The sequence below is a fragment of the Secundilactobacillus hailunensis genome, assembly GCF_005405185.1.
Taxonomy (GTDB): Bacteria; Bacillota; Bacilli; order Lactobacillales; family Lactobacillaceae; genus Secundilactobacillus; species Secundilactobacillus hailunensis.
The window spans coordinates 1-52454 of sequence record NZ_BJDO01000015.1; the positions used below are offsets into that span (position 1 = coordinate 1).

The 52454-nt window shown below is 44.3% G+C and carries 50 protein-coding genes; 27 read left to right on the top strand and 23 right to left on the bottom strand.

Translation table 11 applies throughout. The annotated features are described in order from the left end of the window. Window positions 1-229: 229 nt before the first annotated feature. From trpD to FFM73_RS05575, 6 genes are all read left to right on the top strand, one after another. Window positions 230-1252: an anthranilate phosphoribosyltransferase gene (trpD, locus tag FFM73_RS05550; protein WP_137630839.1), complete on the top strand. Its 1023-nt coding sequence runs from the start codon at window positions 230-232 to the stop codon at window positions 1250-1252. Next, complete coding sequence (trpC, locus tag FFM73_RS05555; RefSeq protein WP_137630792.1) at window positions 1249-2028, top strand: indole-3-glycerol phosphate synthase TrpC; 780 nt, start codon at window positions 1249-1251, stop codon at window positions 2026-2028. The genes trpD and trpC overlap by 4 nt, the downstream gene beginning before the upstream one ends. A gap of 4 nt (window positions 2029-2032) precedes the next feature. Beyond that, entirely contained in the window at window positions 2033-2611 is a 579-nt protein-coding gene (locus FFM73_RS05560; RefSeq protein WP_137630793.1) for a phosphoribosylanthranilate isomerase, read from the top strand. Window positions 2612-2628: 17 nt separating this feature from the next. Beyond that, window positions 2629-3843 (top strand): tryptophan synthase subunit beta, encoded by a 1215-nt coding sequence (gene trpB / locus FFM73_RS05565; RefSeq protein WP_137630794.1) that lies wholly within the window; start codon window positions 2629-2631, stop codon window positions 3841-3843. Then, window positions 3836-4627, top strand: a complete 792-nt coding sequence (gene trpA, locus FFM73_RS05570; RefSeq protein WP_137630795.1) for a tryptophan synthase subunit alpha — start codon at window positions 3836-3838, stop codon at window positions 4625-4627. Before trpB ends, trpA begins: the two co-directional genes overlap by 8 nt. Before the next feature lie 421 nt (window positions 4628-5048). After that, window positions 5049-5477, top strand: a complete 429-nt coding sequence (locus tag FFM73_RS05575; RefSeq protein ID WP_137630796.1) for a MarR family winged helix-turn-helix transcriptional regulator — start codon at window positions 5049-5051, stop codon at window positions 5475-5477. A gap of 161 nt (window positions 5478-5638) precedes the next feature. Here the strand turns inward: FFM73_RS05575 and FFM73_RS05580 are convergent, their stop codons facing one another. The 3 genes from FFM73_RS05580 to FFM73_RS05590 all read right to left on the bottom strand — a co-directional run bounded on the left by FFM73_RS05580 (window position 5639) and on the right by FFM73_RS05590 (window position 10557). After that, window positions 5639-7891, bottom strand: a complete 2253-nt coding sequence (locus FFM73_RS05580; protein ID WP_137630797.1) for a glycoside hydrolase family 65 protein — start codon at window positions 7889-7891, stop codon at window positions 5639-5641. 52 nt (window positions 7892-7943) lie between these two features. Continuing rightward, complete coding sequence (locus FFM73_RS05585) at window positions 7944-9314, bottom strand: SLC45 family MFS transporter (protein ID WP_137630798.1); 1371 nt, start codon at window positions 9312-9314, stop codon at window positions 7944-7946. Between the two features lie 283 nt (window positions 9315-9597). After that, window positions 9598-10557: a LacI family DNA-binding transcriptional regulator gene (locus FFM73_RS05590; RefSeq protein WP_137630799.1), complete on the bottom strand. Its 960-nt coding sequence runs from the start codon at window positions 10555-10557 to the stop codon at window positions 9598-9600. A gap of 146 nt (window positions 10558-10703) precedes the next feature. Here FFM73_RS05590 and FFM73_RS05595 point away from each other — a divergent pair, with 146 nt between their 5' ends. Further along, complete coding sequence (locus tag FFM73_RS05595) at window positions 10704-11321, top strand: endonuclease III domain-containing protein (RefSeq protein ID WP_137630800.1); 618 nt, start codon at window positions 10704-10706, stop codon at window positions 11319-11321. On the opposite strand, the gene FFM73_RS05600 is transcribed toward FFM73_RS05595, so the two are convergent. The 8 genes from FFM73_RS05600 to lplA (FFM73_RS05635) form a co-directional block, all read right to left on the bottom strand. After that, complete coding sequence (locus FFM73_RS05600) at window positions 11289-11660, bottom strand: DUF1304 domain-containing protein (protein ID WP_137630801.1); 372 nt, start codon at window positions 11658-11660, stop codon at window positions 11289-11291. The two genes, FFM73_RS05595 and FFM73_RS05600, sit on opposite strands and share 33 nt — an antisense overlap. 12 nt (window positions 11661-11672) lie before the next feature. Next, window positions 11673-12473 carry a hypothetical protein gene (locus tag FFM73_RS05605; RefSeq protein ID WP_137630802.1) on the bottom strand — a complete coding sequence of 267 codons (801 nt, stop codon included), beginning with the start codon at window positions 12471-12473 and terminating at the stop codon, window positions 11673-11675. A gap of 186 nt (window positions 12474-12659) precedes the next feature. Then, window positions 12660-13835 (bottom strand): aminotransferase class V-fold PLP-dependent enzyme, encoded by a 1176-nt coding sequence (locus tag FFM73_RS05610; RefSeq protein ID WP_137630803.1) that lies wholly within the window; start codon window positions 13833-13835, stop codon window positions 12660-12662. Window positions 13836-13847: 12 nt separating this feature from the next. Beyond that, window positions 13848-15011, bottom strand: coding sequence for an aminotransferase class I/II-fold pyridoxal phosphate-dependent enzyme (locus tag FFM73_RS05615; RefSeq protein WP_137630804.1), 1164 nt, complete (start codon window positions 15009-15011; stop codon window positions 13848-13850). A 1178-nt stretch (window positions 15012-16189) separates the two neighbouring features. Then, on the bottom strand, window positions 16190-16690 hold the full coding sequence (locus FFM73_RS05620; protein WP_137630805.1) for a hypothetical protein: 501 nt from the start codon (window positions 16688-16690) through the stop codon (window positions 16190-16192). Window positions 16691-16702: 12 nt separating this feature from the next. After that, window positions 16703-17155 (bottom strand): hypothetical protein, encoded by a 453-nt coding sequence (locus FFM73_RS05625; RefSeq protein ID WP_137630806.1) that lies wholly within the window; start codon window positions 17153-17155, stop codon window positions 16703-16705. A gap of 160 nt (window positions 17156-17315) precedes the next feature. After that, a complete protein-coding gene (gene lplA / locus FFM73_RS05630; RefSeq protein WP_137630807.1) occupies window positions 17316-18326 on the bottom strand; it encodes a lipoate--protein ligase in 1011 nt (336 codons plus the stop codon). A gap of 110 nt (window positions 18327-18436) precedes the next feature. After that, the gene (gene lplA, locus FFM73_RS05635; protein ID WP_137630808.1) at window positions 18437-19447 is read right to left on the bottom strand and encodes a lipoate--protein ligase; all 1011 of its coding nucleotides are present in this window, start codon (window positions 19445-19447) and stop codon (window positions 18437-18439) included. Window positions 19448-19800: 353 nt separating this feature from the next. On the opposite strand from lplA (FFM73_RS05635), the gene FFM73_RS05640 reads away from it, so the two are divergent. From FFM73_RS05640 to FFM73_RS05685, 10 genes are all read left to right on the top strand, one after another. Next, window positions 19801-20271 carry a universal stress protein gene (locus tag FFM73_RS05640; RefSeq protein WP_137630809.1) on the top strand — a complete coding sequence of 157 codons (471 nt, stop codon included), beginning with the start codon at window positions 19801-19803 and terminating at the stop codon, window positions 20269-20271. Window positions 20272-20332: 61 nt separating this feature from the next. After that, window positions 20333-21247, top strand: a complete 915-nt coding sequence (locus FFM73_RS05645) for an RluA family pseudouridine synthase (protein WP_137630810.1) — start codon at window positions 20333-20335, stop codon at window positions 21245-21247. A gap of 240 nt (window positions 21248-21487) precedes the next feature. Continuing rightward, a complete protein-coding gene (locus FFM73_RS05650) occupies window positions 21488-22195 on the top strand; it encodes a response regulator transcription factor (protein WP_137630811.1) in 708 nt (235 codons plus the stop codon). A gap of 5 nt (window positions 22196-22200) precedes the next feature. Then, window positions 22201-23586: a sensor histidine kinase gene (locus FFM73_RS05655; RefSeq protein WP_171001217.1), complete on the top strand. Its 1386-nt coding sequence runs from the start codon at window positions 22201-22203 to the stop codon at window positions 23584-23586. A gap of 230 nt (window positions 23587-23816) precedes the next feature. Then, entirely contained in the window at window positions 23817-24452 is a 636-nt protein-coding gene (locus tag FFM73_RS05660; RefSeq protein ID WP_137630812.1) for a VTT domain-containing protein, read from the top strand. Beyond that, window positions 24442-25098 (top strand): phosphatase PAP2 family protein, encoded by a 657-nt coding sequence (locus FFM73_RS05665; RefSeq protein ID WP_137630813.1) that lies wholly within the window; start codon window positions 24442-24444, stop codon window positions 25096-25098. The genes FFM73_RS05660 and FFM73_RS05665 overlap by 11 nt, the downstream gene beginning before the upstream one ends. Then, window positions 25095-26051 carry a glycosyltransferase family 2 protein gene (locus FFM73_RS05670; RefSeq protein WP_137630814.1) on the top strand — a complete coding sequence of 319 codons (957 nt, stop codon included), beginning with the start codon at window positions 25095-25097 and terminating at the stop codon, window positions 26049-26051. Before FFM73_RS05665 ends, FFM73_RS05670 begins: the two co-directional genes overlap by 4 nt. 9 nt (window positions 26052-26060) lie before the next feature. Next, window positions 26061-28031 (top strand): YfdI family membrane protein, encoded by a 1971-nt coding sequence (locus FFM73_RS05675; protein ID WP_137630815.1) that lies wholly within the window; start codon window positions 26061-26063, stop codon window positions 28029-28031. Then, window positions 28024-28383 carry a GtrA family protein gene (locus FFM73_RS05680; protein ID WP_171001218.1) on the top strand — a complete coding sequence of 120 codons (360 nt, stop codon included), beginning with the start codon at window positions 28024-28026 and terminating at the stop codon, window positions 28381-28383. The genes FFM73_RS05675 and FFM73_RS05680 overlap by 8 nt, the downstream gene beginning before the upstream one ends. An 88-nt stretch (window positions 28384-28471) precedes the next feature. After that, complete coding sequence (locus FFM73_RS05685; protein WP_137630817.1) at window positions 28472-28876, top strand: GtrA family protein; 405 nt, start codon at window positions 28472-28474, stop codon at window positions 28874-28876. 87 nt (window positions 28877-28963) lie between these two features. On the opposite strand, the gene FFM73_RS05690 is transcribed toward FFM73_RS05685, so the two are convergent. The 3 genes from FFM73_RS05690 to FFM73_RS05700 form a co-directional block, all read right to left on the bottom strand. After that, window positions 28964-30742 (bottom strand): ABC transporter ATP-binding protein, encoded by a 1779-nt coding sequence (locus FFM73_RS05690; RefSeq protein WP_137630818.1) that lies wholly within the window; start codon window positions 30740-30742, stop codon window positions 28964-28966. A gap of 36 nt (window positions 30743-30778) precedes the next feature. Continuing rightward, window positions 30779-31549, bottom strand: coding sequence for a MarR family winged helix-turn-helix transcriptional regulator (locus tag FFM73_RS05695; protein ID WP_137630819.1), 771 nt, complete (start codon window positions 31547-31549; stop codon window positions 30779-30781). A 125-nt stretch (window positions 31550-31674) separates the two neighbouring features. After that, window positions 31675-32232: a hypothetical protein gene (locus FFM73_RS05700; RefSeq protein ID WP_137630820.1), complete on the bottom strand. Its 558-nt coding sequence runs from the start codon at window positions 32230-32232 to the stop codon at window positions 31675-31677. Between the two features lie 172 nt (window positions 32233-32404). Between FFM73_RS05700 and FFM73_RS05705 the strand changes: the two genes are divergently transcribed. Beyond that, window positions 32405-33073 (top strand): hypothetical protein, encoded by a 669-nt coding sequence (locus FFM73_RS05705; protein ID WP_137630821.1) that lies wholly within the window; start codon window positions 32405-32407, stop codon window positions 33071-33073. A 516-nt stretch (window positions 33074-33589) separates the two neighbouring features. Here the strand turns inward: FFM73_RS05705 and FFM73_RS05710 are convergent. Together FFM73_RS05710 and FFM73_RS05715 are read right to left on the bottom strand one after the other, a co-directional pair. Next, complete coding sequence (locus FFM73_RS05710; protein WP_137630822.1) at window positions 33590-35968, bottom strand: phosphoketolase family protein; 2379 nt, start codon at window positions 35966-35968, stop codon at window positions 33590-33592. Between the two features lie 318 nt (window positions 35969-36286). Further along, window positions 36287-37015 carry a GntR family transcriptional regulator gene (locus FFM73_RS05715; RefSeq protein WP_054654515.1) on the bottom strand — a complete coding sequence of 243 codons (729 nt, stop codon included), beginning with the start codon at window positions 37013-37015 and terminating at the stop codon, window positions 36287-36289. A gap of 160 nt (window positions 37016-37175) precedes the next feature. Between FFM73_RS05715 and FFM73_RS05720 the strand changes: the two genes are divergently transcribed. Continuing rightward, on the top strand, window positions 37176-37688 hold the full coding sequence (locus tag FFM73_RS05720; RefSeq protein WP_137630823.1) for an aminoacyl-tRNA deacylase: 513 nt from the start codon (window positions 37176-37178) through the stop codon (window positions 37686-37688). Between the two features lie 302 nt (window positions 37689-37990). Here FFM73_RS05720 and FFM73_RS05725 read toward each other — a convergent pair whose 3' ends face one another. Next, window positions 37991-38650: an HD domain-containing protein gene (locus tag FFM73_RS05725; protein ID WP_137630824.1), complete on the bottom strand. Its 660-nt coding sequence runs from the start codon at window positions 38648-38650 to the stop codon at window positions 37991-37993. 243 nt (window positions 38651-38893) lie between these two features. Here FFM73_RS05725 and aroD point away from each other — a divergent pair, with 243 nt between their 5' ends. From aroD to FFM73_RS05745, 4 genes are all read left to right on the top strand, one after another. After that, window positions 38894-39646, top strand: coding sequence for a type I 3-dehydroquinate dehydratase (gene aroD, locus FFM73_RS05730; RefSeq protein WP_137630825.1), 753 nt, complete (start codon window positions 38894-38896; stop codon window positions 39644-39646). Window positions 39647-39854: 208 nt separating this feature from the next. Continuing rightward, window positions 39855-40787, top strand: a complete 933-nt coding sequence (gene rbsK, locus FFM73_RS05735; RefSeq protein ID WP_137630826.1) for a ribokinase — start codon at window positions 39855-39857, stop codon at window positions 40785-40787. A 258-nt stretch (window positions 40788-41045) separates the two neighbouring features. Continuing rightward, the gene (locus tag FFM73_RS05740) at window positions 41046-42035 is read left to right on the top strand and encodes an NADPH-dependent FMN reductase (RefSeq protein ID WP_137630827.1); all 990 of its coding nucleotides are present in this window, start codon (window positions 41046-41048) and stop codon (window positions 42033-42035) included. Between the two features lie 25 nt (window positions 42036-42060). After that, window positions 42061-42531: a PAS domain-containing protein gene (locus tag FFM73_RS05745; RefSeq protein ID WP_171001219.1), complete on the top strand. Its 471-nt coding sequence runs from the start codon at window positions 42061-42063 to the stop codon at window positions 42529-42531. A gap of 66 nt (window positions 42532-42597) precedes the next feature. Here the strand turns inward: FFM73_RS05745 and FFM73_RS05750 are convergent, their stop codons facing one another. From FFM73_RS05750 to FFM73_RS05765, 4 genes are all read right to left on the bottom strand, one after another. Beyond that, on the bottom strand, window positions 42598-42963 hold the full coding sequence (locus tag FFM73_RS05750) for a rhodanese-like domain-containing protein (protein ID WP_137630829.1): 366 nt from the start codon (window positions 42961-42963) through the stop codon (window positions 42598-42600). A 2-nt stretch (window positions 42964-42965) separates the two neighbouring features. Continuing rightward, window positions 42966-43493 (bottom strand): MarR family winged helix-turn-helix transcriptional regulator, encoded by a 528-nt coding sequence (locus FFM73_RS05755; RefSeq protein ID WP_137630830.1) that lies wholly within the window; start codon window positions 43491-43493, stop codon window positions 42966-42968. A 162-nt stretch (window positions 43494-43655) separates the two neighbouring features. Continuing rightward, the gene (locus FFM73_RS05760) at window positions 43656-45503 is read right to left on the bottom strand and encodes a DUF2029 domain-containing protein (protein WP_137630831.1); all 1848 of its coding nucleotides are present in this window, start codon (window positions 45501-45503) and stop codon (window positions 43656-43658) included. 151 nt (window positions 45504-45654) lie between these two features. Then, window positions 45655-45972, bottom strand: coding sequence for a hypothetical protein (locus tag FFM73_RS05765; protein ID WP_137630832.1), 318 nt, complete (start codon window positions 45970-45972; stop codon window positions 45655-45657). 196 nt (window positions 45973-46168) lie between these two features. On the opposite strand from FFM73_RS05765, the gene FFM73_RS05770 reads away from it, so the two are divergent. Next, window positions 46169-46822: a response regulator gene (locus FFM73_RS05770; protein ID WP_137630833.1), complete on the top strand. Its 654-nt coding sequence runs from the start codon at window positions 46169-46171 to the stop codon at window positions 46820-46822. 75 nt (window positions 46823-46897) lie between these two features. On the opposite strand, the gene FFM73_RS05775 is transcribed toward FFM73_RS05770, so the two are convergent. Then, on the bottom strand, window positions 46898-47782 hold the full coding sequence (locus FFM73_RS05775; protein WP_137630834.1) for a helix-turn-helix domain-containing protein: 885 nt from the start codon (window positions 47780-47782) through the stop codon (window positions 46898-46900). 405 nt (window positions 47783-48187) lie between these two features. On the opposite strand from FFM73_RS05775, the gene FFM73_RS05780 reads away from it, so the two are divergent. The 3 genes from FFM73_RS05780 (at window position 48188) to FFM73_RS05790 (ending at window position 51307) form a co-directional block, all read left to right on the top strand. After that, entirely contained in the window at window positions 48188-49423 is a 1236-nt protein-coding gene (locus FFM73_RS05780; RefSeq protein ID WP_137630835.1) for an FAD-dependent oxidoreductase, read from the top strand. After that, window positions 49413-50678 (top strand): NAD-dependent dihydropyrimidine dehydrogenase subunit PreA, encoded by a 1266-nt coding sequence (gene preA / locus FFM73_RS05785; RefSeq protein ID WP_137630836.1) that lies wholly within the window; start codon window positions 49413-49415, stop codon window positions 50676-50678. The genes FFM73_RS05780 and preA overlap by 11 nt, the downstream gene beginning before the upstream one ends. A gap of 92 nt (window positions 50679-50770) precedes the next feature. Continuing rightward, window positions 50771-51307: a DUF1097 domain-containing protein gene (locus FFM73_RS05790; RefSeq protein ID WP_137630837.1), complete on the top strand. Its 537-nt coding sequence runs from the start codon at window positions 50771-50773 to the stop codon at window positions 51305-51307. A 79-nt stretch (window positions 51308-51386) separates the two neighbouring features. Here the strand turns inward: FFM73_RS05790 and FFM73_RS05795 are convergent, their stop codons facing one another. Further along, window positions 51387-52082, bottom strand: coding sequence for a glycerophosphodiester phosphodiesterase (locus tag FFM73_RS05795; RefSeq protein ID WP_137630838.1), 696 nt, complete (start codon window positions 52080-52082; stop codon window positions 51387-51389). Window positions 52083-52454: the final 372 nt, after the last annotated feature.

Sequence of the window (52454 nt, forward strand, 5' to 3'; positions counted from 1 at the left end):
TTTGCCCAACGCGTTCGCGACCTTTTGTCCCATCCTCAATGTATCAAAAAAGGAGCCAAAATACCGTCGCATTTTGACTCCCTTATCTTAGTATATTTCAGCAATATAACCGCAAAGGAGATCTTAATCATGACAAACTTCAATCAAACGCGATGGCAAAGCCTGTTAGCAGAAACATCTCAATCGACTGACACTAACTAACCTAATTGGAGGAATTACTATGACCCAAATGACTATTGAAAATGCAATTACAAAAGTAGCAAACCGTACCGACTTAACCTTTGACGAAATGAACGACGTGATGAACGAAATCATGGATGGCAAAGCCAACGACATTCAAATTTCCAGTTTACTCACTGCTTTAACCGTGAAGCACGAAACCGTTCAAGAAATTGCCGGTGCTGCTAATTCTATGAGAGATCACGCTTTAACCTTTAAGGCTGGCGAACCGGTGCTTGAAATCGTTGGTACTGGTGGTGACCACGCCAACTCATTCAACATTTCAACCACTTCTTCACTAGTTGCCGCAGCGGCTGGTACCCCAGTTGCCAAGCACGGTAACCGAGCTGCTTCATCAAAATCCGGTGCCGCTGATGTCCTTGAAGCCTTAGGCGTTAACATCAACGTCACACCAGAAGCCAGTGAAGACATCTTAAATCAAATTGGTATCTGTTTCTTATTCGCTCAGGAATATCACAAGGCAATGCGCTTCGTTGCACCAGTTCGTAAGGCCCTTGGGATTCGGACCTTGTTCAACGTCCTTGGACCGCTGGCAAACCCAGCTCATGCCGGGATGCAGCTCTTCGGCGTTTACGATGAAGCCTTACTCGAACCAATGGCACACGTACTCCACGCACTAGGCGTTAATAACGCATTAGTCATTCACGGTGACGATTGCCTCGATGAAGCTTCAATCTCAGCACCAACCCATGTGGTTGAAGTTCGCGGCGATAACTTCAAGGCTTACACCATCACGCCAGAACAATTCGGTTTAAAGCGGGCTCAAAAACAGGATATCGTCGGTGGTACACCAGCAGACAATGCGCAAATCACCCGTGATATCTTAGCCGGTAAGAAAGGTGCTAAACGCGATATCGTCCTTCTCAACGCTGGCTTAGCGCTCTACACTGCTCATCCAGAGATGACCATCGAGCAAGCCGTTCAAAAGGCTGCTGAAGTGATCGATAACGGTTCAGCACAAGCTAAATTGGACGAACTCATCGATTTGACGAAAGGAGCACAAGTAGCATGATCTTAGACGACCTTGTGGCAGCAACTAAGCGCCGCATGAAACGTGAACAATCAACGATCTCACTAGCAGAAATGCAAGCGAAAGCGGCCGCAACGCCGACGAAAGATCCGCAACTAGTTTATGACCGTTTCAATGCGCCTGGCATTCATTTGATCGGTGAAGTCAAAAAAGCATCCCCTTCTAAGGGACTGATTGCCGAAAAATTCCCCTATCTAGAGATTGCTAAGGATTATGATCAGCACGGTGTCAGCGCCATTTCAGTACTCACCGAACCCGATTATTTCAAGGGTGACATTCACTATCTACAAGATATTGCAGCAGCGGTGAGTGTCCCCGTGTTACGCAAAGACTTCGTGGTCGATCCTTACATGCTGTATCAGGCTAAAGCAGCCGGTGCCAGTATCGTCTTATTAATAGTAGCAATCCTCAGTGATCAGCAGCTGGAGGATTACTTCAAACTGGCTCACGAGCTTGGCCTGGCAGCCTTAGTTGAGGCCCACGATGAACAAGAATTACAGCGGGCATTAGACGTTGGTGCAAAGTTGATTGGTGTTAACAATCGTGATCTAAGAACCTTCGATGTTTCACTCAACAACAGCATCAAGTTACGCAAACTGGTGCCAAATAACATCGCCTTTGTCGCTGAATCTGGCATTCATACCAGAGACGACGTTAAGGTGATGGAAGCCAACCACATGAATGGTATCTTGATCGGTGAAGCCTTGATGACTGCACCGGATAAAGCTAAAAAAATTACGCAATTATTAGGAGTGTGATGACATGACGCAAATCAAAATCTGTGGGTTAATGCGAGAACAAGATACGCAAGCGATTAATGAAGTGCACCCAGATTTCGCTGGTTTTGTGTTTGCGAAAAGCCGTCGTCAGATTTCACTTGCTACTGCGTTAAAATTTCGTGAACTGATTGATGATGATATTCCAACTGCTGGGGTCTTCGTCAACGAACCCTTACAAAATATGTTAGACATCTACCACAGCGGTGCCATTCAAATCGTTCAGCTTCACGGCAATGAATCCGAAGAAACGGTTAAGGCGTTGAAACAGGCGGGTGCAACCGTCTTTCAAGTCTACAAACCCAATGCCAAAATTACCCCAACTGCAGCTGATTACGTGATGCTGGATAGTGGGAACGGTTCAGGGATCACCCTGGACTGGTCACGGGTGCCACAAGCCCCGCACCCCTTTATCCTTGCCGGCGGGCTCACCCCCGAAAACGTCACGGTCGCGATTACCGCTGTTCATCCAGATGTCATCGATGTTTCCAGCGGTGTTGAAACTAACGGTCAAAAAGACGCCGACAAGATTCGCGCCATTGTTGCAACTACACATGCTAACTAACGAAAGGAATTTATCAAATGACTGAACTGAACTTAAACCTTAACAAAAACACTACCGGCCGTTACGGCGACTATGGTGGTCAATATATTCCAGAAACTCTGATGAACGAACTGGATCGCATGACCAAAGCTTATGAACATTACAAGAACGATCCAGAATTCAAGACCGAACTGCACGATCTGTTAGTGGACTACGCTAACCGGCCTTCATTACTCTACTATGCTGAACGGATGACCAAAGATCTTGGCGGTGCACAGATTTACTTAAAGCGTGAAGATTTAAACCATACTGGTGCCCACAAGATCAATAACGTGATCGGTCAAGCATTGCTGGCTAAGCACATGGGCAAGACCCGTTTGATTGCTGAAACCGGTGCCGGCCAACATGGTGTGGCTACTGCCACCATTGCTGCTTACTTCGGTATGGAATGTGAAGTCTTCATGGGTAAAAAGGATACTGACCGTCAAAAACTGAACGTTTACCGGATGGAATTGTTAGGTGCTAAGGTGCACCCCGTTACCAGTGGTTCAATGGTCTTAAAGGATGCCATCAACGCGGCGCTGCAAGACTGGACTAAACGGATCGACGACACCTACTATTTGATGGGTTCAGCTACTGGTCCTCACCCATATCCATTAATGGTCCGGGATTTCCAAAGTGTCATTAGTCAAGAAGCTAAGACTCAACTCAAAGAAAAAACCGGCAAATTACCTGATATGGTGGTCGCTTGTGTGGGTGGCGGTTCAAACGCCATTGGTTCATTCGCCAACTTCATCGACGACCCAAGTGTTCAGCTGGTAGGCGCTGAAGCTGCTGGTAAAGGGGTTGAAACCGAACTGACTGCCGCCACTGTTGAACGGGGTTCTAACGGAATCTTCCACGGTATGAAGTCGATGTTCTTACAGAACAAGACCGGTCAGATCAACCCAGTCTATTCCATTTCAGCAGGTCTGGATTATCCAGGTGTCGGTCCAGAACATGCTTACTTGGCTAAAACTGGTCGTGCGCAATACGTTGGTATCACCGATGATGAAGCCGTTGACGCTTTTGAATACATTGCCAAAATGGAAGGTATCGTCGCCGCCATCGAAAGCTGTCATGCGGTGGCTTACGTTCGCAAGATTGCGCCAAAGATGCGCAAGGATCAAATTATTGTCTGCACCCTCTCAGGTCGGGGCGACAAAGATGTAGCATCGATTGCTAAATACAGAGGAGTGGATATTGATGACTAAACTAACAGACGCTTTTAAAAACAAGAAGGCTTTCATTCCGTTCATTGCAGCTAATGATCCGGACTTTGAAGGTACTGTCAACAACGTGGTCGCACTGGCTAAAGGCGGTGCAGATATTGTTGAAATCGGGATTCCATTTTCAGACCCGATTGCTGATGGCCCCGTCATTCAGGCTGCCGATATTCGTGCCTTAAAAGCTGATCCGGATTTACCAATGGACACGATCTTCGACATCGTCAAAGCCATTCGCCAGCAGACCGATGTCCCGCTAGTCTTTTTAACCTACTTAAACATCGTCTTCCAATACGGCTACGAAGCCTTCACTGCTCGTTGTGAGGAGTTAGGTATTTATGGTTTAGTCATTCCTGATATGCCATTGGAAGAACGCGGTGAACTGGAACCAGCTGCTAAAAAACACAACGTTGACTTAATTCCATTAGTCACCCCAGTTTCCGGTGACCGGATCGAAAAAATCGCTAAAGCAGCTACCGGCTTCATCTACGTGGTTTCTTCATTAGGCGTCACTGGTGAACGCAGTGAATTCGCTAACGACCTTTCAGAACTGGTTACGCGGATTCGTAAAGTGACCGACGTCCCAACTGCCATTGGTTTTGGGATCCATACCCCAGAGCAAGCCACCGAAATGGCGCAAATCGCTGATGGTGCCATCGTTGGTAGTGCCTGCGTCAACATTGTCGCCGAATACGGCAAACAGGCACCCACTAAATTATTGGACTACACCAAACAAATGAAAAAAGCAGTCAATGCCCATCCAGTGAGATAGACAGGCTGCTAACAAAAACAGGTAACACGTCTCCCTTTAGTCGGGAAAGTGATACCTGTTTTTGTTTGATAATTTAAGTGCTTTGACCATTATTGCTAGTCAAACTTCAAAAACCCCAAATTCTAAAACGGGCTTGGGGACTTCTGATACTTGATGAGTTGCATAATTGTCACAACATCATAGAATTAAACAGAAATAAAATTTTGATTCATCAATAAAGCAGATAATACTTTTTTTAAGCTGATAATAAGCGATTTTAAACCACTACTAAGCCAGTTTACGCCCTATCACGCATTCACTAAGCCTTTAAAGAAAAGCCATCATTTTCAAAAAAAGTTGTCAAAATCAAGTCTTTTCTGTTGTATTTGCAAGCATATACTGTTATTCTACAGATGATTTTTATTTGGAGGAGGGGAACCTTATGTACACGAAAACAACTTCTAGCTTAATTCATTATATTGCGAGTTTTGAGACACAGCACTTGAACCAAAAATTACGTTTATTGGATCTGAATACCGATCAAGCACGCACCATCAACTTTATCGCCAGTCACCCCGATAGCATGCAACGCGATGTTGCCCACTATCTGCATCGACAAGAGGCCAGCGTCACCAACTTATTAAAAGGTTTAGTCCGTCGTAACCTAGTCGTCCGCACGATCCCAGTTGAAAACGAACGAACCAAGTTACTGTCCCTAACGCAAGCTGGCAACGACCTAGTCAAAAAGATCCAAACAAGCTTCACGCAAATTAATGCAACGCTAGAAGATCCTTTGTCAGACGCTGACGCTACCAAATTAACCGAATTGCTCTACGTCGTTCAAAAACAACTTGATAAATCTCAAGAATAGTTCACTGCACTTATTACTGATTAATTAACACTCAATATTCGACAAATTTTTAACGTCAAAAGGGCTTCATTCCAGCTAAGCACTGGAATGAAGCCCTTTATTCTATCCTATTTGATCTGCCAGATTAGTTAGGTCTAACATGATCAAATCTATTTCTAACGTTAAAGCTGTTTCTTTTCACCATTTAATTCAACTTCAATTGGATCACCTGACAACAGTGTTAATTTGGCACCATCACCATCCACGTGAACTTGAATTGAACGGCCGCGGAACAATACCCGGAACTGGTAACTTGTCCACTTCTTTGGTAAGAACGGCTTGAAGTGCAACTGGTCATCGTGAACCCGCATCCCTGCGAACCCTTGCACGATAGCTAACCAGCTACCAGTCATGGAAGTAATGTGCAGCCCATCGTCGGTATCGTTGTTGTAGTCGTCTAGATCCAAACGCGCCGTCCGTTCGTACATCTCAACGGCCTTATCTTCATAATGCAGATCAGCGGCTAAGATTGAATGAATGGCAGCGGACAGACTTGATTCGTGCACCGTCAATGGTTCGTAGAAGTCAAAGTTAGCCTTCTTTTGTGCCGGCGTAAAGTCATCGATAAAGTCCCAGATACCTTGCAGGACATCACCTTGCTTAATGTAAGGTGACCGCAAAATGTGATCCCATGACCAGTGTTGATTAATTGGTAATTGGTCGGCTGGAATCGATGAAACCGGCTTGATATCCTTGTCCAAGAACCCATCATGCTGTACAAAGATACCGAGTTTCTTATCTGCTGGCAGATACATCCGGTCGACGATATCTTGCCACTGCTTCTTTTCAGCATCGGAGACATTAAGTTTTTGAGCAACCTCATCGGAGACTTCGCCCAAAATCTGCAGGGTATAGCGCAGTGTCCACTGTGCCAAATAGTTCGTGTACCAGTTATTATCAACGTTGTTTTCGTATTCGTCAGGACCAGTAACACCATGGATCATGTACTTTTGGTTACGTTCGCTAAAGTGGACTCGATCAGCCCAGAAGCGAGAAATCTCGGTCAGAACCTTGCTGCCTTCGTTAAGCACGTAGCTCTTATCGCCGGTATAACGGGTGTAGTTAAAGATAGCAAAGGCAATATCGCCATTCCGATGAATTTCTTCAAACGTAATTTCCCATTCGTTATGACATTCGATCCCATCGAAGGTCACCATTGGGAATAAGGCCCCTTTGAGTCCTTGTTCGCGGGCGTTATGGTAAGCACCGTCCAATTGCTGGTAACGATACATCAGCAAGTTACGGGTGACCTTTGGATCAGTGATTCCCAGATAAACGGGAACCGCGAAAGCTTCAGTATCCCAGTAAGTCGCACCACCGTACTTTTCACCGGTAAAGCCTTTAGGACCAATGTTTAGACGGCTATCTTCACCGTAGTAGGTTGAAAATAGCTGGTAGAGATTGAAACGAATCCCCTGCTGTGCGCCGGTATCGCCTTCAATTTCAACATCGGACTTTTCCCAACGATCTGCCCAGATCTGAGCGTGCTTAGCAAATAGATCATCGTAAGAAATAGCAGTTACGTGCGCACTCAGCTTGTCCATTGCGCTTTCCAGTTCAGCTTGGGTCTGATAATCACGGGAAGTCAAAACAACAACTCGCTTAACCAATTGCGTGCTGGCTTTAGGAGCCAGATCACCGCTGAATTGGTTAACAACTTCTTCTTTACTGTTATTTTTAACAGCATCAGCTGGGAAGTCGGCTACGTTGGTCATCTTCATGCCAACTGTGAACCGTGGCGTGCCAAATGGATTTTCCTTCGTAATGGCTACGATTGAACCAGTATCAGCTGTTGCGTTAGTTTTCAAGATATCCCAGAAGCGTTCATCATAGTTGGCATCTTCATTTTGCACATCCGCGTCTAAGGCTGACTTAAACGTCACGTGGACTGATAGGTCGCCTTGGTTAGTCACTGTTAAGCGAATTGCTGACAGTTCTTTTTGTGCGGCACTAATGAACCGTTCAAACTTGAAACCAACCTTTTGAGCACCCTTGATCACTGTAAATGAACGGGTCAGGCGTGACTGCTTCATATCCAGATCCATCTCAAAGTCAGTGAAGGTATCGGTTGCCAGATCAATGGGTTCGCCGTTGATCAGCACGTTTAACTTAATGAAGTTGATTGCGTTGATCACCTTGCCAAAGTATTTCGGATAACCATTTTTCCACCAGCCGACCCGGGTCTTATCTGGGAACCAGACACCGCCAAGGTAGATTCCTTGCAGTGTGTCACCCGAATAATCTTCTTCAAAGAAACCGCGCATCCCCATATTGCCATTACCGAGACTGGTCATGGATTCTTGAAGCCGTTTGTTCTCCGGTTTTAATTCATGCGTGATAACGTGCCACGGTGTCACTTCAAACGTTCTTTTCATATTGATCATCATTCCTTTTTAGTGTTTGTTCATTGCGGTCAAAGTCGTCTAACTAAGCTTTTCGTGCCCAAACTTCTTTGACAATACCGACTGATAAAGCACCCAGTGCCAAGAAGATACCTGATAATAGCAGCATTGTTGGCATGTGTGAACCTAACAGTGGGAAGATGGCGAAGCTGGCCAGGGAAGCTACGATTTGTGGTAAGCAAATTGAACTGTTGAACAAGCCCAAGTAAGTCCCCATGTTGGCAGAATCGGTAATCGCATTGGTCAAGAAAGTGAATGGGAAAGCGTTCATTGCAGCCCAAGCACAACCGATCAAAATAAAGGAAATCAGTAAGGTGTACTTATCGTGAATAAAGTAGATGGAACCAAACCCAATGGCACCCATAACCAAACTTGCTGAGTAGAAAGCCTTGTGATGTGTGTTACCGACCCGTGATAAGACTAAGGCCCAGATAACAGCGGCGATTGATTGTACGGCAGACATCACACCATACCAGTTACCGGCTGCTTGATAGCCAGCACTAGTTGGGTTAGTGACACCCCAAACGTTAGAAGCAATGGCACCAGTAGAATAAGTCCAGAGGTACTGGAAGCCCATCCAGCAGAAGAATTGCACAACGGAAACTGTCCAGAAGACTTTAGGAGCTGTCTTCAATGCTTCAAACATACCCTTACGTTTTTCGTTTTTATCAATCCCATGATACTTAGCGTAAGTCACTGGATCGTATTCCTTAACGCGGAAAACAGTCAGTAAGCAGCAAAGTAACAGGATAATCGCACCAGCGTAAAATGACCAAACAACGGAATTTGGAACAGTCCCTTTTTTAGCGGTGTTGGCAATTCCCAATGCAGTCAAAGCAAATGGGAAGATGCTGGCTAATAAGGCACCGGCGTTAGAACTGAAACTTTGGATCGAATAAGCAAAGCCCTTTTGTTTCTCGTTAACCATGTCACCAACCATCATCTTGAATGGCTGCATCGCAATGTTAGAAGAAACATCCATGAACAGTAAGGCAATTGCACCGAACCATAAGGCGGCCAGTGAACCAAAACCAAAGCCAAAACTACCGGCATTTGGCAAGAGGAACATAACGACCATGGCGATAACGGCCCCAATCAGCAGATAAGGGATCCGACGGCCAAGTCTTGGGATCCAAGTCCGGTCAGAAAAGTGACCCACTAATGGCTGAACGATCATCCCAGCCAATGGTGGTAAGATAAAGAACCAGCCTAAATTGTTAGGATCGGCTCCAATGGTCTGGAAGATCCGGCCCATGTTCGTACTTTGCAGTTGAAAGGCCATTTGAACGCCTAAGAACCCAAAGTTGATCAAAAATATAGTTGACGACGGTAACGTTGGCAGCAGATCTTTTTTAGGTGTTTCTGCTGTTGGCGTTGAAGCAGTTGTATCTGACATATTTATCCTCCTTACAGGATTGAACAAAGATTAATAATTGCAAACGCTTTCGCAAATATATTATGCAACCGTTTGCACCATAATGCAACCGGTTGCATTGATTTTTTTAAAAAAAGTGTACCAAAACTTAATAGATTTCAGAATTTAACCCCAATTAGACTGCTTTCGGCAAATTTTGTCGAAATTAGGTTTAATTGGGGTTAAATGACCGAAATTTGAATTTCAGCACACGCTTAGACTATATTGAAGTATTAAAATGGCCATTTCCTGATGATCATCAGCATTACTTTTCAATTGTGAAGGGAATTAATTCCGATCGTTTATCTGCATCAAATAGCACTCGGACCGCTGCTTGACCCATCCGCTCGGGATAGAGTTCTACAAAGCGAACCTGTTCATCCGCTAAAAAGCCTACCTGATTGCGGTTGAAACTAATCAACGCTGTTTGCGTATTTTGCAGTTCCCACATGGTCTGAGAAATCATAACGCCTAAAAGGTCGTCAGTTGTGGCGATGCCATCAATCGTCGCGCGCGTTCGCAAAAATTGCGCTACCGCCTGATTTAAGTGGACTTGATTCAGCCTTGGCAGCTGCAGTGTTTCCGTTTGCACGTTAGCCATCTTCATTGCTTTTTGGAACCCCAACCGCCGTTGCCGTTCAAATCCCAGTTCTGGCAGCTGCTCGACAAATAAAGTATGGGTCGCTTTAAAAACGTCAATGAGGTATTCACCGACTCTTTGGCCCGCTAGTCGGTTATCATTATTGACATACTTTTCGGAATCTTCATTGGGATCGCCCACTAACACGTAAGTCATCCCCTGTTTTTTCAATAAATCGATTACCGGGTCGTTGTGGATCGAATAGAGTAAAATAAAATTATGAATCAACCCCTGGCTGATCAGTGTCTCAACGTTTTGCACCAGTGTCTGACTATTATTAGCAATGGCTACTGACAGCATGGCATTGCGTGCCTGTAATTCTTTGTTGATGCCCATTAAGAGGTCAACGAAGAACGGGTTAGCCGACATACTCATATCACCAGGTGGGAAAATAACGCCAACAGCGTTCGAAACACCGGTAGTTAACGTCTTAGCATTATAGTTAGGTTTATAGCCCATTTTTTCAGCGATTGCTTGAATCTTACTGCGCGTTTTTAAACTAATACTTGAATGATTATTAAGCGCTCGTGAAGCCGTTGAAACAGATACGCCGGCACGCTTAGCAATATCTCGAATTGTCACCATGGCGCTCTTCCTCCCTTAATATTCTGATATTATTGTAAGCCATCGCTATTTAAAATGATATGTTCCTACCGCAATCTTAATTCCGAAAGAAGGTTTGCCTCATTTCAATCAATATCAATTGGTTATATCAAACCCTGCTCACCCACATGGGACCCTCTGGCTGGTGGCCAGCAGACGATAAGCGTGACATTATCGTTGGTGCCATCCTAGTTCAAAATACGGCTTGGCAAAATGCCGATGTGGGCCTGAATAATTTAAAACACCGCACCGGGTTAGACCCCAATACGGTGTTATCGTTATCGCAAACTGAACTAATGAACTTGATTCGTGCCAGTGGTTTTCACCGCAATAAGGCTAAGGCCATCCATAACATCTTCCAGTGGTTCAACGACCATCACTGGGATTACGCCGGCATCGCTTCTAGGACACCTCAATCGAACCTACGAAAACAACTATTGGCACTGCCCGGCGTGGGTCAAGAAACAGCTGATGTCTACTTAGTCTACATTTTTGATTTACCGGCCTTTATTGCTGATTCCTATACGCGGCGCCTATTCAAACACCTCGGCTATCGGCAAACAGATACTTATCAGCACCTAAAGCGACAGATCACGTTGCCTGACAGCTTCACCTTTGAAATGGCTCAGGATTTTCACGGTCAGTTGGATGAATTTGGCAAGCAGTATCTCCAACGTGAAGATACCTTTGCTGATAGTTTTTTAGCCCATGATCTACTTAAATATCAGCAGGCTCAAAAACGCTAATAAGCCAGGAAGCCCTTGCGTTAAGGCAATTTGCCGGTTAACAGTCAGGCCGCCATAAATGCCGGCAACTACCACAAATCCGGTAAATAGCAGACTGCCTGAAATGACCGCATTGGCAGGTAACGCGAAGCGCATGAACAGCAGGCCGACCCCTACAAAACCGTTATACAGACCAATGTTAGCCATCGTCGTCTTGGTTTCTGGCTGATGCTGATATTCCGCTGAAAAACCAAACGCGTTGCGAGCAGCAGCCGTCTGAGAACCAAACATTTCCAAACACAAGATCAGCAGTGCTTCCACTGCAACGATCACGATCAAAATCGTACTGATTAGTGACATTTTAACACCCCTTTAAAATAACTTTGAATCACCAGTTGGTATCAGATAGATGCCAAATGACCCATATCCACTTGGCCAATTATGGTAATTTGAGGTATAGCCATGCGGTGTGGCATAGATGCCAATTTGATACCCCTTATACTTGGCCCGTTTTGACGTCGTATAGCCTTGCGCATCCAAAGCAGCACTGACTAGTTTCGTGTAATCCGTTTTACTTGAAGTGCTGGTCCAGTTATAAGGCGTGAAAATTCCAACGGCCGCCGAATTCTTGTTGAGTTTCGAATAAGTAGCGGTTTTGCTGACACCGGCATTGAGATCATTTTGCGCATCTTTGGAATAACTGGTATTCAAAATTGCGCCTGGAAATAGGGCCAGGATATCCGCTTGTAATCTAGCTGCTTCGCGAACCGACTTGATTCCAGCTAAGCCGCTGCCATAGAATTTGACGATCGAACTATGGGCAAAAGCATCTTTGGGGTTGTCTCCCTTGGTTAGATATGACCGATAAATTAATCCCCTAGCCTGACCGTTATTATTAGTCGCCTTATAGTAGTAGCCGGTCTTCTTCCCTAGTTGCAGTTTTACTCGCTTGTAAACGTACCAGGTTGTTCGTGGATAATTTTTTAGATTATGAATCTTTTTAGTGTGACTGGTATTCCACATATAAACGTTACCGCTCTTTTTTGAGTAGTAGGCCACATCGTTATACGTCTTAGTTGACACGGTTTTCCAAGCCGTGGCTGTTTTCCCCGCTGCTGGCAAAGTTGTGGTTAAGCCAACGCCCCCAACTACTAATCCCACTGTTAATGCCATTCCTATTTTCCTCATTTGACATTTCCCCCATTCGGATACTTATCTCAAATGTAGCAGAGGTAAAGGTTGGTCGCAAGGGACACGGCTCATTTTCTTCATAAACGCTGATTCCAAGATTGTTAAGCATTTAAACCTGAATAGTAAAAATAGGGGTCAGCACATTTGCTGGTCCCTATTTTTGCTATTCTAACGCTGTAATTGTGAAGCCTTAATCTGCTCAAACGCCTGTTTAAAATCGGCTTTCAGATCATCTACATCTTCAACCCCAACTGATAACCGCAGCAAGCCGTCCGTAATCCCGCAAGCATGGCGTTCTTCAGCTGACATCTCAGCATGTGACATCTTCGGCGGATAAGAAAGAATCGTTTCCACTGCACCTAGTGATACTGAGAACACTGGAATCTTCAGCTTCTGCACTAATTGGCGCACGTTGTCTTCTGAACCAATGTCAAAGGAAAGTACTGCGCCTCCAGAGGTTGCTTGACTGAACTGCAGGTCATGACCGTCAAAATCTTCGAGGCCTGGATAGTTCACTTTTTCGACGATGGGCTGTTCTGCTAACCATTTAGCCAGCGACAAGGCGTTGGCGGCCTCCGCTTTTACTCGGATGCTCAACGTCTTGATTCCCCGTAGTAAGAGCCAGCAGTCACTGATACCAAGGGTTGCCCCCATGGCATTTTGAATAAAATAGACCGCGTCGCCTAACTCTTTGGACTTAGTCACAATGAGGCCGGCTAAAATGTCTGAATGCCCCGCCAGAAATTTCGTCCCTGAATGGAGCACTAGATCAACACCCAGATCCAAAGGTTTCTGGAAAATTGGCGTCATAAACGTGTTATCCGCAAAGACTAACGCGTCATGGGCATGAGCAATTTGGACCACCCGCTTGATATCCGTAACTTTTAGGGTTGGGTTCGAAGGTGTTTCAATGTAAACGACTTTCGTATTGGGCTTAAACGCCGCTTTTAAAGCTGCCTCATCATTACAGTCCACGAACGTATAATCAATACCATAGTTGGGCAACAGTTGAGACACTAACCGGAAAGTACCGCCATAGACATCCTTGGTCACGATTACGTGATCGCCCTGATGCAGAGTGAGAAACGCGGTTGAAATAGCTGCCATCCCAGTGGCAAAGGCAAAGCCACGAGTGCCATGCTCTAAGGCTGCAATACTTTCTTCCAGCACGTCTCGAGTGGGGTTCCCGCTACGGGTATAATCGTACTTGCCGAAGTGATCCAGACTCGGCTGAACAAAGGTTGATGATAATTGAATCGGTGGGTTAATGGCCCCGGTCTCTGGATCCGGACGGGTGGTCGTTTTAATGACTTTAGTGTCATCTGAAAAATCTTTAATACTCATTGAAATTCCTCCCTACTTGTTTGTCACAGTGGTTGCGTGGCTTGTCACCGTGGTTGCGGCAGCGTTAATGGCTTGCGTCAGGTCTTGGATCAGATCATCGCTGTTCTCAATACCTACCGACAGCCGTAATAAGTTGCGGGTAATGTGCTTCGCCTGACGTTGTTTTTCAGTCAGGTCCTTATGGGTCTGAATCGCCGGAATGGTCATCAAACTTTCCACGCCACCAAGACTTTCCGCAAATGAAATGATCTTTAAATGCTGCAGGATCGTGTTGACCCAACTTTCATCGTGAACATAAAAGCTGATCATGCCACCGTGACCGGGATAAAGGATCTTATCAACGGCTTTATTTTGCTTCAAGGAAGCCACGATTGCTTTAGCGTTACGTTCATGTTGCGCCAGTCTTAGCGGCAGTGTTTTGAGACTCCGAAGTAACAGCCAACAATCAAATGGATCAAGCGTCGCCCCAGTGGTGGTCAGATTATACTGAAGCCAGTCAGCATCCTCTTCATGCTTACAGATCACTGTCCCAGCTAAAATATCGTTGTGGCCGCTCAGATACTTCGTCGCGCTGTGAACAACCAGGTCGGCACCTTCCTTAAGCGGTTGCTGTAATAGCGGTGTATAGAACGTGTTGTCAGCAATTACTTGTACGTCGTGTTGGTGGGCCACTTCAGCCGTGTGGTGAATATCGATAATTTTCATCGTTGGATTAGAGGGTGTTTCCAACCAAATTGCCTTAACCGCATCACGTGTGGTTAACTTGGTCAAACGGTCATAGTCTTGGCCATCCCATAGATGAAACTTCAAGCCATAATGGTCGGTCAGTAGATCAAAGAACCGGAAGGACCCACCATACAGATCATCGGATACGACGATTTCGTCACCGGTCTTAAACTGTGAAAAAACCAATTGGATCGCGGCCATCCCGGAAATAAGGGCAAAGGCAGCTACCCCATTTTCCAATTTGGCGAGGGTTTGCTGCAGCACATCACGCGTCGGGTTGGTTTCCCGTGAATAATCGTACCCGGTTGACTGGCCTAACCCAGCGTGACGGTACGCCGTTGAAAAGTATAGCGGTGTCGATACGGCACCGGTTTTAACATCATCCGTCCGGTTACCCGCCTGCGCTAAAATCGTTTCAATATGTTCTGTTTGTTCCGATTGTTTTGACATTAGAATTACCTCCGAAAGTCTGGCTATTTAAAATTAATTAAGCAATAAAAAAAGCCTCCGCCCCATGTTACTCGGGACGAAGGATTCGCGTTACCACCTGAAATTTACTTGAACCTCACAATTCAAGCCTTGATAAGTACAATAATGACACTGTTATACTCCGCAAGATATCGATTGCTGACGGACTGGGTAGCACGGGTCGTGGTTGACCTACCCCCAATCAGGCTCAGAGATCATCTTCAGTTAACTGGTTTTGACTGCTTCTCATCCACCGCAGCTCGCTTAACAAAACGTGGTAACTTACTCTTCTCTTCATTGCTTAATTATTAGATTAGTTCTCATTGTACTCTAATGTTAATGAGTGTCAAGTTGAATCACCAATTGTCATATGCGTCCCAAGTACCTTCCGGATACACTGGCATTCGTAAATATAGCACTGAACATTGCTAAAGATAATCTAATAACGGCTAGTTCCTCGACCAATTTGTTCATGGACTTGTCAATCTCATACAAAAATAAAATTATGTAGTATAAATGAGTTTGATTCCAAATTTTCAATAAAACTAATATAATTGCTTTACCATACTTAGAGATGTACTTTCGTCTATGATAAAATAACAGAGTTGCCTACCCGTGTCTATAAATGTTTTCCTCTTTAATTGCCCCACTTGTGGTTGCGCTTATTAGTGCTTAGTTTGCTGACTGGTTAGACCACAAACACCGCAAGTAAACTGATTAGGCAACATCTAACCCACTCGCTATTTTAGTGATAAAAAAGGCCCTCAGCAGTTTACGCCTGCTGGGGGTCTTGGTGTCTTAAATGTTCCTCTTTAATTGCATTTATAGAATAGCACAGGTTAATTAATTTCGCTAGTAATCTCCCTGTTTACCATATAATTGAACGACATACATACCTATCATTCATTTCGCACAAAAAAAGACGCCCCATCACTGGAACGCCCATACAGCCACTTAGCCGAAACTAAATGGGTTCTCAAAAATCCACATTTCCTTTGAACCAAGGCAGCCGCAAATCCGGCGGTGTTACATTGCCTGCTGTGCAAAAAATCACCTAGTTGCTTGCGCAAACTACTATTGCTAGTAGCGTGATATTCTCGACTCATCGCATGTAAAACACTATAGCACGGATTCCGGGCAGAAGCAAATTAACACGGGCTTTAATCCTTAGTTTCCGCGTCATCAGCCTCTGATTCTTCAGCTTTCTTTTCCTGATTTTCTTTGATTTGATCTAATTGCTTATCTAACCAAGCCGCAACGGATTTGGCCATATCACCTTGATGACTGACAAAATCATCCGCTGATGCGACCTTATCGATCCGTAAAGAAGAAACGTTAACATCGGGTGATTCAATGATACTGTAGATGCTGACTGGCAGGGTATCATCATCTGCCAGCATCTTCTTCATGGCGTTCACATAACGCAGTGGCAGGTTCACAACGCTGGTTTCCAAATGAACTTGAATATCAGCATCCGTTAAAGTTAACGTTGCTTGCGCTAATTTGTTGTCACTAACCGCCTTAACGATCATTTCAACCATTGGCTCAAGGGCTTTAACCGCACCCGTTTTTTTGATCTCAGCTAAACTGCTGCCAAAATTTTGTACATCATAGTTTTCAGCTTCAACTTCTTCAATGAAGTCCTTTACTAAACTTTCCATAGTTACCTCGATTTACTTGTTTTGTTTGGCCCTTTTCTGCTGCATCTGCTTAATTTCTTCCAGCTTATCCTTATCGCGCTTATCATCAAGCAAGTGCCGATACCGTAATGCGAGCACCATCCAATAGCCGTTAAAGACAATGACTAAAAGATTCGCAATTGAGACTGCCAGTTTAATACCAAGTACAGCATGACTGGTAAACATCACCGTTACGATACCATTAAACAGACCAAATGAATAGATGACGATCACCATTGCCAGTAGATAATAACCGGAATTATGACCTAGGGCACCCCAGATCATCGGCAAAGCATACAACACCAAGGAAATAATAATTGAGCGGATGATTGCACTCATCTGAAGCGGATGCCCCAACGCGACCAACTTTGATGACATCAATAGATTCATCGCGGAGAAGAGCACCCACGAAACGATGCTCAGGGTCATTAATCTTTGCTTTAACATAAAGTTCTCCTTAATCGTTGTTAATAGTTCAAATTGTAGCATAGTTTTGGCTAAAAAATATAGGTTTGCGCCCACTATGTTGCTGTAGACACAAACCTGTATTTTTTTGATCTTTGATGTTAGGTTGCTGAATCGGGCTGCACTAGGCAGAGACTTGCACCTAAGCTAATAGTTCCACTAACTCATTCTTCTTAATTCCCATGAAGTACTGACTAATATCCACATCAGCCAACGCCTTTTCCAGGTTTTCACGGTCATAGCGGATACCCTTTAATTGATCAGCTAATTCACTGACATCCTTTGGGCCAAAGAAGTCGCCGAAGAATTTAATATCTGAAATCTTACCCTGTTCAACTAAGATCCGGGCATCAATAGTACCGGAATCAAAGTGTTGACGCTTCTTGACCGTAAATTCTGGTGAAGTGCCGTAGACCCAGTCCCAGTTGTTGTAGTACTGTTCGTAGATCTTGTCGATTTCTTTTTGTTCATCAGGGGTAACCACGTATTCCTTATCCTTGATTTTATCCAAACTATCCACGTGGAACAGTTCCTTTAATAACTTATCCCGGAATTCTGGTACCGTAATGTTTTGATATTCAGGCGCCAAGTACGGCTTCAAGTTAGTCACCCGTGAACGCACTGACTTAATGCCCTTTGAAGCAATCTTATCTTCGGGCACGCTCAGCGCATCCGCAATCACGTTTTGATCCACGTCCAGCATCAACGTCCCATGTGAGAACGTCTTACCGTTTTTGGTATACATGGCGTTACCAGAGAATTTCTTGCCGTCAACTAGAATGTCGTTACGACCAGAGACTTCTACTGAAGAAGCCCCCATATCATGTAACGCATCAACAATCGGCTGTACGAAGGACTTAAAGTCCCCAAACTGTTCTGAGTTGCTGTCTAGTACAAAGCTGAAGCACAGGTTACCAAGGTCTTGGTAAACCGCACCGCCACCAGATAACCGACGCGTCACCGTGATGTTGTGTTCTTCAACGTATTTTTGATTGATTTCTTCTAGCGTATTTTGGTTGCGACCAACAATGATACATGGTTTTTCATAATAGAACAGTACCAGTGGCTCACCAAAATCTTTATTGTTCATTAAATATTGTTCAGTAGCCAAGTTACGGCCGATATCGTGGGCCGTCATAGAAACATACCGCATGTCCAAACTTCCCTTCAGAATATGAAATAGCAATCTTGTAACGATTTTCATTTTACCATAACCATGAAAGGGGTTACAGCTTGTGCACTTGGAAAACACTCATTTCGCTGTTAACCTAAAAATTGCACAAACTCATCCAGGGTAATACCAGCAAAATAATCACCCACGTTGATCTTAGACAAGGCTTTCCGCAACGATGGCTGATCATAACGGACACCCTGCAGCATCTTCGCCAAATCAACGGCATACTTCTCACCAAAGAAATCACCGAAGAAGGTCACTTGTTTGATCCGGCCCTTTTCTACTAAAACACGTGCATCGATCGTGCCCGAATCAAAGTGCTGCCGCTTCTTAACCGTAAACTCTGGCGAAGTCCCGTAGACCCAGTCCCAGTTATTATAGTAATCATCGTAAAGCTTTTTGATCTGAGCTTTATCCTCATCAGTAAGGTGATAAGCTTTATCAGCAACTCGTGCGAGATCCGTGACGTTATAGACTTTGCGTAAGATCGTGTCCCGAAATTCCGCAATGGTCAGGTTTTGATATTCTGGTTTTAGATAGGGCCGCAGATTCGTCACCCGTGAACGCACTGATTTGATTCCCTTGGAAGCAATCTTATCCTTCGGTACATTTAAAGCGTGCGAAATCACACTTTGATCGACGTTATACATCAATGTCCCGTGAGAAAACATTTTATTATTTTTCACGTACATCGCGTTACCAGAAAATTTCTTGCCGTTAACTAGAATATCGTTCCGGCCAGAAACTTTGATGGAGGTTGCCCCCATTTCTTTTAAGGCTTCCACAATGGGTTTGGTGAAGGATTTAAAATCCCCAAACCGTTCATCGTCACGATCAACCACGAAGCTGAACGACACGTTACCCAGATCGTCATAAACCGCCCCGCCACCGGAAAGTCGCCGGGTGACCTGAATGTTATGCTTAGCCACGTAATCCTGATTGATTTCTTCTAGGGTATTTTGATTACGCCCCACAATGATGCATGGTTTTTGATAGTAAAACAGTAAAATCGGTTCATCAAAATCTTTATTATTCATTAAGTACTGTTCGGTTGCTAGATTATACCCAATGTCTTCTGTTTCCATATTGTAATAGTACATGGGCTCGCCACTCCTTCAAGTGTATTTACTCTAAGTCTACCGCATTATAGGCAAAATGAAACCGCTGCAACTGACTTAAAGCCAATCGCAGCGGTCTCTTAATGACGGCCTTGGTCGCCAATCATTGCTATACTCATATTATCCTGCGAATTAGCTGACTTCGCAAGGATGTTGCTTGCAAAGTTTCACTTGTGATGTTTAGCACAATAACTTGATGTTTTTCTTAATACTAATTGCTAAATTATGTTAAAATAGAATTTGAAGTACTAGTGGTTCGTTTTGTTGGGCAAAACCATGGCGTGCTTACGAAAAGTTTCAACATGTACTGATTATTTTGTAAGGGAGTGGCGTATATGGACCAGCAATACAAAAACATTCTCGCACCGGTTGATGGATCAAAAGCTACCGACCCAGTGTTGGATAAAGCAATTGAAGTCGCAAAGTTAAATGATACTCATCTGGATATTTTAAACGTTTTGGAAGTTAACCAATTCAGTGATACTTACGGTGGTGCCGTCAGTGGCGATGTTATCTACAAGCTTTCAGAAGATGTGCAGACACGCTTAGCTGAATTAAAGAAAAAGGCGCTGGATGCTGGTGTTAAGTCAGTTGATATTCACGTTCGGTTCGGTAATCCTAAACCGGTTATCGCCCGTGAATTCCCAGCTGACCATGATACCCAACTCATCATTATTGGCTCAACTGGCTTAACCGCCGTTGAACGTTTGATGATTGGTTCTGTCACCAACTACGTCAGCCGTTCAGCAATCTGCGATGTTTTGATCGTCAAACCTGCTGAATTAGCGAAGTTAAATAAAAAGTAATTTGAAAAATTAAAAGCACCCTTGCCCATATCGGGTAAGGGTGCTTTTTTGGAGGTTTATCATGACACAACCCACACAATGGCAGTTCACAGCAGTGCTGCCAAGTGACTTTCAAACTAAATCACTGCGCCAACTACTCATGGCGGATTGGTACCTGCCCAAACACCTCGTTTTTAGTTTAAAAAAGGGCCAGCGCGTGTTGGTCAATAAGCAGTATCTCCCCGTTAACTTTGATGTGCATCCAGGAGACCGAATTAATTTAACGTTTCTACCGACGGACTTTGACCATCCATACTCAAACGTCACGCCAGACAGTGCCGCTACCGTCAATATTCTTTACGAGGATGCCAATTTAATGGTCGTCAACAAGACTCAGGGCAGTAAGACCCACCCCAATCAACCTGGCGAAGTTGGCACGACTTTGAATCACGTGGCGGCTTACCTTGCGCCTAAAGATCAGCAGCCCTACGTGATTAATCGACTGGATCAGGAAACCAGTGGTGCCTTGCTGATTGCTAAGAATCCCGCTGTGGTCCCAGTTCTCGTACGTTTAGTGAAGGAAAAATTGATTCACCGCACCTATCTCACCTGGGTTCATGGCCGTTTGAACAGCTCACAAGGACTGATTGCGATGCCGATTGGTCGTAATCTGGCCGATAAGCGCAAACGCCAGTTAAACGGCGCGCATCCCCAAATGGCGGTGACGCATTACAAGGTCATGGCACATTACCGCGCCGCCACTTTAGTCGCAGTCCAGCTGCAAACCGGTCGCACGCATCAGATTCGCGTCCACTTTGCGGGATTGGGACATCCCATCGTTGGCGATCCACTGTACGCGCATGATTCACGGCAGCAACGCTTACTGCTGCACAGTTGGCAACTTAAACTGCCACTGCCATTTTCATTTAATCACGTCACGCTAACAGCTGGCCTGCCAGATACCTTTCGGCGTTTTGAAGAACAATTACAAGTCTAAAGAAGCTTCAGCATTTACACGTGTTGAAGTTTTTTAGGTTAATGGCTGACCATCCAATACTATATCATGAAGCTTATAAATAGTTATAGTTTACTGTTAAATGGCGTTTTGGAATATATAAGGTGCTATAGTTATAAAGGTTAAATAGCGAATGAAAGCAAAATAGATACTAATATTCAACAATGACTTAGCATCATACAAAATGGTAAAAAGTTTAACAACATCCGCGGAGGTATTCCCTTGAAAACAGAAATTTTATTAGTAGAAGATGAAGCCGGCCTAGCCGACTCTTTAAAAACCGAATTTGAACTTGAGCTTGAAAACGTGACTGTCATTTGGGCCAAAGATGGTCTAGAAGCACTGGATAAGTTTCACGACAATCAAGCTAATATTGCGTTGATCGTCCTAGACTGGATGTTACCGTACTTGGATGGTTTCAGCGTCCTGCGTCGAATTAGGAAAACCAGCCAAGTTCCGATTATCATGCTGACGGCCCGCGACTACATCGGCGATAAAGTCGCTGGACTAACCGGTGGTGCTGACGACTACGTCACTAAACCGTTTGAAATGGAGGAGCTGATTGCCCGCGTTGAAGTCGCCCTCCGTCGCAGCGCACCTGCTGAAAGTACCGCCAAAGTTTACACCGTATCGGGCTTAACGGTAGACACTGAAAGCAAACGCGTCTCTTACAATGACAAAATCATTCTGCTGACCCAACGCGAGTATGAGCTGCTAGTTGTACTCATTTCGCATGAAAACGAACCCTGTTCACGTGAATCGTTATTAGACAGTGTCTGGGGTGTGGATTTTGATGGCCAGCCCAACATTTTAGATGTGTACATTAAAAACCTACGCACCAAGATCGACGACGTTCATAGTCAGCCAAAATTGATCCATACCGTTCGGGGAGTTGGCTACATGCTGTCCGATAACGTTCAAGAAAGGTGATCCGCATGAAAAAATGGCGACAGCGTAGTCAATCAAGTGCAGCAATTATGCTCCGTAGTTTAGTGACCATGGTGCTGGTACTCACACTTGCCTTGAGCTTGGTGATCATTTTAGCGGTGGGCCATCAACTCCTGACGGAAGTCTCCTTAACGACAAGAAACATCACCAATAGCCTGACTAAAGCCAATATCGATGGTACTGATGACTGGCAGAACTGGCGTCGCAATAGCACGCTGAATACCAGTGCCAGTTACGTTTACGTTCACAATCGGCGTGAAGACGCGAAAACTGAATATTACTTTTCACCTAACGCCCGTTATCTATTGAAGGTAAAACCGGTCAAAGTCCCCTTGATCCACAACGTTTACTTCCGCCCCGGCTTTGGTTTCCTGTACCACCGCATGGTGCATACCCGTGGCATTACTTACACTCTTTGGCAGAATATGTACTCCCAACTGGCGGTCTTGTTCCGAGTCATTCAAGTTACTGGGCTTTTACTGATTTTGACACTGCTGGTCACCCCTTTATACATTCGACGCTTAACCAAACGGCTGACTGGTCCAGTGTCAGGGCTTTCGCAAACTACCAAGGTCATTACCGCCGCTAAAGAACCGGGTTCTATGAAACTGCCAGTCCCCAAGCAGCCAACCGAGGTCACCGAACTGGCTACCAACTTTAATGAACTGTTGGCGATGTTAGACGAACGGCAAGAACAGCAGAAACTCTTCGTGATGAACGCGGCCCATGAGCTACGGACGCCAATTGCGACGATTCGTAGTCATGCCCAGCTGATCGAACGGCATGGTAAAGAACACCCAGAGATCATCGGCAAATCGGTCCGGTACATTACCGAAGAATCCCGTCAGATGCAGCAGCTGATTGAAGAGCTATTGGCGTTATCGCGAGCTGATCGGTTGGTACTGGACGTCGCAGAGCTTGATTTAAGTGCCGTGGTCACCAATACCGTTCAAAAAATAACCGGCACGTTCCCACAAACGTTCAAAACTGACATAACGCCTAACGTACAGCTTACCGGCAATGAAAATGCCATTGAACAGATCCTCAACAGTATTTTAACAAACGCCTCAAAGTATTCACCTGCTGATAGTACGATTGAAATTAACTTGCTTCAAACTAGTAAGGGTACTTCACAGATTTCCGTCAAGGATCAAGGCCGCGGCATCAGCGATGATGACAAACCGCATATTTTTGAACGCTTCTATCGCAGTGCTGACGTTCGCGGCTCCGTTGCGGGAACTGGTTTAGGACTGGCCATCGCTTCACAGCTGACGACCCTTATCGGCGGTGAACTCACTGTTAGCGATAATCACCCAAGTGGATCGGTCTTTACGTTAGCAATTAACTCTAATGCATCACAAATCAAACGCTAATTTAACTGAAAAAAGCCTCTCAAAAAAATTGAGAAGTTTTTTTGTGGCCTTTTAAGGTGAATTCTGAATTTTCTTCAGATAAGAATCCCTAGTTATCAGCGTTTTAGGTAACGATACTGAAAAAAATTGAGTTTTAATTGAGTTTTTATAGATTGGTAGCCGGCCATAAAACAGCTATTCTAAATACATTATCAACCGACGAAAGTCTGGATAAGAAAGGGGACTCATACATGTCCATTTTAATACTTACCAGCTTAATGCCTCACCTGATCAGTCAATTCGGCAGCCTTGTCTATATTGGCCTATTCGCCCTGATTTTTATTGAGACTGGCGTAGTTTTCCTGCCATTTCTTCCTGGCGATTCGATCCTGTTTCTTTGCGGATCACTGGCAGCGATGAGTACTCATTCACTGAATATCGGAATCCTAATACTAACACTGGGAATTGCTGCCATCTTGGGCGATTCATTAAACTTTGAAATTGGTAAACATTTTGGCAAGAAATTGTTTCAACACAAGCTGCTCAGCCGTCTCATCAAGCCTGAATACTTGGTACGGTCCGAAAGATTCTATCAAAGTCACGGTAAATCAGCGATCTTCCTCGGCAGATTTATCCCCATTATCCGCACCTTTACGCCCTTCACAGCAGGGATGAGTAAAATGCGTCATCGTGACTTTATTATCTACAACGTTTTAGGGGCCTTATCATGGGTCCTGATCACCCTAGGCTCTGGCTTCTTACTGGGTAACAACGTCATCGTTAAAGCCCACTTCGAGCTTATCATGCTGGGCGTTGTTGGAATTTCATTGATTCCAGCCGCGATTTCATTCCTTCGGCATCGTGGAGGTGCAGCCAATGCAAGCTAGTCAAAAAAAGGTCATTGGGACTGGACTGCTGGCAGTTTTTGCTTACCTCGCGTATTGCGTGGTGACCCACGCAGCCTGGCTGCAGCAATTTGATTCATCAGTAGCTACCCTAGTCGCTAAAACCGTCACACCAACCAATTCGATCGTTCTTAAGGGGATTGCCTTTCTGGGCAGTCCAGCAACCGTGATCGGTATCACCTGCATTCTTTGTCTCTGGCTATGGATTCGACATGGCGCAGTCCTTAGCCTGTGGGTCGGCGGTCTGCAATTATTTGGTTCCGCCATCACCGAGGTCATTAAGAAACTCGTTGCCCGGCCACGGCCACTGCATCAGCTGATCCCAGATACTGGGTTCAGCTTCCCTAGCGGCCATACTTTCTGTACAACGATCTTTGTTTTTACTATCCTAATGCTTGTCCTGCCAGCCATTAAGAAACGTCATTGCCGCATCGTGGCCGTTATTGCCGGCATCATCTGGATCGCGTTTGTTGCTATGTCGCGAGTTTATTTCCGCGATCACTTCGCTTCGGACGTGATTGGCAGCGTCTTACTGGCATCAGGCTACTGGTTACTGGTCACCCCTTATGAAATGCAAATTAAAAAACTCATCGGTAAATTAATACCGGAAAGGATTCAATCCGTATGAACACACAAAAACTAACCATCGTCATTCCAGCCTATAACGAAGAAGAGATTCTCGTTAACTCCGTGCATCGCTTGATCGATATCGAAGACCAAATTGCTGCTAAGGAAGCCCAAGGGCTCCAAGGTATCCGAGCTGATATCTTGATCGTCGATGACGGCTCTAAAGATCGCACATGGGAGTTAGTTGAACAGTTACACGAAGATAATCCACGAGTCAAGGGAATCCGCTTTTCGCGTAATTTTGGTCACCAATCGGCGTTGATCGCCGGTTTAACAGAAGCTGTTAAGACCGCCAATATGCTGGTCACCATTGATGCTGACCTTCAAGACGATCCCGAAAAGATTTCCGAAATGGTCGATCTATACGCTGCGGGCGACGATATTGTTTACGGTGTGCGTAATAATCGTGATTCGGATTCCTGGTTTAAACGGACCACCGCGCAAGGCTACTACCGGACACTGCATCTATTAGGGGTCGAACTGGTGCCTAACCACGCTGACTTTCGGCTAATGTCCAAGCGCGCAGTAGAAACGCTCCTTAAATATCATGAACGCAACTTGTTCATCCGTGGGGTTATCCCCAAACTCGGTTTTAAAACCGGTGAAGTTGACTATAAGCGCACACCGCGCATGGCCGGTGAATCCAAATACCCACTTAAGAAAATGATTGCCTTTGCCTGGGACGGCATCACCAGCCTGACCATTGCACCCATTCGATTAATCTTGATTCTCGGTGCTTTCGCCTGTCTGTTGGCAGTGGCAATGGTGATTTACGCGGTCGTTTTAAAGGTTTTAGGAATGAGTATTCACGGCTGGTCTTCACTGATGGTTTCGCTCTGGTTCATGGGCGGTGTTCAGCTCATTAGTCTAGGGGTCATTGGTGAATACATCGGCAAATTAACGACGGAAGTTAAGGACCGTCCTAGATACACGATTGAAACTATTCTAGAGTAGGTGAAAATAATGACGCGTAAGGTTTCTCCAACCTTTTTCTCAGTGGTATTAATAATCTGCTTAGGAATTGGGTCACTCGGCAATTTAACTGATTACACGGGTATTGCGGTGCTCATCGTTGCCGTTCTCATCTGCGTAAGTTCGCAGTTATTTGCCAATCAGATCAACAAAATCAAAATGTCCCACCTGCGGATCGGTATTGGTATCGGCTTACTAGCAATGCTGGTCGGCCAGATCTTTGTTCTAAAAGTCATGCCGGTGACCGTCTTCCACGATCCCTACCGCGTCCTTTCGCAGGCTGACCAGATGGCAGCCGGGCACATGACTTGGGATATCACTTATTTTTGGCGTTATGCCAATAACGTCCCGATCGCCTATCTGATGTCACTTTGGCTACGGCTGACCCAGCTATTTGGGTTGACGACTAACTTATCGATACATCTATTAAATATCCTCACCCTTGATAGCTTTATCCTATTATTACTATCAACGATCTGGAAAGTTAGTCATCGTAAAAGTCTCTTAATAGCTGCTTTTGCCTTCATGGTGTTGACGCCATTTGCCTACACCTACTATCTGCAGGTCTTCTATTCCGATTTGACGACTATGCTGGTTTTGCTGATCATCATGCGCTTGATACTGGACTGGCCTCAGGGCGCAAAGGTTCAGCATATCTTTGCTGGTATTGGACTAGTACTCAGTACGCTGATTGGGGCGCTACTTAAGCCCAACTTAGTCGTTTTACTGCCAGCTTTAGCCATTGTGGCTTTAATGCTGGTTCGAAAAAAGCAGTTCAAAAAAAGTCGGCTGCTGCTACCAATACTCCTAATTACATTGGGGTTTGGGTTAAGTCTCCCGACCAGCCACGAAATCAGTCACGTCAGCCACTACACCCCTGAAGCCAAGTACGCGTTTCCAGCTACCCATTGGATGATGATGAGTGTGAACCCATCTCATTATGGAATGTTTTCAGGTAAAGACGTGATTAAAGATATCAAGCAGCCTAATAAAACTGCCCGAAGTCACTATGATGTCAAACAAATTTCAAAACGGGTCAAAACAATGGGCGTCCCTGGTTTACTCAAGCTGTGGGTCGTCAAACTGGGGATTTTACTGAACGTCAGAGGTATTCAGACTTGGTACAATGGCGGTTTCCGCTCCGCACCATCTTGGTATCAGAATCACGCCCATTTCTTCATGGAAATCACGGTGATTAGCTATGCAGCGGCCACGTTGGCCCTTTGGTTTACCCTGATCCGCAGATTACTCATTTGGCGCCCTGATCTTACTGATAGTACACAGGTTACGGCCTTACTGGCAATCGTTACGGCTTTGGGCTACTTTGCTTTTCACACCCTTCTATGGGAAGTTGAACCGCGTTATGGCCAGGCTGCATTGCCACTGATCTGGCTACTATTAGCAGCTACCCCGGCACCCGTTAAAGATCAGTCAAAAACAATTGATCGATCACGGCTCTTAGCACCTTTGAGTATAGCGGCCACCTTTTTAGTGGCCTTTGGTTTTGCTGGGATTTTGGGCCATTCACAATTGAAAAATAGTGTCGTGGCTGCCCAGCGTAGTCAGCTTTCCCCTCAGTATCACGCTAAGCCAACGATCGTCCATCCGGGCAATAAGATATCCGAACAAGTGACGTTACACGGTTCAGCAAATTACCTTTCCCTGCAGGTTCATGACCATTCAAAAGTCAGTGCCAGCCTGGAAAATCTAACCACTCATGCCCATTACCAGTTATCTGCAGCCGGACGTGACTATCGACTACATCACCGCCTGATTGCTGGGCAATATCGCATCACGGTTCAAAATACAACCAGCAAGAATCAGCGCGTTGACGTGGTGCAAACCTATCATTATCAATTAGCTGATCACCCACTAAACAATAATGGGCACACTGACCAAACTGCTTCCTTGGTCTTTACCTTCCTGCTGCACCATCCAAAAGGAGCTGTCATCAATGGCTAAAACTCTCAAAAAGCTATCCGCAAAATACGGTGAAGTTCTCAGATACCTGAGTGTTGGCGGACTAACAACGCTAATCAACGTTATCATCTTGTTTAGTCTGACGCAGATCGACATTCCGTGGTTCTTGGCAAACGTGATTGCCTGGTTTTCAAGTATGCTATTTGCGTTTGTTACCAACAAAAGATTTAGTGCTGGTACGACTGAAACAGCACCTAAAATCATTTTCAAAGAAGGGCTCAGTTTCTTAGCCCTTCGAGGTGCCTCATTACTTGTTAATACCGGTGTTTTATTTACTACGGGACTGACACTGCCACACGGATCATATGGTCCTAAGCAAGCCAATATCGCATGATCTAAACATCATCTAAAAAGCCGGTACTGCTATTCGTCACACTAATCTACTTAACTGTTCTTTACTTTCCCAAAAGGAGTTGTAACAATTGGATAAAACCATCAAAACGCTATACACCAAATACGGTGAAGCCTTGCGATACCTCATTGTTGGTGGGCTAACGACTCTAATCAACATTGTGATCTTTTTTAGCCTCACGCACATTACCATCCCCTGGTTCTGGGCAAACGTTGCCGCCTGGTTCTTAAGTGTGCTATTTGCGTTTATCGCTAATAAGAAAGTTGTTTTTGGTTCAACCGATACCTCACCTCGCGTTGTTCTCAAAGAAGGAACCAGTTTCTTTGCCCTCCGTGGCGCTTCCTTACTTGCTGATACCGCAATCCTGTTTGTGGGACTGACATTGATGCACGGTTCACCGATCATCGTTAAGATCGTGGATCAGGTCGTTGTGATCGGGTTAAATTATGTTTTCAGTAAACATATCTTTTCCTAACAGTCGACCCGTTCAACTTTAGCTGCAAAAAAATAACCGGCATAATCCCAATATCAGGGACTATACCGGTTATTTTTGTTTTACGCGCTAAGCGCTCGCTGTCACGCTCTCAAATTGATTCTCAACGTACTCCCGATACAGCGCGTGATTCTTAACCAGTTCTTTATGGGTCCCGTGGCCACTTACCTGACCATGTTCAATAAAGTAGATCTGCGTTGCATCCACAATCGTGCTCAACCGGTGCGCGATAACTAACGTGGTTCGATTATGCATCAATTTATCCAGGGCTTTTTGAACCATCATTTCTGATTCCGAGTCCAGACTTGCCGTTGCTTCATCCAACATCAAGATCTTTGGATCTCGCAGGAACGCACGGGCAATCGCCAGCCGTTGACGTTGGCCACCAGAAACTTTGACACCTCGTTCACCGACTTGGGTATCCAAGCCGTCTGGCATTTCTTTAACAAAGTCCTTGGCATACGCCATTCCCAATACATTCCAAAGCTGGTCATCCGCGTAGTCGCCTTCCAACCCATAGGTCAGGTTGTAGCGAATCGTACCCGCCATGATAGCTGCATCTTGACTAACGAGCCCAATCTGACTGCGCCAGTTAGTCATGTTAACGTCTTGAATCTTGGTGTTGCCAATCTTGATTTCACCCTTATCCGGATCATAGAACCGCTCCAGTAAGCCAAAGATCGTTGATTTACCACCACCGGAAGGTCCCGCAAAGGCAACCACAGTGTTCGGTTTAGCAGTAAAGGAAACGTCCTGCAAAATTGGTTGGTCTTTTTCGTATTCAAAGTCCACGTGTTCAACAGTCAAAGTTTGACCATCCATGCTCTCATCCTTGCCAGAAGTCTGGTCTTCTTCACCAGCTTGCAGCAATTCTTGAATCCGAGCAGTTGAGCCACTAGTCTTCGCCATATCATTAAAGAACTGGCTTAATTGAGTAAACGGTCCGATCATTTGAGTCAGATACATCAGAAATGAGATCAGGGTCCCAAAGGTCATCGTCCCTTGAGAAACTCGGCTGGCACCGTAAATCAGCATCCCAATCATCATGCCCATCATCATCATTTGCATCAATGGACTAGCAATGGAGTCATAAATGGCTTCTTTTAAACCGATCCGGTAGAGTTTGTCGATCTTTTCATGACCATCTTCGCGTTCAACATCCTCAGCAGTGGATGACTTAACCAACCGAATATCACTAATGATTTCGCTGGACTGACCGTTGAAGTCAGCTAAGGCATCCTGTCTTGCAATCGCAATTTTGTGTGATTGCTTGATCACTGGCATCATCAGCAGGAGGACTAGTGGGACTGCAATGAACATGATCAAAGTCATCTTCCAATCCATCACTAACATCAGTGCCAAAGCACCCACCAACTGTATGATGGAAGTCACCATGTTAGGCACAGAGTTAGCCAGTAAGTCCTTCACCTGTGATGTATCGTTGATCAGCCGTGATGAAATCTCACCTGAACGCGTTTCATCAAAGTAACCGACTGGTAACCGCAAGATCTTGTTCCAGAGAAATTGGCGCAGTTTGCTGACAACGTCTTCACCAAAGAACCCGAGAATACTACCAGAGAACGCACTGATCAAGGCACTGCCAATAAAGGCGGCCACGACCCAAAACATGAGCTGAGTATTCATGGCGTGACCAAGTCCATTGATCAGCGTTTTAGCTAACTGCGGTACCATTAATTGAATTCCGGTTGCAATCAGTCCGAACAGGAGACCCACTCCTAATTGCCAGAAATGGGGCTTAATTTTGACGGTTAACTTGGCAAAATCTTTGAAATTAAATTTTTGGCGTTTGAATGGCACACCGCCTGCTTGTGGAGCTTGCCGTTGCATATTTGCACTTACCTCGATCTATTAGTTTATGAATGCTTAGTTGTTACGTTCTGGGTTAAACCCATCATTTTCTGGATCAAAACCATTTGGCCGTGAACCGAACTGGCCGTTTTGTGGGCCTTGGTTACCGAAACCGTTTGAATGAGGATCAAAACCGTTTTGTGGGCCTTGGTTACCAAATCCCTTTTGTGGTCCCTGGTTACCAAAACCATTCTGGCGTGAACCAAACCCATTTTGTGGGCCCTGGTTAAATCCGTTCCAGCCACGTCCATGACCACCGCGACCATTGCCCTTAAAGAAACCGTCTGGGATATTATTTAAGAAATCTGGTCGTTCTTCGCCATCATCCCACTTAGTGAACTTTTCATCCAAGCCACTCGTCAATTTCTCAAGTAATTGGCCTAAAGTTTCCTTTTCTTCATCGCTCAAAGAATCGAAGAGTTCATCAGAAAATTCCGTCTTGAAGTTGTGAGATGAGGTAATTGTCTCGCGCCCCTTATCAGTCAAAGAAATCAAACTAACACGCTTGTCCTCATCAGAATCATGGCGTTCTACTAACCCCTCTGCTTCCATCTTCTTAACCATCACACTAACTGAACTTGGTCGAATATCTAATTCGTCTACGATCTGAGAATTAGTTAAGCGATCCTTCTTGTTCAAGAGTAACAGCAGACGCATCTGCCCGCGTTGTGGTTGCTTAGCCCAGAACTGTTGGCCCCGCTTTGAAAATGCTGAAAATCCTCGTTGTTGAAATGTCTGCATCAGTTTGCTGAATTCTTTTAATAAATCTTGTGAGTTGTATGTCATTTTAATGATCTCCTTTAATTTTTAAATCCTTAGTTAGCTTTTAGTTCAACTAACGAACGAGATACACTATAAATCATTAGTTAGTTGATGTCAACATAAGCTAACGATTTATTTCAAAAACCTTTTTAATTCAACGTAAAGCCTGATAGTACCACCTGAATATTAACTCTAACGGGCGGTTTGGCTAAGGCGTCAAATAACTTTCGGCCAATATGACCGGTGGTATGTTCCTGCCGCTTTCGCTTGTTCTGGTAAAATTCCAGCAGCCAAACAATCTCAGGTTCAGCAACTGAACGACACATTAACCACTGACACGGGTTAACCGGGTCATCTGAATGAAACTGATTCAGCAAAATCGTGACTAAATCGCCACCGTGATCATACTCAGCTTGTAATCGGGAAACGGTCCCTGGTTGGTCTAAATCCAGATTCCAGACGGTCTCGCGCCCAGAACGAAAACTAGCCTCAACGGGTGACGTCCCGGTATGAAGTGGTATCTCAATCACTTGCCCGTCAGATTCGCTTTCCACTAATACCCAATCAGTTAATCCCTGTTGTGGGACCAACCGCTGTAATTGGTCAGCCACTGCTGGTAAGATTGTTTGCGCATCATCATAGTGATCCACAAAACTATCGGGCTGCTGTGCTGGCATAACCTTGGTTTGTTCCTTGGTTAATTTCATTTTCATCATCCTTTTAATTAGTTAGTCTGTATTTCTATTAACTAACAGAAAAAAGTATAATCAATTAGTTAGCTGTTGTCAATATAAACTAACAATTTATTTGTAACGCATCAGTCAATCCACTAGCACCCCCCCATTTTTGCAGTACAATACGGTTAAGGGGGTATTTCATATGAAAATCAAAAAAATAATCAGTCTTACGGCAGTAACTTTATTTGCAGCTCTTGGGTTTGGTCTATCAACGCAAGCCAATGCTGCTACCAAAAAGACTAACGATTACGCTGTGACGACCCGACAAGTTAAGTCTGGCAAAGTCACACTGCCGGCCAATACTCGGGTGCCTGTCTCGCACAAATCAACTAAGAATCACAAGACATATGCTTCGATTGATCTAACGCCAATGAGTTATGGCATTCGCCACGAAACAAATGCAACTTCCATCACGATTCCGTACAGTCATAATTTAAAAACCTTGAAGAGTAACTATCCAACGCCATTGATTTTGGGAAAAGGATTTAAGTACGACTCTAATACTTGGACCAAGACACCTAAGCTAACTTTCACAGCTAATAACTACGTTGAATACTTCGCCAAGGGCAATCTCAAGCAGAAACCAACTTCTTCCACTAAGATTACTAAAACGAGCCAAAAGGGTAATGTGACTTACTACTATGCCAAGAAAAACATGTTGAAGTTACCTGATAAGCGCATTAGTAAAAAGGGTAACTACCAGTATCGGCTAACCGTTCAAAAGAATAAGGTTGTTCCAGCTGATTTATCGATCAGTTACTCAATTGGTAACAGTAAAAATTATTTCTACCAACCAACTTTAAAGGCGTAATAACACAAAAACAGTTTGATCCACATCCATAATAGATGTGAGTCAAGCTGCTTTTTCTTCTATGAATGGGTGACCATTTGCGATAGCAACTAAACTAATTTAGTTGCCTGAGAAACACAAAATAAATGCAGTGAAGCAAAAACCAGCAGATCGTGGTGAAAAAAGCAGTTAGCTTCCGTACTTTGGAAGGTTACTGCTTTGCGAAGACGGAGGAGATCCGCCCTGAACGAAGTGAAGTGCTAGCTCCGGAGCAAGCCACTACGATCTGCTGGTTTTTACGCAACGAAATGAACGCTAAGCAAATTCCTGGTCTAATCGGGCTACAGCAGGCAAGGACTTGCACCTAAGTCAATGCTGGCATAATTCACGTCAAAGCCCAACGTAAATTATGCCAGCATCGTCTTAGGCTCCAGTCCTTAACCGCCTGCTTCCACACCTTAATCCCAAAAAAGCACCTCGAGAAAAATCCCGAGGTGCTTTTCAATGTCATTTAAACAGTTAAATTACTGATTTAAATTACTTAAGTGGAGTCCACTTCCAGTTAGTTACTTCTGGCATATCAGTACCGTTTTCACGGATGTAAGCAGTATGCTTAGCAACCATGTCATCCATACGTTGTTCGAAGTATGCACCCTTTACAGCGTATTCAGGCATGCTGAGTAAGGCATCCTTAGCCAAGTGGTAACGGTCGAGTTCGTTCAAGACACGCATATCAAATGGTGTGGTGATATCACCGTTTTCACGGTAACCATGAACACGAAGGTTATGGTTGTGACGATCGAAGAACATATCACGAACTAAGTCTTCATAACCATGGAAGGCAAAGATAACAGGCTTGTCAGTGGTGAAGTAACGGTCGAATTCTTCGTCACTCAGGCCACGAGGGTCTTTCTTAGGTGAACGAAGTCTCAACAGGTCAACCACGTTGATGACACGCATCTTCAATTCAGGGAATTCGTCATGCAGCAATGAAACTGCGGCGAAGACTTCCCAAGTTGGTTCACTACCAGCGGCAGCGAAGACAACGTCAGGTTCTTGACCCTGATCAGTTGAAGCCCAGTCGATGTAACCTAAACCATTGTGGACAAGGTTAGTAGCTTCATCGATTGAGAACCATTGTGGACGTGGGTGCTTTGAAGTAACTAACAAGTTGATTGTTTGATAGCTACGGAAAGCAACGTCGGCAACAGCCAGCAAGGTGTTAGCATCACCTGGCAGGTATTCACGGATGAGTTCTGGTTTCTTCTCATACAAATGAGTTAACATACCTGGGTCTTGGTGAGTGTAACCATTGTGGTCTTGCTGGAAGACAGTTGAAGTATCCACGAAGTTCAATGATGGATACTGCTTACGCCATGATTGTTCTGAAGCTTTACGCAACCACTTCATGTGTTGAGTCAACATTGAGTCGACAACACGACCAAATGATTCGTAAGTTGCGAAGAAGCCATGACGACCAGTTAAGACGTAACCTTCCAACCAGCCTTCAGCTTGGTGTTCGGAAAGTTGTGAGTCAATAACACGGCCTTGAGGTGCCATGTTTTCGTCGTTAGGCGTCTTAATAGGTTCTTCCCATTGACGCTTACCGGTATCAAGCATTGAGTACAGACGGTTTGATTTAGATTCATCAGGACCGAATGCACGGAAGTTGGTAGGGTTTAACTTCATGGTGTCAGCAACCCAGTCAGACCAAACGATCATGTCTTGAGCAGTGATAGCACCTGGAGTCTTAACTTTAATAGCGTATTTCTTGTAGTCAGGTAATTTCAATGGTTCTGGCTTGATCCCACCATTAGTGATAGGGTTCATAGCCATCCGTTGTTCACCCTTAGGCGCCATGTCGCGAACTTCTTGCTTGATGGTACCATCAGCATTGAAGAAGTCCTCTGGCTTGTATGACTTCAACCACTTAACTAATTGGTCAGAATGTTCCATTGCACCTGCGGCAATTGGTAGTGGAACTTGGTGAGCACGGAATGAACCTTCAACAGGGTTACCATCGAAGTCTTCCTTAGGACCAGTCCAGCCTTTAGGTGAACGGAAGATGATCATTGGCCAGTTAGGAAGTGAATTGTCATTGTTTTCACGGGCATTCTTTTGAATAGCCTTGATCTTTTCAATGGCTTTATCCATAGCCTTAGCCATGTCATCATGAACTGGTTTGTGATCGTCTGGGTTAGCAACTTCGACGAATTCTGGATCCCAGCCCATACCTTTAAAGTAGCTAGTCAAGTCTTCATCACTCATCCGTGAAAGGATGGTTGGGTTAGAAATCTTGAAGCCGTTCATGTTAATAATTGGTAATACAGCACCATCTTTGATTGGGTTGATGAATTTGTCTGAGAACCATGATGTAGCTAATGGACCAGTTTCAGATTCACCATCACCAATTTCAACAGCGGCAATTACGTCTGGGTTATCTAAAATTGCACCAGTACCGTGTGAAAGTGAGTAACCAAGTTCGCCACCCTCGTGGATTGAACCTGGTGTTTCAGGAGCAGCATGTGAAGCAACGCCACCTGGGAATGAGAATTGCTTGAATAATTTCTTAAGACCTACTTTGTCTTGAGAAATGTTTGGGTAGATTTCTGAGTAGCTGCCGTCAAGATATGAGTTGGAAACCATAACTTGACCACCATGACCTGAACCTTCGATGTAAAACATGTTCAAATCATACTTCTTAATAACCCGGTTTAAATGGGCATAAATGAAGTTTTGAGAAACAATAGTTCCCCAGTGACCAATAGGCTTAATCTTAACATCATCTGAGGTTAAGTCGCGGTCCAATAATGGGTTGTCCCGTAAGAAAAGCTGACCAACAGATAAGTAGTTGGCTGCACGCCAATACGTGTCAACGCCTTCCAAATATTGTTCGGAATCGTAATCTTCTGCCATTAGAGTAACACTCCTTTGATTGATTAAAGATAACTGCACGACGTAATCATTGCAGTTGAAAAATGGTGTGTTAATTACCAGATACAAATTGACCCGATAATTTACACACCTTATGATAGTCTCATTTGCATAAAAGTCAACCGCTCTGAAAATTGATACGGTCCAATCCTTAGACATAATCAAGTTACTCACGTTCTACCCCTAGCAAGGCTGGTCCCAGCAAGCTTCTACCCGATCGATTTTACGTTTTCATCCGTTCTGCAGCCATGAAAAATACCACCCGGTTATTGTCATCGGGTGGCATCTTAACGGCGTATTCTATTCTTCATCCAAAGTAACAAAAGTATTGTAATTGAAGTAATCATAGCGCAACCGCATATTAGAAACTTCAAACGGCGTGCCATCATCTAAGAAGAAAATACCTTCCATAATAGCTACTGGTTCGTTTGGCTTCAAGGTCAGTAGCTCTTGATCTTCCTCATTTGATGGGGCCACTTTAACCGTCATAAACGACTTGGTAACCACCTTGTTTTGAACGTCTTCCAAATAGTTAAAGATCGAACCTGACACAACTTTTTGGGAAAGTTCCGGTGCGATCTTTATCGGGATAAACCCTCGTTCAACCATAAAGGGATGCTCATCAAACAACCGCAGGCGCTTAATCTCATACACAAAATCGCCCTTTTCCAAGAACAGGTCTTGCTGCATTTCTTCATTAGCAGGAACTACTTTGAAGGACAGCAGCTTAATGCCCTGTGTTTGGCCATCATTCTTAAAACTGTCGGTGATTCCCAAATTTGAGCCTTCATAATGAAAAATCGTTTGATTCTTCATGTATAATGGATTAATAAACGTCCCAGAACCACGTTTCTTAAAAATAATCCCTTGATTTGCTAAAACACTAAGTGCTCGCTTGATTGAACTGCGACTGACGTTGTATGCTTCACTTAGGCTTCGTTCATCTGGTAGTCGTTTGTTTGGAAACTGATTATCGTGAATTCGTGACTTTAAGTCATGCAGTACTCTTCTGTAAACTAAATCTGCCATTCCAATCTCCCTCGCAACCAGCTTTACTGATTTTATAATTGAATCGAGTATAACAGATTTTATAGCTTTAGGATAGATTGAAACGAACTATTCAGCAAATTGGTCCTTATTAATTATTCATCTGGGCTGTACCAAATTATTTAAGTAAGGAATGATTCTCATGTCAAAAAAGAAAAAATCGAGTAAATTACATAAAACCTTAGTCGAACAGATCCTCGACAAGGCTAAGATCAGCTATACGCAAATGTCATTTGCCACACACGAAGCCGGTGACGTTCAGCAAATGGATATTGATGAAAGTACGATTGATCAGCATACCATCTATAAAACACTGGTTGCTTCCGGTAAAACGACCGGCCCCGTAGTCGGTGTTCTTCCCATAGATACACATTTGGACCTCAAAAAGTTGGCCAAAGCTTCCGGTAACAAAAAGGTCAACATGGTGCCACTAAAGGAACTCGTTAAAACGACGGGTTACGAACATGGCGCCAATACGCCCATTGGTATCTGGGAAAAGTTAAAGTACCCGATCTACTTCGATAACACCGCTAAAGAACAGGGCGAAATCATTGTCTCTTCCGGACAGATCGGCCGTTCAGTGAAAGTCAACGCTGAAGCGGTCTGCAAGTTGGTCCACGGTGAGTTTACGGATTTACTGGAGAAAGAAGAATAGTTCTTTTAGATGGCCTAATCGGGCTCAAACGAGCAAAGAGTTGCATATAACTAAGAGGCACCACAAATCCAGGTTCGGGGTCCTCGACTTCTATATAGACTAATCGGGCTCAAACGAGCAAAGAGTTGCATATAAGTAAAGAGCACCACAAATCCAAGTTCGGGGTGCTTTGCTTTTACATAGCCTAATCGGGCTCAAACGAGCAAAGAGTTGCATATAACTAAGAGGCACCACAAATCCAGGTTCGGGATTTATGGTGCCTCTTAGTTATACTCCACTCTTTAAACGCTCGTTTTCGCACCTTACTTTAATCCATTCCACTCCGCCTTAAAATCTTCCAAGAACGTCGTCATCGTCTTCTGACGTTCCTTGGCGATTCTTTTGGCTACCGGAGTGTTCATCCTATCAGGCAGTTTGAGCAGTTTTTCGTAGAAATGATTAATGATAGTTTCATTATCTAAATTACGGTATTCCGCTTTGGTCATACTAGTACGGGGCTTAATTTTAGGATCATAGATTTTTTCGCTATGATGGCCGCCGTAGTAAATCGCTCTGGTAATCCCAATAGCGCCAATCGCATCCAATCGATCCGCATCCTGCACGATTTGGCCCTCTAATGGTAACGGGTGCTGATCATCCGTTAGTGATTTACTAAATGACATATTGTTAATAATAAACATGATCATCTGCACCTGATCTGGACCGAATTCAACCGAACTCAAGAATTTCTCAACGCCCCGTTGCGCCGTTAAGACGTCCGAAACCAATTTGTCATCAATCACATCATGTAAATAAGCCGAACTGAGGGTGATCAAATAATCTGCTGAGGGTTCTTCTGCCATCAGCATTTTCGCATTGGTCACTACCCGATTAATGTGGTCGATTCCATGCCCTGTCGCATCACCCGCCAATTTTTGCGAGGTATATTTTTTTATTGCAGCTAATTGCTCAGTTGCTTCCAAGTCGCTCACCTAAACTTTCTCAATAATAGAAAATATAATACTTTATTTTTATTAAAATTAAGTTAGAAAATATGCCGGCTAAAAATTTTGCAGAACGTCTCTTTTGTATTTTATGGTGGTCATTATGCTATCAAATCATCTGTCAATGGCTGGCGGCTGGTTTTAGATAATCACTTGCGTCACCCGCGTAAACATGCTAAATTCAGATGAGAAATAGATTAATCAAAGGAGGCCCAACGTTTCATGACACCAGTATCCTTTAAAGGACTTTCGCTTGGCAGCGGAATCCCTAAAATTTGCGTTCCCATTACGGGCGCTGATTCAAACACGGTCATTGGCCAAGCCGGTGAAGCCGTTTCATCAGCTGCTGACCTTGCTGAATGGCGGCTCGATTACTTTAACGATCTAGAAGATACCGCAAGCATTATTTCAACCGCCAACCGTTTGATCGAGATCCTTGGTGATCTCCCATTGATCATCACCCTGCGCGACCGTGCTGAGGGCGGTAAACGTCAAATTGCCGACGCGGACTATCTCAATCTCTACACGCAGCTCGTGGCCCGTACTGAAGTCACCGCTATCGATGTCGAATGGCAACGAGACCCCACCATTACGGCACAGTTGATCACCCTGACTCGCGCTCACCAAGTCCGTACGATCATCAGCCACCATGAATTTGAACACACCCCAACTAAAGCTGTGATGGTGGACCAGCTCACTAAAATGGCCCAATTAAATGGTGATGTGGTCAAACTAGCCGTCATGCCTGCCAGTAACGAGGACGTTTTAAACCTGATGGTGTCCACCCACGAAGCCAGCCAGCAGTTTTCACAGCCCATTATCACCATGGCAATGGGCTCACTGGGTGCAGTTACCCGGGTCGCTGGCCAGACCTTTAACAGCGTGATGACCTTTGCGACCACTTCGAACTTATCAGCTCCGGGACAGTTAACTGTGGATCAGACTCGCCAGATCTTGAAAATCATTGCACAATGAAATTCAATTTAGTAGAAGCTAGACTACCTTTACTGGTAAATTATCCAAGAGTGAGTGATTAACGTTATAGGACTTGGTAAATAAGAATTTTATCAAAATTATTGAAACAGCTTACATTATCTGCTATATTATTAGGTGAAAGATACGTAAAACGTTTTACTTAACTTAATCATAGAGAAATTCACAATTTGAAATGAGGTTTATTGAAATGACTAATCGCGTAACTGTAATTGGTAGTTTAAACGTCGATACTATTCTGGAAATCCCCCGTTTACCTAAACCTGGCGAAACCCTTGCCATGGGTGATCAATCCTTTGCCGGTGGCGGTAAGGGTTCCAACCAAGGAATCGCTGCGGGACGTGCCGGTGCTGACACCCACTTTATTGGTAAGATCGGTGACGACGCCAACGGTAAGTTTATGGTCAAATCCATGACTGACTCCGGCATTAACGTTGATCAGGTAACTGTCACTAAAGAAGCTAAAACTGGTCAAGCGTTCATCTTACTAGATAAGAACGGTCAAAATTCAATCTTAGTTTATGGCGGTGCCAACCAGGTCCTCTCCACCAAAGACGTTGATAACGCCAAGGATATTATTGCTAATAGCGACTTTATCATTACCCAGTTTGAAACACCACTGACAGTTGCTGAAGCAGCCTTCAAGGTTGCCAAGGACAACAACGTGGTCACCATTTTGAACCCGGCACCCGCCCAGGAAGCGATTCCAGCCAGTTTACTTGCGGTTAGCGACCTCGTTGTGCCAAACGAAACTGAATGCCAGACGTTAACTGGTGTTGAGATCACCGACGAAGCTTCCATGATCAAGGGAGCTGAAAAACTCCACGCAATGGGTGCTAAGGGTGTCATTATAACCGTTGGCAGTAAGGGCGCCTTCTACCACACAGCAGATGGCAACTACGGTTTTGTTGATGCCTTCAAGGTTAAAGCCGTAGATACCACTGCTGCCGGTGATACCTTTATCGGTGCCTTGAGTTCTCAGCTAAAACCTGACTTTAGCAATCTAGCAGAAGCCATCCGTTTTGCTAACCGTGCCTCATCCATCACTGTTCAGCGGATGGGCGCCCACCCTTCAATTCCAACCTTAGCGGAAATTGAAGCGGCGGAAAAAGCCAACAAATAACCGTTTAATTTTGTAATTTTGCTCTAAACGTTCCTGAATTATCGGAGAATTTCTTTGATAATTCGGGAACTTTTTTTGTTCTGCTAGTAGCTTTCTGAAGTTCTCATCCCCCTAAAATAGCAACTCAAGCAGCCTTTTATAATTTATTTTTGGAATTAATTTATAATTAATTATAGAATATTATTGATTATACTATTGGAATTATCTATAATTGCCATTGTTAGGGCTTTCAAAGTAATTTATAAAGGAGGGGATTCAATGAACCTAATTGCACTCGTTGGCACTAACACCCAAGCTTCTTACAGTAGCAAATTATTATCCTACCTTCAGGCGCACTTTTCTGACAACGCAACGATAATGGTTTGCGAAATAAGTGGTTTACCACTTTTCTCAGCAGAAGAAAGTGAGACGCCAGCTAAAATCCATGGATTAGCAAATCTAATAACGGCTTCTGATGGCGTGGTTATTGCGACACCAGAATTTAATCAGGCTGTTCCAGCGGCGTTAAATTCTTCATTGGCTTGGTTGTCTTGGCAAATTCATCCGTTACGGCATAAACCCGTAATGCTCATCGGTGTCTCGTCGGATCAGACCAATACTGACAGCGCACTGACTAATCTCAGAAACATTTTAACATCACCGAACATTGATGCCAGTGTTTTTAACCAATTCACCCTGAAAAACGTACAGGAATTATTAGCCGAAAATAAGCTAACGAATTCTGGCACGTTGCCGCAATTGGAAACTCAATTGACGCGTTTTATTACCGCAATTACTAATGGATCTACCCAAATTGATTCTACTTCTGGCGCTTCTAAACATACTGACGCCACTGCTGGGGCTTCACAGAAGCCTACCGAAACGCCTGATTACTCATCGGATTTAGACCAGCCAGCCACCGATTCTACTTCTGGGGCTTCTAAACATACCGATGCGACTGCTGGAGCTTCGCAGAAACCTGCTGAAGTACCTGACTACTCATCGGACTTAGATCAGCCAGCCACCGATTCTACTTCTGGGGCTTCTGAACATACTGATGCGACTGCTGGAGCTTCACAGAAACCTACTGATATGCCTGACTACTCATCGGATTTAGACCAGCCAACAACTGATTCTACTTCTGGGGCTTCTGAACATACTGATGCGACTGCTGGAGCTTCACAGAAACCTACTGATGTACCTGACTACTCATCGGATTTAGATCGATCTGAACAGACAGATGCCACAACCGGCGCTTCTGCAAAATAATCATATAATCAAGGAGGATTTAATAATGAATGATGAAAAAGTAACTCTAGACAAAAATAATGTGCTTCATTTCCGTACTGGTGAAATTCCGATGGAGGCATTACGGGTTTTACTCAATACGCTACCTTTTGAAGTTGATTTCGTTGATGCTACGGATCACTTCAAATGGTTCTCGGATGATGGCAACCGAATTTTCCAACGAACACCCGATCAAGTTGGCAGAGAAGTGCTTAAATGTCATCCTGCAAAGGCCAGCGATAAGGTTTCTCAGATTCTTAAGGAATTTCACGCTGGTACCCGTGATCAATTTGAATTCTGGTTACCACTGAAGGGGCATCTGATCTACATTTCCTACTACGCTTTACGTGATGAAGAAGGGAAATATCTCGGCTGCTTCGAATTCACCGGTAATATCGACCACTTACAATCACTTAAGGGAACAAAAATTTTGGAAAATAGCCGCGACATCACAATTCAACACAATGATCAGCAGTAACCAAAAAACTCACCCAGCAGAATGCTAGGCGAGTTTTTTTGGTATCTCTGAAGTTAAATATCTAAACTAAGCGACTGGTTCAACTGGCAGGTGCATACCCTTCCAGCCTTCTAGGGCACATGATAATTCATATGCTTTGAAGCCATTTGAAAGAAGGATCAGCAATGCGGCTTTGCCTAAAGTCGTGCCGGCAGTCCAATCATAAACAACGTAGGTCTTAGACTTGTCCAACTCATTGAGATGATCAGAAAGGTCCTTGGCAGCGATAGCAACCGCACCCTTGATCTGATCCTTTTTAATTTGTGCAGGCGCATTTCTAACGTCTAAAACAACGTATTTAGAATCTGGTTTCTGCATTTCTGGCAAAACCTCGTCGTGCCCGATGTATAGACTCATATAAGTTTTTAAAAAGTTGATTTTCTCGGTATCCATGATTAGTTCTCCATTTCGTTTTTAAGTGTCTGTGTACCCTGATTGATCTTTGCCAATAACTGAGAAAATGTCGTTAATTCGGCTGATGTTAAATGACCAAATAAGGTTTGAACCGCATCAAAATTATGCGGCAGAAACGATAATAACACCCGTTCGCCTTCAGTGGTCAAACTGATGAGAGTTGCCCGTTTATCAGTTGGTGAAGCCTGCTTTTTGACTCGTCCCTGGGTGACTAGCCCCCGTAATAACTTGCTGACGGTAGCACGAGTCGTCCCTAATTTATCAGCCAGCTGTAATGGTAACAGCTGCTGATTGGGGGCCTCATAGAGAAACATCAAAATAACGAATCGCGATTCCGTTAATTGATATTTCGTTAATACCGCATCATATTGACGCTGCATCTCACGATAAGACCACTGAAAATTCAAGAATTGTAAAACAGTATCGACGTCAATATCCGAGTGAACCTCACCGATGCTTAACGCTAAACGAGCCGCATCTGGTCGATCGTTGAAATTACCTTTTTCCATTTAGTTCAGACCTTTATAATTTGATTAGCCGGCTAACTATATTGAATAGTATACTGACTTTTGAGTAGATGTCAAATATTAATTATTACATGGTATCAAAAAACGTGAACCGCTTTTGAACTGCCGGCCCACGTTTTAATATTCTAGAAACTCGTTACAGCTTTATTTTTGCGTCTTGATCGACTGATTTTGATAAGTATCCAGCCCAACGCTCGCCGTTGCTAACTGGTTCTTATCCGTTGCTGTCGCCTTAAAGCTGACCTTATCGCCTGGTTGAATAAACTGGAAAATCGGTTCAAACGACTTAGCCGACGTATCCATCCGGTAAACGTGGCTATCACCCTTCAAGATAAACAAGATCTGCTTATCATCTGGTTTAACCACCCGTTCAACGGTTCCAGAAATTGTCTTGCCAGTCACTTTCGGCTCAACGGTCGTCCCCGTCTTGGCTCCGACCCGTTGCTGGAAGATTTCTAGCGTACTCTGGGCATCGTCACCAACGGCATACGTGCCACTTTGGTTATTACCATCCGCCAGCAAGTACACAAACTTCATAAAGGAATTATTATCCCGGTCAAGCATGGAAACGACCCAGGTTGGATGACCATTGATCCTGTAAAGTAACGGCAGAGTTCCTTTATAGTTTTGTGGGTTAATATCTTGCTGAGCGTAAGAAATCGCCCGTTCTGGTGTCATAACGTTGCCGTGCTCACGGTAATAATGAAGTGTGTTGGTTCGGGCATCCACGAAGGCGTACCCCAAAATAGAGCTTTGGTGACTATTAACACTGGTCATCCCAGTGAAGTAGTAGATTCGACCCTTGTAGGCGTAAGGCGTTAATGTCTTGCCACCTTCAGTTCCGGCTTGTGTCGGTTTCATTACATCATTATGACCACCAAAGCTGGTCGCATTCCAAAAACCGTGACGATAACGACCAAACATTGACACTTCTTTTTGAACTAGTTCTGGTGTGGCTGCCACATCCACAAACTTCGGTACTTTATTTGGTGAATAAACGTGAACCTTACCGCTGACCGTGTTTAAAACGGCCACTTTGTAGTGCTTGAAATCATAGTTGCGGTTAAAGTACGAAATTGGTTTAGCCAATGTGCGGACGTAATACGGTGTCCCGTTGTTATCCACTTCCAGCTGCGAAGTATCGCCGACCATGGTGTACCCCATGCTATAAGCATTGATTCGCCGGTCAGCGTCGCGGTTAAAGTAAGCACTTGGCGTGTAGCGCATCGGCTTGGCCACGAACTTCGGATCAGCATTCTTATCCGTTGCGTTAGTCATGAAGTAACCAGGAACCTTTTGGTAGTGAATATACCGCCAAAAGCCGCCAGAAAATTCAACGGGCGCAACGTAAACCATTTTGCCGTTGTACATCTGAACCCGCATATGATTTAAATCATAGACGTTAGAATTCTTAAAACTGTTCAGCGAGTTGTTCATGTCCGTAGAAACGGTCTGCGGTGCATTGACCACTGGTGTCTCGGCACTATTCTTAATCACTGGCATCGGTGCACCATCCGTTGAATTATTCAGATCCGTTTTAATGGAACTGACCGCTGGCTTAGGGTTCATCGAAGTGATCACTGAGGCTGTCCCGCTGAGTACCATCAAAATCACAATGGCTAAGACAGCGGCCCCAACTAAGCGGCCTAACCAGCCGATGGTGATGCCAAAATTACGCATCAGACGGCTAAAAAAGTTATCCTCGTTGACCGACCGTTCCTTCACGGCATCGGGATTGAACACAAAGCGCCGCAGTACCACTACCACGACAAATCCCATAATCAGCCACATCAGCCAGCCATCGATCAGTGACGGATACGCCAAATCTGGCAGGTTGAAGTAGGTATTGATGTAGCTAACGATAAATAACGCAACGATGGCGATGATGCCCCAAGACCGCCAGCGCCGGTTACTGATCCACAAGAACCAAATAAACGGGATCAATAACCCTGATAACTTAACAAGTGTAATCAAGGCAAAATAACTGAGCATGTCTAGTCCTCTTTCCTGATTTTTACAGAATTTGTTATCTGTAGTATACCAAATTGTAGCGCTTACAGTATGAGAGTTCACTTTCAGAACCTAAAAAGCAGCTAGTTTTCTGACCAAACAGAAAACTAGCTGCTGATTAATCGTCCATTTATTAAGAAACACTTGCTGCAAACGTGTCGATCAGCCGGGCAGTTTCTTGCACCACTGCGACAACGTTGATATCATCCACTGCTAAACTGCCGTTTGCCAGCAGTTTTTCAGCTTTAGCCTTATCCGTTAATTCGATATGATATTTTTCTAACAGCGTCGTTAATATATAGTCGGCACTGCTCTCACGTGCTTCTTGCACTTTAAAGTCTTCAGCATGCCCAGATTCATTTACCCAGAGCGTAAATGTCTGTAAGTTGCGACAAACATGAGAAATGAAATTCTTATCTTCAGGCGTTAGCAAGTAGATACTATCGTTCACTTTGTACCACCACTCTCAATTTAAATTCATGATTCTCTCATTTTTCCTTAAGTCTAACACAAGTATATAAAGATGAAAAGGAAAGGAGTGAAATCGCTTACTTTGTTGATGTATCATGCTATTATTGAATTAATTGATAGCTGTCACTAAATTCAACCCTGATTGTTAACAAAAACTAAAGAAAGGGGGCTTACTCATGTACCGTGTACTCATTGCTGATAGCCAGCCGATCTATCGTACCGGTTTAAAAACCATTATTAATGCCCAACCGCACTTTAAAGTAATTGCGGAAACCAGTAATGCAACGGATACTTACGTGAAAGTCACTGAGGGTGACATCGACATCGTTGTCATGGCCATCTCCATGCCTCCTGGTGAATGCGGTGTTACCGTGACCCATCGGATTCACGACAACTATCCTAACACCAAAGTCCTTATTAATACCAGTCACGAAGAACACCACTACATCGATGACAGCCTGCACTATGGCGCAGCCGGCTACGTTTTAAAAACTTCACCCGCATCAGAATTTAGCGCTGCTTTAACGACAGTGGTTCAAAACCGTATTTTTGTTGATCAAAATATTATTCTGACCCCTGCAGACTTTAAACAGATCGATTCGACTCAAGCTGATGAACAGCTTTACTACTACAACGCACTGTCTAGTCGCGAACGTGAAGTATTGCCGTTAATGGTCTTAAGCTGTCCTAATAAGGAGATTGCCAGCCGACTCTTCATTACGACTAAAACGGTGGAAGCTCATAAATCTAGTATCATGCGCAAACTAGATTATCCATCTCATGCCAAATTGGTTAAGTACGCCGTGAAAAATGGCTTAGTGGACTTTTAGAACATCACGAAAGCTATCACTCATTTACACAACTCCTTGTCAGGTGCCCTGTGAATGAACGATAGCTCTTTTTGATTATGCCTCGCGTAGCTGCCCCTTTTCTAATTGCCGTTTCAACGCGGCTAGTTTAACTTCCACCACTTCATTTTGATTGATCTTAGCAAAGGCCAGCGTTTCGCTCATCAGCCCCTGTACTTTTTGAGCCGGTTGATGCAGCGCAATGGCACACTGCGTCGCTAAGAATTTTAAGTCGGGTAAATAAAGGGTGACGTGCTGGTTGGAACACAATCCCACACCAACTTTGATCAAGCGTTTACTATCAGCGTAATGATTGCGGGTCATCTCAAACTCGGCGGTGTAATACACCATCATAAGCACCCGTAAGTAATATTGTTCATCTTGCTGTTCTGCTGGTAATTGGTTCAGATAATCATTCACTTTGTCAAAGTAAAATTGTGCGCGCTGTAATTGGTGGTTACGGACATACATCTCGCCCATACCGAGAAAACCAAGGGGGGTGAAGACCGTTTTTTGATTGACATCCAAAGCGTTAAAAATCAACGATAAATCGTAACTGATATCAAGCACATTTCCATTAGTTAACGCCGTCATTAAGCCCCTTAAATAATAGAACTGCATTCGGGTCATCACTGACTCGATCTGATCTGGATCGATCGCGCTTAATCTTTGAAAAGCTTGACAGTAATCCTCCATCATTAAACACTTTTCAATCTCATCAAGCTGAATGTTGACCTGACTGACCATATCCGCCTCTGGCTGATATAGTGTTTCAATCGTCATGCCAAGACGGGCACAAAGCTGCGTCAGGATCGTAAGCGATGGCACGTGACTATTATTCTCAAATCTACTGAGTGTCGCTTGGGTACAGATTCCCCGACATAGCTTACGTTGAGACATTTTTAAGGCTTTACGCCGCTGAATAAAATCGGTCACGTTCATCTATCTTCATCTCCGTTTGCTACTCTTAGTTACCACTATTATACCTGCACCCTGTAGTTGCCACTATTAGGAATCACCCTAGTTCGTTCATATTTTCAATCAAAATATACTATTCAAAAATGATATGACTTTTTTTCATCATATTGCATTTCAAAATACCTATATTGATCAAAGCCTGCTATTTCAGCCTTTATACTTAAATATCCGGTGATTTATATATTTTTTTATATCAAATCTGATACAAAATATTCTTGAACTGACATCATTTAGTCCCGTTTCCCAGCTTGTTTTGAAAGCGCTTTTGCTATTTTATGGAACGCCATGCTATCCTACAATCATCAGATATGTGAAATAAGGCACAATTGCTTTTCACTATTAACTCTCAATGAAATGGGGCCAATTACCATGACTAAAAAGTACGAAACAGAAGCGCCAGGTTATACGATGACCACGGTAATGGAAGAAGCAGCCCGCTGTCTGCTCTGCCACGATGCACCGTGTTCAGCAGCTTGTCCAGCCCATACCGATCCAGCTAAATTTATTCGCAGTGTTCGTTTCCGCAACGTCAAAGGCGCTGCCGAAACGATCCGCGAAAATAACGCGTTAGGTGCCATTTGTGCCCGGGTTTGTCCAACTGAAAAGTACTGTGAGCTGGCTTGCTCACGCAGCGGTATTGACGTCCCAATCGACATTGGTGGTATTCAGCGTTATGTCACTGATTTCGAACAAGCTGATGATATGCACATCCTGCATAAGGGTGACAGTAACGGCATGCACATTGCTATTATCGGCAGTGGTCCCGCTGGTCTACAAGCCGCAACCACCCTGCTTGAAAAGGGCTATAGTGTTGATATTTACGAAAAGAACGCCAAAGCTGGTGGCTATTTGACCTATGGCATTCCTGAATACCGTTTACCAAGTAATATCGTCGACTACGAAATCAAACGGATCACCGACATGGGCGCCAATATTCATTTCAACACGATTATCGGTAAAGACATGACCATGGATCAGCTCAAAGCTGAAAATGACGCCGTAATCGTTGCCATTGGTGCTAGTGAAGCCAAAATGCTGCCCATGTTTGAAAACAACGATGCCGTTGAAACCGCTGTCTCTTTCTTAGCGCGAACCAAGCAGGCTAAGGGCAATATCGATTTACCTGATAACGCGTTAGTTATCGGTGGTGGTGACGTTGCGATGGACGTGGTCACGACCTTGAAAAAATTAGGTGTTGAACACGTTACCGACGCCGTTTATGAACAGTTCGACGAATTCCGGGCTTCTAAAAAGGAGCTGGCCGGTGCTGAACGCGAAGGAGTCACCATTATTGACGGCTACGTTCCTGAAAGCGTCAACGGTCACACTGTCACCCTCAAGCACCGTCACATTAACAGTGAAATGACCATTGAAGCCGACACGATTATTTTAGCGATTGGCCAAGAAACCAACGCTAAGAACCTGGGCATCAAGCTAGAACACGGCGAAGCCCCATCAGCAGGTTATAAGACGCACGATCCAAAAGTCTTCATTACGGGTGACATTGCCCAAGGCGATAAAACCGTTGTTTACGCCGTTCAAAAAGGCAAAGAAGTCGCTGGTGAAATCGATAGTATTTTAGGAGGTAATCGCGATGATCAATAAGGATATATCAATCGATTTTTTGGGTGTTCACTTTGAAAACCCCTTCTGCCTATCCTCTTCACCGGTAGGCAACTGTTACGAAATGTGTGCTAAGGCTTTTGATGAAGGCTGGGGCGGCATTGTTTTCAAGACGATTGGACCCGAAGATTTCGAAGTCGATGAAGTTTCACCACGTTTTGATGAACTGACTAAGGAAGCCACCCCCTTCGTTGCCTTTAAAAATATGGAACAAATTGCCGAACATCCTTTGAAACAAAATTTGGCTGATTTAAAGAAACTCAAGGAAAACTATCCCGACAAAGTGGTCATTGCTTCCATCATGGGTCCCACTGAAAAGGACTGGGAGGAACTCGCTCGGCTGGTAACTGAAGCCGGTGCCGAAATGATTGAAATGAACCTGTCGTGTCCGCAAATGACGTCCCACGCCATGGGCTCTGACGTTGGCTCAAACCCACCATTGGTCAAAAAATACTGTGAAGCCGTTAAACGCGGATCAGACTTACCAATGATGGCCAAGATGACACCTAACATTACCGATATGGTACCAGCAGCCAAAGCCGCTTTAGCTGGCGGTGCCGATGGAATTGCGACGATCAACACCGTGAAATCAATTGCTAACGTGGATCTAGAAAGGAAAACTGCTTTACCAATCGTTAACGGTAAATCATCCGTTTCCGGTCTTTCAGGTAAAGCCGTTAAACCCATTGCCCTGCGATTCATTCAACAATTACGGGTAGCTTCCGGTTTGGAGCAATTACCAATTTCTGGTATTGGTGGTATCGAAACTTGGGAAGATGCCGTTGAATTTATCTTAATGGGCTCGACTACCCTGCAAGTAACCACTGCGGTGATGCAATATGGTTACCGAATCGTAGAAGACATGAAGAACGGCCTGATGCACTACATGGAAGAACAAGGGGTTAAGCATCTGTCTGACCTCGTTGGTCTGGCCAACAAGAACATCGTTCCAGCTGAAGACTTGGACCGAAATTACAAGATGTATCCCGAAATTGACTGGGATAAATGTATCGGCTGCGGCCGTTGCTTTATCAGCTGTTACGATGGTGCGCACCAAGCTATCTCTTGGGATGAAAAAACACGGCGCCCATCGATCGATACAAGTAAATGCGTTGGCTGTCATCTATGTGCCTTAGTTTGTCCGGTTCATGCCATTCATCCCGGTAAAATCGTGATGAAAGAAGGCCGTGAAGGCGATCCGTCGAAAATTGATGTCGTTTCACAACGTCTTTACTAGAATCAGTCCTTAGAAACCTGTATAATCAAAAGCTCAGTCACTGAAACGACATCATGTTCCAGTGGCTGACTTTTGTTAAAGGAGTGAAAATCATGAAGATTGGTAAAGATGTCTGGATCTCATCCATTGGTGTTGGCCTGACAACCCTTATTTTTTGCTTGATTGCTGGTGTATTTAACCTTTGGATGAGTGGCGCTGCTTTCATTGCCGCCTCTTATTTCTTTGGTGCTGGTGCGCCAATGGATAAGGTCTTAAATATCTCAATTAGTTTTCTGCTGGGAATCGCCTTAGGCTGTTTTTGTCACTGGCTATTAGCCCTGCCTCACTTAGGCGGTTTAGTAATAAGTTCTGTTATTTTAGGCTTTTTAACCTTTCTCGTGTTATTTTTACAGGGAACCATTATGAAATTTGCGGAGGTCCCAGCCTGGCTACTGGCTTGGGGGACAACGATGCTGATTATCACCAACATCACGATCAAGAGCTGGCCAGTATTTCTGATTCAATTAATTGCCGCGATGTACCTTGGGGTTTACTTAATCATTATTGGGTCAAACTATTTTTCAAAATGGATGTACCGGCTGTTTCCGGATCAAGAGTCCAAGAAAACAGACGAATCTGAAAAAGACTAACTAGCCTTCAGAGATAACTAGGATAGCGCCACGGTTTCTTATCTTGAAACCCGTGGCGCTATTTTGGTTATTCGGGTTTTTACAGTGAACCAACGAGCATCTGTTCTCGCATCACCATGGCTTTCTCAAAATCATCCGTAAAGATGCCATCGACATCTTGCGAGAAAAGCTTGAGCATCCGTTTTTCATTATTGACCGTCCAAATACGCTCGATCAGCCCTTCATTATTCTGAGCTCGCCGTAAGTGCAATCCATTTAAATGTTCTTTCATCAAAAATTGAAGCGGTTCGCGAATCGCGTGTCCTGCTAAGTAACAATAATTTTGGCTGTCATCTAATTGCTGACAAATCTTCAAACTAGCTAAATTAAATGATGAGTAAATCACAGGATGTCGCAAATAGGCTTGACTCACTTGCTTTAAAACGATTTCTTCGATCCCTCTATAATGAATTTTATCGGTTTTAAACTCAAGGTTTAAGATCACATCAGCGTTTCTTACCAATTCTAACAAGTCATACAACGTTGGAATCGATTCGCCGTTACTTAGTTTAAACAGCACTAACTGTTCGTAATCATAGTCGCAAATTCTGCCCTTACCATTCGTAGTCCGGTTGATTTTTTCATCATGCATAATGACGGGCAACCGATCACGAGTTAAATGTACATCGAACTCTAGTCCCTCAACGTTATGCTCAATAGCATACCGAAACCCCTGCATTGAATTTTCCGGAAATTTTGCTGGAATACCACGGTGACCAAATATCAAAGTTGACATCTCTTATGCCCTCCTATTTGTAGTGGTTCACTCGACTACAAGCTAAGTGTACAGAACGTTTCTAGCGTTTCTGCATGGTTTGCGTATTGAATGTGTAAAGGTTTGAGAAGAACTTTGGAGCTCTGCTTTTACCTTGCCGAAACGCGCAAAAAAAGACAGCTCCCGGCCATATAAGAAGAATACCCCACGCAGTCAAAACTGGGCTCGTCACTCTTACATAGTAAGCACACTATAACCGGACGTATTGAAACACAAAACGGACTTCCTCATATTTGAGTTAGTCCGTTTTTGTATTTCATTCAGTTACTAATTGCTGATCAGGTTCATAATTCCACGGTAAACAAGCCTCCAATTGCGCTTCTTTTGGGAAAG

What these genes read in the sequence shown, in the direction of transcription:
- trpD (WP_137630839.1), top strand. Translation starts at nt 230, where the DNA reads ATGACTATTGAAAATGCAATTACAAAAGTAGCAAACCGTACCGACTTA.
- trpC (WP_137630792.1), top strand. Translation starts at nt 1,249, where the DNA reads ATGATCTTAGACGACCTTGTGGCAGCAACTAAGCGCCGCATGAAACGT.
- FFM73_RS05560 (WP_137630793.1), top strand. Translation starts at nt 2,033, where the DNA reads ATGACGCAAATCAAAATCTGTGGGTTAATGCGAGAACAAGATACGCAA.
- trpB (WP_137630794.1), top strand. Translation starts at nt 2,629, where the DNA reads ATGACTGAACTGAACTTAAACCTTAACAAAAACACTACCGGCCGTTAC.
- trpA (WP_137630795.1), top strand. Translation starts at nt 3,836, where the DNA reads ATGACTAAACTAACAGACGCTTTTAAAAACAAGAAGGCTTTCATTCCG.
- FFM73_RS05575 (WP_137630796.1), top strand. Translation starts at nt 5,049, where the DNA reads ATGTACACGAAAACAACTTCTAGCTTAATTCATTATATTGCGAGTTTT.
- FFM73_RS05580 (WP_137630797.1), bottom strand. Translation starts at nt 7,891, where the DNA reads ATGAAAAGAACGTTTGAAGTGACACCGTGGCACGTTATCACGCATGAA.
- FFM73_RS05585 (WP_137630798.1), bottom strand. Translation starts at nt 9,314, where the DNA reads ATGTCAGATACAACTGCTTCAACGCCAACAGCAGAAACACCTAAAAAA.
- FFM73_RS05590 (WP_137630799.1), bottom strand. Translation starts at nt 10,557, where the DNA reads ATGGTGACAATTCGAGATATTGCTAAGCGTGCCGGCGTATCTGTTTCA.
- FFM73_RS05595 (WP_137630800.1), top strand. Translation starts at nt 10,704, where the DNA reads ATGGGACCCTCTGGCTGGTGGCCAGCAGACGATAAGCGTGACATTATC.
- FFM73_RS05600 (WP_137630801.1), bottom strand. Translation starts at nt 11,660, where the DNA reads ATGTCACTAATCAGTACGATTTTGATCGTGATCGTTGCAGTGGAAGCA.
- FFM73_RS05605 (WP_137630802.1), bottom strand. Translation starts at nt 12,473, where the DNA reads ATGGCATTAACAGTGGGATTAGTAGTTGGGGGCGTTGGCTTAACCACA.
- FFM73_RS05610 (WP_137630803.1), bottom strand. Translation starts at nt 13,835, where the DNA reads ATGAGTATTAAAGATTTTTCAGATGACACTAAAGTCATTAAAACGACC.
- FFM73_RS05615 (WP_137630804.1), bottom strand. Translation starts at nt 15,011, where the DNA reads ATGTCAAAACAATCGGAACAAACAGAACATATTGAAACGATTTTAGCG.
- FFM73_RS05620 (WP_137630805.1), bottom strand. Translation starts at nt 16,690, where the DNA reads ATGGAAAGTTTAGTAAAGGACTTCATTGAAGAAGTTGAAGCTGAAAAC.
- FFM73_RS05625 (WP_137630806.1), bottom strand. Translation starts at nt 17,155, where the DNA reads ATGTTAAAGCAAAGATTAATGACCCTGAGCATCGTTTCGTGGGTGCTC.
- lplA (WP_137630807.1), bottom strand. Translation starts at nt 18,326, where the DNA reads ATGCGGTATGTTTCTATGACGGCCCACGATATCGGCCGTAACTTGGCT.
- lplA (WP_137630808.1), bottom strand. Translation starts at nt 19,447, where the DNA reads ATGTACTATTACAATATGGAAACAGAAGACATTGGGTATAATCTAGCA.
- FFM73_RS05640 (WP_137630809.1), top strand. Translation starts at nt 19,801, where the DNA reads ATGGACCAGCAATACAAAAACATTCTCGCACCGGTTGATGGATCAAAA.
- FFM73_RS05645 (WP_137630810.1), top strand. Translation starts at nt 20,333, where the DNA reads ATGACACAACCCACACAATGGCAGTTCACAGCAGTGCTGCCAAGTGAC.
- FFM73_RS05655 (WP_171001217.1), top strand. Translation starts at nt 22,201, where the DNA reads ATGAAAAAATGGCGACAGCGTAGTCAATCAAGTGCAGCAATTATGCTC.
- FFM73_RS05660 (WP_137630812.1), top strand. Translation starts at nt 23,817, where the DNA reads ATGTCCATTTTAATACTTACCAGCTTAATGCCTCACCTGATCAGTCAA.
- FFM73_RS05665 (WP_137630813.1), top strand. Translation starts at nt 24,442, where the DNA reads ATGCAAGCTAGTCAAAAAAAGGTCATTGGGACTGGACTGCTGGCAGTT.
- FFM73_RS05670 (WP_137630814.1), top strand. Translation starts at nt 25,095, where the DNA reads ATGAACACACAAAAACTAACCATCGTCATTCCAGCCTATAACGAAGAA.
- FFM73_RS05675 (WP_137630815.1), top strand. Translation starts at nt 26,061, where the DNA reads ATGACGCGTAAGGTTTCTCCAACCTTTTTCTCAGTGGTATTAATAATC.
- FFM73_RS05680 (WP_171001218.1), top strand. Translation starts at nt 28,024, where the DNA reads ATGGCTAAAACTCTCAAAAAGCTATCCGCAAAATACGGTGAAGTTCTC.
- FFM73_RS05690 (WP_137630818.1), bottom strand. Translation starts at nt 30,742, where the DNA reads ATGCAACGGCAAGCTCCACAAGCAGGCGGTGTGCCATTCAAACGCCAA.
- FFM73_RS05695 (WP_137630819.1), bottom strand. Translation starts at nt 31,549, where the DNA reads ATGACATACAACTCACAAGATTTATTAAAAGAATTCAGCAAACTGATG.
- FFM73_RS05700 (WP_137630820.1), bottom strand. Translation starts at nt 32,232, where the DNA reads ATGAAATTAACCAAGGAACAAACCAAGGTTATGCCAGCACAGCAGCCC.
- FFM73_RS05705 (WP_137630821.1), top strand. Translation starts at nt 32,405, where the DNA reads ATGAAAATCAAAAAAATAATCAGTCTTACGGCAGTAACTTTATTTGCA.
- FFM73_RS05710 (WP_137630822.1), bottom strand. Translation starts at nt 35,968, where the DNA reads ATGGCAGAAGATTACGATTCCGAACAATATTTGGAAGGCGTTGACACG.
- FFM73_RS05715 (WP_054654515.1), bottom strand. Translation starts at nt 37,015, where the DNA reads ATGGCAGATTTAGTTTACAGAAGAGTACTGCATGACTTAAAGTCACGA.
- FFM73_RS05720 (WP_137630823.1), top strand. Translation starts at nt 37,176, where the DNA reads ATGTCAAAAAAGAAAAAATCGAGTAAATTACATAAAACCTTAGTCGAA.
- aroD (WP_137630825.1), top strand. Translation starts at nt 38,894, where the DNA reads ATGACACCAGTATCCTTTAAAGGACTTTCGCTTGGCAGCGGAATCCCT.
- rbsK (WP_137630826.1), top strand. Translation starts at nt 39,855, where the DNA reads ATGACTAATCGCGTAACTGTAATTGGTAGTTTAAACGTCGATACTATT.
- FFM73_RS05740 (WP_137630827.1), top strand. Translation starts at nt 41,046, where the DNA reads ATGAACCTAATTGCACTCGTTGGCACTAACACCCAAGCTTCTTACAGT.
- FFM73_RS05745 (WP_171001219.1), top strand. Translation starts at nt 42,061, where the DNA reads ATGAATGATGAAAAAGTAACTCTAGACAAAAATAATGTGCTTCATTTC.
- FFM73_RS05750 (WP_137630829.1), bottom strand. Translation starts at nt 42,963, where the DNA reads ATGGATACCGAGAAAATCAACTTTTTAAAAACTTATATGAGTCTATAC.
- FFM73_RS05755 (WP_137630830.1), bottom strand. Translation starts at nt 43,493, where the DNA reads ATGGAAAAAGGTAATTTCAACGATCGACCAGATGCGGCTCGTTTAGCG.
- FFM73_RS05760 (WP_137630831.1), bottom strand. Translation starts at nt 45,503, where the DNA reads ATGCTCAGTTATTTTGCCTTGATTACACTTGTTAAGTTATCAGGGTTA.
- FFM73_RS05770 (WP_137630833.1), top strand. Translation starts at nt 46,169, where the DNA reads ATGTACCGTGTACTCATTGCTGATAGCCAGCCGATCTATCGTACCGGT.
- FFM73_RS05775 (WP_137630834.1), bottom strand. Translation starts at nt 47,782, where the DNA reads ATGAACGTGACCGATTTTATTCAGCGGCGTAAAGCCTTAAAAATGTCT.
- FFM73_RS05780 (WP_137630835.1), top strand. Translation starts at nt 48,188, where the DNA reads ATGACTAAAAAGTACGAAACAGAAGCGCCAGGTTATACGATGACCACG.
- preA (WP_137630836.1), top strand. Translation starts at nt 49,413, where the DNA reads ATGATCAATAAGGATATATCAATCGATTTTTTGGGTGTTCACTTTGAA.
- FFM73_RS05790 (WP_137630837.1), top strand. Translation starts at nt 50,771, where the DNA reads ATGAAGATTGGTAAAGATGTCTGGATCTCATCCATTGGTGTTGGCCTG.
- FFM73_RS05795 (WP_137630838.1), bottom strand. Translation starts at nt 52,082, where the DNA reads ATGTCAACTTTGATATTTGGTCACCGTGGTATTCCAGCAAAATTTCCG.